Genomic DNA, 41062 nt, shown 5'->3' on the forward strand with positions numbered 1-41062 from the left:
ACGTTTCTCGACGACATCGAGATTGCATCCTATCAGGGCGACGGACTCATCATTTCAACCCCTACCGGGTCGACTGCCTACAATCTGTCGGTAGGAGGCCCAATCATACAGCCTACCGCTCCCTGCTGGGCTCTCTCGCCCATAGCACCCCACGCCCTGACCATGCGCCCGCTCGTGGTGAGCGACAACCATGTGATCACAACCCGTGTCGAGGCCAGGGCCGACACCTATCGCGTCAATCTCGACGGACGGCAACTGGTGCTCCCCGTCAGCGTCAATCTCCACATATCCCGTGCGCCGTTTGTGATAAAAGTCATACATCGCGACGGACACACATTTGTCGACACCCTCAGCTCCAAACTCCTCTGGGGCATGTCGAGACGTTAGAGTATAATCAGACACTCCGAAATAATCAAAAAAAGTATCAGAAGAGACAAAAGTTTTTACCTGAATTTGTAAAAACTTTTGTCTCTTCTGATACTTTTATAATATCCTGCGTCTATCTATGCAGACGACGGGGATTACACGTTCTCGGGACGGAGGGTGCGGACTACAGCACCTGTGCGCCACATTTCGCTCTCGCGGAGTGCCTTGAGTTCCTCCTCGAGCTTCTCGCGATAGTCGGGCTGGGTATTGGAGTCGATGCTGCGCTGAGCCTCACGGCCGGTCTTCACGCTCTCATAGAGGTCGCGTACGACGGGCTTGATGGCATCGTGGAACGGGCCCATCCAGTCGAGCGCGCCACGCTGGGCTGTTGTCGAGCAGTTGGCATACATCCAGTCCATGCCTTTGGCTGCAAAGAGGGGCATGAGCGACTGGGTGAGCTCCTCGACGGTCTCGTTGAAGGCCTCGGAGGGAGTGTGGCCGTTCTCGCGGAGCACTTCATACTGCGCAAGGAGAAGACCCTGGATAGCACCCATGAGCGAACCACGCTCGCCGGTGAGGTCGCTGACAGCCTCACGCTGGAATGTGGTCTCGAACAGGTAGCCCGAGCCGATGCCGATGCCGAGAGCAAGAGTGCGGTCAAGCGCGCGGCCGGTGGCGTCCTGATATACTGCAAACGATGAGTTGGTGCCTTTGCCCTCCTTGAAGAGCACGCGGAGCATTGTGCCCGAACCCTTGGGAGCAACCATGATTACGTCTACGTCGGCAGGAGGCACTACGCCTGTGCGGTCGCTCCAGTTGATGGCAAAACCGTGGCTGAAATAGAGTGCCTTGCCGGGGGTGAGGTGCTTCTTGATGGTGGGCCACTGAGAGATGACTGCGGCGTCGCTGAGCAGACACATGATGATGGTGCCGCGCTCACAGGCTTCCTCGATTGAGAAAAGTGTCTCGCCGGGCTTCCAGCCGTCAGCCACAGCCTTGTCATAAGTCTTGCCTTCGCGCTGACCTACTATTACATTAAATCCGTTGTCACGCAGGTCGAGGCCCTGGCCGGGACCCTGAACACCGTAACCGATCACTGCTATTGTCTCGTCTTTGAGAGTCTCGAGAGCCTTGCTCAACGGATACTCTTCACGTGTGATGACGGTTTCTTCTACTCCGCCAAAGTTAAGTTTTGCCATAATTGTAATTATTATGAGTTTTTCAATTATATGATTATCGTTTTGTGAAATATATGCGGGCGAGGGCACAGCTTGTATCCCCTACCCTGATTTCGGTGTCATAGACATCGTCGGAAGCATCTCCGCGAGGCATCATAAGGGTCACCGACTCCTCGGCATATCTCGCCTCATGCTTGAAAGCGATCTCAAACCGCGACACACGACTCTCGGCATATTTGTCAAGCGGCCACAGGTCGGTGATAAGGTCGATATAGCGTCGGGTGGTGACGTGGCGGTTGACGTCAATGTCGCTCACCTTAAATATATATGTATATCCCGAGGCTTCAGCTCCCACAGGCAGAAGTTTACCCCCTTTGTCACCTCCAAACTCGCGCTCGGTTACAATGTCGACCAGTGCCTGATGGCGCGACAGGTCGGTAGGACGGCGCGAATCCATGTCGATAGCCATCCAGGTGGTGTGGGCCCATGCGAGAGTCTCGTCTGTAGCGGCATCCTTCAGTTCAAAAAGACGCTCGGAATATATGCGGTTGACGCTCGACACCCATGTAATGAGACGGTATGCGCGGTTGACACCCGGCATGCTCTTTATGTCGACACTCAGGCGCGACAACACCCACGATGTGTTGGTCTCCATCATGTGGGCGTAACCAAACCCGAGACTGTTGGCATGGCCGGTGGCTGTGTCGATGATGAGTGTGACCAGACGCGACAGGGGCATCTCTTCCTGGGCATTGACCTCGGCAGCCGTGAGATAAAATTCGTTTACGTATTCTGTCATGAGTGACTTCTGTTGCGGTTACACACCCTCGATATTGCGGCGGCGTGCCTCCTGCTCCTCAAGAAAGCGGGTGAAGTGCTCGGTAGGCGACTTGGTGACACTGATGCGGCCCGAGCGTATGAACTGCTGTATGCCATACTGTGTTAGCAGGTCGTAGAGAGCCTGTGTCTCGGTCTCGTGGCCGGTCTTCTCGATGACAGTATAGTCACGCGTAATCTCGAGGATACGGGCGTTGTGCACACGTATGATGCGCTCGAGATTAGGCTCGTCGAGCAGACGCACCGTGGGCACTTTGTAGAGTGCGACCTCCTGATACACGATCTCATCGTCGGTATAGAGAAAGGCCTTGAGCACATCGACACATTTTTCGATCTGCTTTACCACCTTCTCAAGCACCTCGCGCTCTCCGGCCACAAGAAAATTCATCTTGTGGACTCCGGCTTCGGCACTCGGACTCGATGACACACTCTCGAGATTGATGCCTCGGCGAGTGAAGATGATGGAGATGCGGTTGAGCAATCCCACCTGGTTTTCGGTAAATACCGCGATGGTGAACATTTTCTTTTCCATATCTCCTGTCCTTTATTTCTGATATTTTTTGTTACGGTTGATGAGTATCTCGTCAACAGCCGATCCGGGAGTAACCATAGGAAACACCATGTCCTCAGTCTCGATATTGACATTTAGCATATAGGCCGTGTCAGCCTTTATCATCCTCTCGATAGCGGCGTCAAGCTGCGACATCTCCGACACATCCTCGGCCGGGATGCCGTAGGCACGGCTCACCATGGCGAAGTCGGGGTTGAGAAGCGGTGTGCCCATGAATCGGTCGTTGTAGAACATCGACTGCCACTGGCGCACATTGCCAAGAAAATTATTATTGAGAATAATCATCTTGACAGGTATGCGATAATCCATGATGGTGCCGAGTTCCTGCATGGTCATCTGAAAACCGCCGTCACCCATAAAGGCAAACACCTGTCGGCCGGGAGCTCCGAGTTTGGCCCCTATGGCCGCCGGCAGACAGAATCCCATGGTGCCGAGTCCGCCCGAAGTAATCACACTCTTGGGGAGGGTGTATTTGAAGTAACGCGCGGCCATCATCTGGTTCTGTCCCACATCGGTGACAAGTATGCCGTCATTGCCGCTCATCTCCGACACCTTGCGTATCACCTGGCCCATGCGCATGGCTCCGTCGCGGGTGTCGATGGGATGAAGCTCGCGCTGCATCACCTCGATTTCCTCGACCTGCCGCGGTGCGTCAAACGATGCGAGCCACTCGGCATGCGATGCCTTGTTGATATTGGGGAGCAGTGCCTCGAGTGCCTTGCGGGCATCGGCATGTATGTGTACGTCAGTGGGAATAATCTTGTTAAACTCGGCCGCGTCTATGTCGACATGTATTATCTTGGCCTGGCGGGCATAAGAGTCTATGCGGCCTGTCACACGGTCGTCAAAACGGAGTCCGACGGCGAGTATCACATCGGCCTCGTTGGTCTTGATATTTGGAGCGATATTGCCGTGCATCCCCACCATGCCCTTGTTGAGAGGATGGTCCGACGGGAATGACGACAGTCCGAGCAGCGTGGTCGCCACAGGGATATCTGCCTTCTCGGCAAGAGCCTTCAGAGCCTCTTCGGCCTCGGAAATAAGCACTCCGTGACCTGCAAGAAGCAGCGGTCGCTTGGCTTGATTGAGCAGCGAGGCCGCTTCGGCTATAGCCGAGGGCTGCAGCTCGGGATCGGGATCATAGCTGCGTATAAAGTTTATGGGCTTATAGTCCCATTCGGTCATGCCGAGCTGGGCATCCCTGGTGAAGTCGAGCACCACAGGACCGGGACGGCCTGTAGAGGCGAGATAGAAGGCGCGAGCCACCGCCCAAGGTATCTCATCGGCCGTGCGTATCTGATAGGACCACTTGGTGATGGGCTGCGTGATGCCGAGCACATCGGTCTCCTGAAACGCTTCGGTGCCAAGCGATGACACTGCCACCTGACCGGTAATGACAACGAGCGGAGTCGAGTCGGACATCGCGTCGGCGATACCCGTAATGACATTGGTGGCCGCCGGGCCTGATGTCACTGTTACCACTCCGGCCTTGCCGCAGGCGCGGGCATAGCCCTGGGCCGCGTGCACGGCACCCTGCTCATGACGCACCAGGATGTGGCGGAGCTTGTCCTGATAGTCATAGAGAGTATCGTAAAATATCATTATCTGACCTCCGGGATAACCGAATATAGTGTCGACTCCCTCGGCCAGAAGCGCGCGGCACATGGCCTCGGCTCCTTTTATCTTTTCACTCATGTAAATAACTTACCTATTGGATATTTTTATACTTTTGATTACAGCATGCGCACACCGCCTTTGTCGGCCGAAGTGACCATAGCGGCATAGGCGCGAAGTGCCTGGCTCACATGGCGGTCGCGGTCGCGGGCCGTAAACGCTTCACGTCCGAGCGACTCCTCTTCAGCCCGACGCGAGGCAAGCTCACTGTCGGTGAGACGCACATTGATGGAGCGGGCAGGGATATCGATTTCGATAATATCACCATCACGCACCAGTCCGATATTGCCGCCGGCTGCTGCTTCGGGCGATATATGGCCGATGGACAGTCCCGAGGTTCCGCCCGAGAATCGTCCGTCGGTTATGAGCGCGCACTCCTTGCCGAGATGTTTGCTCTTTATATAAGAGGTGGGATAGAGCATCTCCTGCATGCCGGGACCACCCTTGGGGCCCTCATATGTGATGACCACGACATCTCCGCTCTTTACCTCATCGCGGAGTATGCCCTCGACTGCCGCTTCCTGCGAAGTAAACACTTTGGCCGGACCACTGAAACGGAATATGCTCTCGTCGACACCTGCGGTCTTGACTACACAACCGTCCTGCGCGATATTGCCTTTGAGCACAGCCAGACCGCCATCCTTGACATAAGCATGCTCCATATCGCGTATGCATCCCGACTCACGGTCGGTGTCAAGTTCGGAATAATAGCTCATCTGACAGCCCAGCTCGGTAGTACGCCTCATGCCGGGCGCGCTCTTCCACAACTCGTCGGCCTCGAGGCACACCTCTCGGCCCGGCTTGACAGCCCATTTGTCCAGAGCTTCACCGAGAGTCATACGGTCGACACGCTTCACATCGGTCTCGACAAGTCCGGCTTCGGCAAGTATATTCATTATGGAAAGAATGCCTCCGGCTCGGTTCACATCCTGTATATGGTAATGCGAATTGGGAGCCACCTTGCAGAGCACGGGGGTCTTACGCGAAAGACGGTCTATATCGGCCATCGTGAAATCGGCTCCGGCCTCATGGGCCACGGCCAGCAGATGAAGCACCGTGTTGGTCGAACCGCCCATGGCAATGTCGAGCGTCATAGCATTAAGCATGGCCTGACGTGTAGCTATGCTGCGGGGCAGCACACTCTCGTCACCGTCGCGGTAATAGGCATAGGCATTGTCAACAATCTGACGGGCGGCTTTCTTGAAAAGCTCGCGACGGTTGGCATGGGTAGCCACCACCGTACCGTTGCCCGGAAGAGCCATACCGATGGCCTCGTTGAGCGAGTTCATCGAATTGGCGGTAAACATACCCGAGCAAGAGCCACACGTGGGACATCCCTTCTGCTCGAGCAGAGTCACACGATGATCCGACACCGAGTCATCGGCCGCCTCTATCATTATATCTATCAGGTCAACATCCTTGCCCTCGACATTGCCGGCCTCCATAGGACCGCCCGACACAAATATGGCGGGAATATTGAGACGCATGGCTGCCATGAGCATGCCGGGGGTCACCTTGTCACAGTTGGAGATGCACACCATGGCGTCGGCCTTGTGAGCGTTGACCATATACTCGATAGAGTCGGCAATCATGTCGCGCGACGGAAGCGAATAAAGCATACCGTCATGCCCCATGGCAATACCGTCGTCAATAGCTATCGTATTGAACTCGGCCGCAAAGCAACCCTGCTTTTCAATCTCCGCCTTGACCACCTGGCCAATCTCATGAAGATGTGTATGACCGGGCACAAACTGTGTGAATGAATTTACGACGGCAATGATGGGCTTACCAAACTGCTCATCTTTCATGCCGTTGGCACGCCACAGCGCACGGGCTCCCGCCATACGGCGGCCCTCGGTACTTGCTGCGCTTCTCAACGGAATTTTCATATCGTGTATATGTTTATTTTTTGCAATTATAATGAAGCAATAGCCTCACAAATTTTAATAATTTAGGCGCAAAAATATGAAAACATGTTGTAAAACACAAATTTTCAACGATATTTATTACCATAATCTTCACCCTACTCCAAAAAATTATCAAAAATTACACACGGTTTATATCAAATGTGCAAATATTCGGCCATTCTAAATTAAAAAATCACATTTCAGACCATTTAGCTCCTCATCGCTGAATCCACACACCTCACCCCCGATTTATCACTTTTTTATCAACAAAAAAACAAAAAATCGTTCAAAAGTTTGCACATATAAATAAAACTGTTTAACTTTGCACAACGAAAAACGAAAAGAGCAAAGCACCTCGTGCTCCAATCTCGACGTTTGGTCCTATAGCTCAGTTGGTTAGAGCAACAGACTCATAATCTGTGGGTCCTAGGTTCAAGCCCTAGTGGGACCACTTATTCAAATGTTAAATTAAGGCAAAACGCTGATTATCAACATAATCGGCGTTTTGCTTTTTATATGCCCTATGCACGCCGATGAAGAACGATGAGGAATGAAGGTTCCCCGTTGGAGCCAAAGGCTTGTGAGAGCCTGCCGGATGGGGGTGCATGGCTGAACTTTATACTCATTTCATTATTCTTCAAAGATTTGCATAGCAAGAGTCGGAAGCGTCTTTATTATCTTCGCGTAGAAATTTCAGTATGGTCTGAAAGAAATATGAGGCCTTGCGGAGGAAAAAAATGTCTTTGGCGGAATTTCAGCAAAAATCATTTTGGTGCCAAATCGGTGCCAAAAACAGTGCCAGAAATTTTTGGCACCAATTCCTCTAAAAACCGTGGCACTAAAACGCATATAACACACTGATATATCAGTTGTTGCAGCGACAAAAAATCACCTCCGAAAAGGCTTCATTTCTTGACGATTTAACCCCTCTTTACTCATAGAAGAAATGAAGAAAGACCGATTGACGGTGCTGTTCTATCGAAGAAGCACCGTGACAAAAACAGGAGAATGTGCGATTCGCATGAGAATTTCTGTGAACGGCACAAGAATTGATTCCAATACTGGGAAGTATATCGACCCTGCTCTCTGGAATCAGTCAAAGGAACGCGCCAAAGGCACGTCCAAGAATGCAATAGATGTGAACGACTATATTGACGAGACAAACATCAAGCTGTTCAAGCTGTTTCAGGAAATGCAGTCGGAAGGAGTTGTCGCAACCGCTCAGGAACTTCACAACCGATTTTTCAATATCGGTGTCCATAAGGTTGTGGAACGTATGATAATAACGACATTTCAGGAACATAATCAGGAATGTCGTGCGTTGATGGGGCGCGATTTCGAGCTTGGCACCATCAAGAAATACGAGACCATTACCCGACTGCTACAGCGTTACATCAAGAAGAAATATGAAGTCGATGACCTGCCCCTGACAAGTCTTGACCGCGATTTCGTACATGGGTTTGAGATGTATCTCAAAATAGACCGCAACCAGCAGCAGAACACAGTGGCCAGATATATGAAAGGTCTGAAGAAAATCACTAACCGGGCTCTTGCAAACGATTGGATTACCAAAGATCCGTTTGCCGGAATAAAGGTCAGAACAGTACAGACAAATCCCACATTCCTCACCCTCGATGAACTCCATATAATATATAGGAGACACTTTGACGGTGTACTTGATGTGGTCAGAGATATGTTTGTAATGGCCGCTTTCACCGGGCTGGCGTTTATCGACATCTCCAATCTGAAAAGAGAACACGTTGTCGAGGACAACGACGGCAACATGTGGATTCGCAAGCCACGTCAGAAAACGGATATTGTCCAGAACATACCGTTGCTTGACATCCCCAAAGCAATACTCAAAAAATATGAGGACAACCAGAAGGCGGCTGAAAAAGGAACACTTCTGCCAGTACCCTGCAATCAGGTAATGAACCGCTACCTGAAAGAGATAGGAAACATCTGCGAGATAGACAAGGTGCTGACCACTCACGTTGCCCGCCACACCTATGCGACAGTATGCCTGTCACAGGGAGTACGTATCGAGAATGTCTCGAAGATGCTCGGACACACAAGCATCAAGATGACCCAGCACTACGCCCGGGTACTCGATTCCTCAATCATGGAGGATATGCAGAATATCCGTGAGGTTATGGCCGGAGACCTCTTCTCCAAAAAGAAACGGGAACGGAAGATAAAACAGTAACCACCAAACGACAACAGAGGCAAGAGTCCGGTTAAGGATTCTTGCCTCTGTCATATTCAAGGATTGTAAATTACATTACGATAATTGCTCATCAAGAGATTATCTACATCTTTTTCAGAATAGAGGTACTTGCCGCCTATTTCATAGTAAGGCAATATACCACTATTCCGGTAATCGTGAAGAGTGCGTCTGCTTACTCTGAGCCGTTGCGCCAGCTCCGCGTCCGTGAGAAAAGCATCGTTATTAAGAATCGGACGACAGTTCTCGCAGATATGATTCAGAGCGTCTTTAAGTTCCTTGCAACGGCTGAAAAACATTCTCACCCTTTCATTACGTTTGGTAAATACAATATCAATCATAATTTAGCCTTCTGCATGATTATATATTTCGCAATATCGTTTGCGAGATACATCACCCTGCCATCGATCTGTATGAAAGGAATCTTTCCAGCCGCCTTGAGATTATTTAGATGACGTGTGCTCATTCGTAATATTGCAGCGGCTTCATTGGTTGTAATGAGTTCATCCGGTTTCTTTGAGACGAGGAGTCTTGAAATTGTCCTGACTAAAGAATGAAGATATTCCACCTGCTCGAACATTGATTCCAGAATATCCTCATCAATCTCTACTGTTCTCATCCGTATATCTTGGCGGCTTTGGCGGAGAATGTCACGCCGAAACGGTTGTCGATTACCAACGATTCGCAGAACTTGCGGCCTTTGCGGTCGATGAAGCCGTAGATGGGCGATGTGTATTTGTATCGTACAAGCTGCTCGATGTCCTTGTCGGTCAGGTCGTAGCCGTGGAAGTGGCGCGGGATTGAGAATCCGCAACATTCACAGGCTATTGTAGCCGGGAACACGGTCAGCCCGTGGTTGCCGCATTTCGGGCAGGTGTAGCCCGAAACCTTGCTGGCAAAGGATTTCTTGTCGGTGATGAGCGAGAGAATAAGGGGATGAAGCCAGTTCTCATAATCCCTCATTACAGGCTTTGTGGGTTTGCGGTTCTCCGCGAGCGCGTCAGCCTCGTCTATCTGGGTGATGTACTTGCCGATGTCGGCGAGTTCGAGGTGGCCGGCGTGCGAAAGAAGCACACGCGCCTTCTCCGTCGGTTCAATGTCGCCAAGCAGATATTTTACGAATCCGTTGTCGATGAGACGCTGGAGGCAGGCTCCGCAGTCGCGGTAGCTGCTCACGGGAAGAAGCGAGGGTGTATCACCACCTGTGTTGACCAGTTCATTGAGGTCGTGCAGAAATGTTGCGGCGGTCAGGGTTTCGGGTGAGTGCTCCGAGAACGAGTAGATGCTCACACCTGAGATTGTAAATTCTATATTACCCGTTACACATTCCGCATCATCGGGCAGTTCGGCTGTGCCAAAAAGACCGACACCTTCGATATTTGCCGCGATTCCCACCTCTATACATCTTGCTGAGTCAAAAGCCATTTCTGTACGGATGTTGATGAGTTCATACACACGCTGCTCGTCGTCGCTGAGAAAAAGAGGTGTACGCTCGGTGGTGATGATTCCGTGGCAATAAGGTATCTGCTCTTCGGGGCAGAACGGAAACGCCTTTGCCTCCGGGAAGCGACGTTCAATGTGACGTTTCAGATGATGAGGCAGCGAGGAGACCGAGGTGCGGGGTGAAGATATAAGCCCTTTCTCGAAAAGAAGGTCTGCGGCCGCCATTGTTCGGGCGGGCAGGAATCCCAGTTCCTCGATAGCCACCTCCTGAAGGGTAACCATGTTGAGCAACTCGTGTCGCCACTCCACCTTCGGGTTGACCTCCACGACCTCAGCCATGACAGTTTTGCCATTAAGTTTCATGAACTTGTCATACAAGCTCTGAGCCTCTGATTTCTTTGTCCAGAGTTCAGCCGGTGCCAACTGGACAGATTTCCCATTCCAATTTCCGGTGATGCCGACGCCATAGCGGGTCTTCTTTGGGAGCTTGACTTTCATGTTGTCGTAGCTGTTGCAAAGGAGCCAGAGCGCGGCGATGTCCATACGCTCCATCGGGAACGACTGCTTGCCATACATCTGGGCGAAAGCCTGTTCCACATTGGCACGGAACAGAAAGTTCATTCCGTGGTGAACGAAACCGGAGCGGGCTATACGTGTGATGTTGCGGCCTGACTCGCGGTTACGGTAGGCATAGGTTATCGCCCGGTTGCTCAGTGTGGTCAGCCACATACGGCTGATACGGCGTCCGGCTTTTGCTGCCTGACATAGAATAGCGAATAGAGCCTGAGCCTCACTTCCGTTGTTTGAGGCGAAGATGACCTCTGCGGCCTGCTCGACAAGAGCCTGAAGCCTGACGACCGTGCTTTTGTCCTCGTCGCTGACCTTGAATTTACCTCCCACATTGTCAGCACGGATACCGTACAGGTATCTCTTGGGGATAAAAGGGAGCGTCTTGATGAAGTCGCTGCCGCCGGCGTAATACTGAAACGGAGCCGGCTCGACGAGACTGGACTCGACGGAGGTGATGACGATGCTGCCGGTGTCGTTGGTGTAGTCGCCGTTTTCGGTACGGTCTGTGCAGTTGAGGGCACGGGATACAGCGAAGGCGATTTGAGCGGAGTGTGCGATTACGAGATTCATAATATTATTTATTTTATTGATTATTACTAATTTGAATTATTAAAAGAGATTTCGGAAAGACATGGGGAGAGTCTGCCTCCCCATGTCGGTGAAGAGGACAGCCATTAGAGAATGGCAGGTATTATGTCAGTCGGGGATTATAATTTCGGTCCCTTCAGTCTGAGCTGCTGCTCTTGCTGCTGTTCGTTCTTGGGAGCCGTCTGACCCTTCTGGAGCGGGTCTGTGATGTTTTTCGTAGCCTCGTTGGTCTTCCCTTGATTGTTCACGGCATACTGGGTCTTGCTCTCCTCGGCCACACCGACAACATTCTTGTTGTCGGCATAGTGATATTCAGTGACCGGACGCTGTTTCTCCTTGTTGAACTGTAGAAATACCGTGCAGGGCTGACCCTGCTTGTCAGTGACATTTACCATCTCGATCTTTTTACCAGCCATATAGTCGGCAATCTGCTGTTCTGTGAAATGTGTAGAACCCCACTTGGTAATACGTTTGGGGTTGCCATCAGAATCAACCCATGTATTACGTTGTTGTGTCTCTCCGGACTGCTCCTGTTTGAGCGACTGCGTGCGGACGAACTCGACATCACACTTGTCGGCATTATACTGGAGGTCGCTGGTAAACTTGCGTCCGTTGTTCAGCTCGATTTCCTTACCATGTACCACGCCGCCGTCTTTCAGGATACCTATCTCTTTCATCGAAAGCTCGGTCTTGCCGATGTGGTTCTTTATAAAGATTTTATCCACAGGCATGGCCTCGATTTCGTTGGTAAGACGGTCAACGCTGACCAGACATTTCTTCATCTCCCCTGTCATGGGGTCGGCAAGTTCCACAACTTTGCCGAGGTTGCCGGTTTTGAGAAGCTGCTCCTTATCTTCTTTCGAGAACTCGTAGCCACGGAAGGGAACATCAAGTTTGGGCTCGTTCTTGATGAAGTGTGGCGCAAGTGTAAAACTTCCGTCGGGTTGCTCCTTGAAGGAAAGTCGGGCATCAAGAGTGAATTTCTCATCTCCGAACTGTGGGGTGACGGTAAAAAGCTGGGGCGACTTGTGATTGTAGAGCATCGACTGTAGCGCGCCGGACTGTTCGAGTGTCTCTCGCTTAACGCCCCACTGCTGTTCGATGGTGGCCCAGTCAATCCTGTTGGGGTCAACGGGAGTCGCCTTGGCTGCGGTGGTTGTCACTTCCTGACTGGCCTGCACACTTTCCTGTTCAGGCTTAGGCTCTGCTTCCGGTTCCTGCTGTACTTCCGTCGTGGTCTGTTCCTGTGCCGGAGTCTGTTCTTGTGTCTGAGCCACAGGCTTCACCTCAACCTCGTAAGGCTTGAGCATCTCGCCGTTTGACGCCGGGTCTTGGATTAGGTCTGCCATTGCCGGAGCGATAGCGTCATAGCGGTCGGCAGGGAGTTTGAAGAAGCCGAACAGCGATGGATTCTGCGCCTGACGGATGAAATTGGAGATGAACGCCTCGATGGGGTTCTGGTTTTTGTTGAACTTAACGAGATCGCTCAACTTGGCAGTCTTGGCGTCTGCCATCTTCGGGGTGCCGTCGGGGTTCTGACCGACGACTGCGCCTACCTGTCCCGTCTCGTTGTTGCGGGCAATCAGCACTTCCTGTTCCTGGATATTTTCCATAAACTTATATAGGGGGATTTTATGGCACCTTAGCTGGTGCCGAGGTTATTGAATCTTTCATTGCGGAGTTTTCTACGCTCCATTCCTTCCGGGCTGCGTGAACTGACAAATGTACGGTCGATATATTCCTGCACCTGATGCTCGTAGTGGAATACCACTGAGCCGTCCTTGCTGATCATATACTCGATTTCATCGTCAGCCCTTAGTTGTCGGATTTTTCTCACGCTGAAGCCGAATAGCTTCATCACATGCTCGGTGAGATAAATCATGCGGCCGTTGATTGAGAGTATGGGAGGCTCTTTCTTCTTCATCATGCACCTGAGCATCTCAAGCATGATTCTTATCGCGGCCTTGGCGAACTTCGGGAATGTTTCCACGTCGTTATAGTCAATTTCAGTTTTTTTCATTTTGCGTTTCGTTTTCGATTACGATGCAAAATTACAGAGCCTGTATCCCCCCGTTGGGAGAGTACCCCAAAGCAGCCCTCTCGTAAATTTTATCTCACTGATAATCAGTCTTATAAAATTGTTAAAGTGCAAATTTTGGGGTACTAACCTTTTATAATTATTTGAAAGACAGGCGATTTATGTACTTCAAAAGTATGTCGGAACAGGGATTGAATGGAAAATGTCGCTTGTCGTGTCACATTGAGGCATTGCGAGGCTACCGAGTACCATAGTCCCCGGAAATGATGAATGCCTCTTTCATTATGGTTTTCTTTGCAGTGTGAAAGGATTCACGCCCTATAATTTCCCCCAACCTTTTTATGAAAAGAAAGAATGATGGCCGAGGCTACGACCTCGACTATTATAATCTGTATCTGCGCCGTTACCTGACGGTGCATCATTTCCCCGAAGCCGATGATGACCTGCTTATTGCCGCACGCGCCGAAGCTGCGGCTAACATTTATGTGGAATCAAGGCTGGCCGGGGATGAAGTCTATATATCCTCCGAGAAAGCCATTGCCCGTCTGCTTGATGGCTTTGAGATTTCGCCATACGATTTTGTAAGCGGCATACTTGCAGACGAATTTTCGGATCATATTTCTCTTGATGAACGTTCCATCGAGTTCTGGACTTATACGCTACTGGAAGAATTGCAGCAGGAGTTCAAAGATGTGGAACTGAGCGAAGAATATCTCAACACCAACGAAGGTGTGATTCTAAAGCTGGTAATCTCCGGTCGGATTGCCGAATATTTCGACGAATATGGCCTTTAACCGATTACAGACCATGCGCGACAACATTGAGGCTATCAGGCTTGTCCTGAAGCTCGGTGTTGCCGGACGCACAGCGCAGACTCCCGAAGAGCGGGAGATACTGCACAAGTATGCCGGGTTCGGCGGGTTGAAGTGTATCCTCAATGATGCCAATGAGTTGGCGGATGCAGCCAAGTGGAGCAAGTCGGATATTGAATTGTTCGCACCTACGGTTGAACTGCGTCGCCTTATCCACGACTATTCGCATGACGACAAGGAGTTTAACCGCTATATGGAGTCGCTGAAAGCGTCAACGCTGACGGCTTTCTATACCGACGACCGCATTGTAAATGCTCTCGCTGATGCACTGAAATATCAGGGTGTCGAAGTTAAAAAGTTTCTGGAGCCGTCGGCCGGTCAAGGTGCTTTCATTGATTCATTTCTACGGATTTACCCCGGCGCGGAGTGCCTATCGTTTGAGAAAGATTTGCTGACAGGTAAAATCTTACAGGCTCTGCATCCGTCCACTACTGTGAATATTGAAGGCTTTGAGCGTATCGACCCCGATTTCGACGGTTATTTCGATGTAGCGGCCTCAAATGTTCCTTTCGGTGATTTCGCGGTTGCAGATCCTAAATATGCAACGAGCAAGGAAATTGGCTACCGTCAGGCGGCGAAGTCGTTGCACAATTACTTCTTTCTCAAAGGTCTCGACCAAGTGAGAGAGGGAGGTCTGATTGCCTTTATCACATCGCAGGGTGTGATGAACGCGGCTTCGCCCTTTATAAGAATGGAACTTGTGAAACAGGCTGACCTTGTGGCAGCTCTGCGTTTGCCCAACAATACTTTCAGCGAAAACGCCGGAACTGATGTTGGCTCTGACCTGATTATTTTCCAGAAGCACACAGGGAAGAAGTCATTGTCGGCTGATGAGGAATTTTTCATCCAGTCGGTTGTTGACCGAGGTACGAAAGTTCCGGGCAACAAGTTCTTTCAGGCTTTTCCGCAGAATGTAATCTGTACCGATGCAAAGGTTGGTACTGACCAATATGGCAAACCGGCTATCGTGTACCACCATGACGGTGGTATCAACGGCATAGCCGAGGATTTGCGAAAGGCACTTGACGAGTCGTTGCACCTGCACCTGAATCTGGAATTGTATAATTCCAACGGTATCAAGCCGCCTACGCCTGACCCGGTTGCTCCAACTCCTACGCCTAAACAGGAGGTAAAGGAGAAAGCTCCGAAAGTGGAAAGGAAGTCGAGCCTCACCAATACGCCTCTGATGCAACAGTATCAGGAGATGAAAAAGAAACATCCCGATGCTGTACTGCTGTTTAGAGTGGGCGATTTCTATGAGATTTTTGGCGAGGATGCGGTAAAAGCGTCGGAGATTTTAGGTATTACACTCACCCGCAGAGCCAACGGCAGTGACAAATATATAGGGCTTGCCGGATTTCCACATCACGCGCTCGACGCATACCTGCGTAAGCTCGTAAGAGCCGGGCAACGTGTGGCTATCTGTGAGCAGCTCGAAGACCCGAAGCTGACAAAGACCGCCAAGCAAAAGGTCGTAGAGATTGTTACGCCCAATGCCGAAATACAGAAGGTTGAGCAATCCGAGAGTGTGCCATCTACACCCATTCCGGAACAGGCGAAGGAAATAGAAACCGACGGCGGCCCGGATTACTCCGACAATCCCGACCCGCATCTGTTTGCCTATAACCTTTTCGGAGAACTGGAGCCGAGGGACGCGCCAAAACACCAGCGTCCCGCCGTGCCAAAGAAAGAGAAGGAGGAAAAGCCGGTCGAAAAGCCGAAACCGTGGGCTGATGCCAAACCGTTACCCATAAACAAATTCCGACCGCTCACTGACAAGGAGCTGGAATTTTACGGTTCTCTGAACTGGGACGATAATCCGCCTATCAACGGATTCTACGAAGCGATGATGTCAATCGCATACGCCCAGCTTGCGGAACGTGAGCGTCAGGCGGCTGAAAAAGAAGCCAATAAGGATTATAAATCCGAAACTATCGTCGAGGGTGGCACTGTAATCGAGAAAACCGAAGGCTACTTCATTCCCAGCAGACAGCCAATAGTGGAGGCGAAAAAGCCGGAGAAGGCCGAGGTGGATATGTCACCCCGTCCTTTCTCGGAGGATATTCAGTTCTTCCACCACAACGGCAGTATGGTGGTGCAGGACGGTCTTGTGGGCTTCCTCTCGGAAGTCCGCAAGAATGGTGCTACATTCAATCCATTGGAATTGAAGCCGGAACAGGCGAAACGCGCCATGCTCTATGTCACTCTGTCGGAAACTTATCAGCAGCTTTATAACTATGAGGCTGAGACCCATGAACCGTCAGAACATCTGCGCGAACACCTCAATCAGTATTATGATGAGTTTGTGGAGAAATACGGCAACCTAAATGAGAAAAAGAATGTAAAATTTATCCTCATGGATGCCAACGGCAGGGACGCACTGGCATTGGAGCGGGGCGAGAATGGTCGGTTTGTCAAGGCTGACATTTTCGACCATCCGGTATCATTCGCGGTTGACGAGGTTACTTCGGTGGATACACCGCTGGAGGCACTGACTGCATCACTTAATAAATATGGTGTCGTCAACCTTGAATATATGTCATCGCTTGTGGATATGGATGAGGATTCATTGGTAGATAACCTTGAAGGACACATATATTATAATCCGCTTGTCAGCAGCTATGAGGTCAAAGACCGTTTCATTGCTGGAAATGTAGTGGCAAAAGCCGATAATGTCAGGGCATGGATTGACCATGAGGAAGAACGGATAAAGGACTTTCCCGGATATGACGGTGTAGAACCTTTCATAGCATTGTCGAAAGATTCGCTCAATGCGTTGGAGGAAGCACGGCCCCGCCGCATCGAGTTCGATGAACTGGATTTCAACTTCGGTGAGCGATGGATTCCAACGGGTATCTACTCCGCTTATATGTCATATCTATTCCACACCGATGTGAAGATTGCCTATTCTTCATCTATGGATGAATACTCGGCGGAGGCATCAAGAAAGAACATGACCATCTGGGAGGAGTTCTGTGTCAGAGGCTATTACCGCACATACGATGGAATGAGCCTGTTGAAACACGCACTCCACAATACCGTACCCGACATCAAAAAGTCGGCAGGTAAAGATGAAAACGGCAACGACATCAAAGTGCCGGATAACGAGGCTATCCAACTCGCCAATACCAAGATTGACGAAATCCGAAACGGATTCAGCGAATGGCTCGAAGCCCAGTCGCCGGAGTTCAAGGAAAAACTCGTTGACCTCTACAATGACAAGTTCAACTGTTTCGTGCGCCCTCAGTATGATGGTTCACATCAGACATTCCCTGAGCTGAATATGAAATTATTGGGTGACAGGTATGGAATCCACTCCATTTACCAGTCGCAAAAAGACTGTATATGGATGCTGAAACAGAACGGAGGCGGAGTGTGCGATCACGAGGTGGGGACAGGTAAAACACTGATAATGTGTATAGCAGCGCATGAAATGAAACGTCTTGGGCTGGCTCACAAACCGATGATTATCGGCTTGAAAGCCAACGTCGCCGAGATTGCCATGACATATCAGAGTGCCTATCCCAATGCCCGGATACTGTTTGCCGATGAAAAGAGTTTCAAGGCTGACAACCGCGTAAATTTCTTCAATCAGATCAAGAACAACGATTATGACTGCGTGATAATGTCGCACGACCAGTTCGGGAAAATCCCGCAGTCGCCGGAGATGCAGCAACAGATTCTTCAGGCGGAGCTTGATACGGTTGAGGAGAATCTTGAAGTGCTGAAACAGCAGGGCCACGATGTTAGTCGTGGTATGCTCAAAGGCTTAATCAAGCGTAAGGAAAACCTGACCGCCAAGATTGCGACCATTCAGTACCAGATGGATCAGAACAAGGATGCTGTCGTTGACTTCAAGCAGATGGGTATCGACCACATTTTTGTGGACGAGTCGCACCAGTTCAAGAACCTGATGTTCAATACCCGACACGACCGTGTGGCGGGATTAGGCAACTCGGAAGGCTCACAGCGTGCGCTGAATCTTCTCTACGCCATACGCACCATTCAGGAGCGGACGGGCAAAGACCTCGGTGCTACTTTTCTCAGCGGTACGACAATCAGCAACTCGCTCACCGAATTGTACCTGCTGTTCAAGTATCTACGCCCGAAAGAGCTTGAAAGGCAGGATATACGGTGCATCGACGCTTGGCTGGCGATTTTCGCAAAGAAAACAACCGACTTCGAGTTTAATGTCACCAATAGAATTGTGCAGAAAGAGCGTTTCCGTTACTTTATCAAAGTGCCGGAGCTTGCGGCATTCTACAACGAGATAACGGATTACCGCACGGCGGAGGATGTAGGCGTTGACCGTCCTGCAAAGAACGAGATACTGCATAATATTCCTCCGACGCCGCAACAGGAGGACTTCATCGAGAAACTGATGAAATTTGCCGAGAGTGGCGATGCCACCATACTGGGGCGAGAACCGCTGTCACAGACCGAAGAAAAGGCGAAGATGCTTATTGCCACAGACTATGCCCGCAAAATGTCAATGGATATGCGTCTTATAGACCCTTCGTATGACGATGATCCCGGCAACAAGGCCAGCCACTGCGCCCGGATGATAGCGGAATATTATCGGAAGTATGATGAACATAAAGGCACACAGTTTGTATTCAGTGATTTGTCAACATACAAGCCCGGGGAATGGAATGTCTATTCCGAAATCAAACGAAAGCTGATAGAGGATTACGGTATCCCGGCACATGATATTCGTTTTATTCAGGAATGTAAGACCGACCGTAGCCGGAAAACACTGTTTCAGGCGATGAACGATGGCGATGTACGCGTGCTTTTCGGTTCGACACAGACGCTTGGTACGGGAGTAAACGCTCAAAAGCGGGTTGTCTGTATTCACCATCTTGATATACCTTGGGTGCCGAAAGACCTTGAACAAAGAGACGGCAGAGGTCAGCGACACGGCAACGATGTCGCAAAACTGTACGCAGGGAATAATGTTGACATTCTGATATATGCCGTGGAGAAAACTCTGGACTCCTACAAGTTCAACCTTCTTCACTGCAAGGCAACATTCATCAGCCAGCTCAAACGTGGCGCGCTTGGAACAAGAACAATCGACGAGGGCGCGATGGACGAGCAGAACGGCATGAACTTCTCGGAATATATGGCTATTCTCAGCGGCAACACCGACCTTCTCGAAAAGGCTAAACTTGAAAAGCGGATAGCGGCACTGGAGTCTGAACGCAAAGCCCACAACAAGGGTATCTCCGATTCCAAGTTTAGGCTCCAGACCATCAGCCACGACATTGCCAACAACGAGGCGGCAATAAGTCGTATGAAGGAGGATGCAGCCCGATATGCGTCGGTTGTCCAGCGAGATAAAGACGGCAACCCCGTCAACAATCTCACTATCGACACTTGCAACCTCCGTGACGAGCAGAACATGGGTATCCACCTTCAAGGTCTGGCGATGAAAACCGACACCCACGGACAGTACAAGCGTATCGGAGAAATCTATGGCTTCCCCATCAGCATTATCTCCGAGCGTAATTTTGTTGACGGCAAGGAGACCGTTCAGAACCGCTTTGTGGTCGAAGGCAACTACAAATACAAGTTCAACAACGGCTTCATAGCAATGTCCGACACCCATGCCGCCTGTATGAACTTCGTCAACGCATTGGAGAAGATACCCGGCATCATCGAGCAGTATGAGGAACGCACCGCCAGACTCAAAGCCGACGTTCCCCAGTTCGAAGCTATCGTCGCCAAGCCGTGGGGCAAGGAGGAAGAACTGAAAGGTTTAAAATCCGAACTTGCAGCCCTTGATCGCAGGATTACCGCTGAACTCACACCAAATAAAGAGGAACAGAACGGCGAGGAAAACAAGCAGGAAAAGGATTCACAAAATGTCTCTGTTGCTGAAGCTAAATCTAATGGCAATAAGGAGTCAATGGTTGCAGAACCATTTTCAAGGTATCGTGCCAGAGTTCCAATTTTTGGGATGTGCCATCCCAAACTATAATTAAAAAATAACTAAAAATGGGGTCTGGCGAAAGTCGGATCCCATTTTCATATTCAGACAATACAATATGAGCGTATTGTAATAGTAAATTTAATATGGTAAAAGATGCAATCTGACCGTACACACATCCTAAGTGGGTGTACAATATGTATCATTTCAACAGGATTGATTTAGATTTATTACTTCGCGATATAGCCTTATTATTTATTTAATTTAAACGCATAGTTGAGAATCGCAGTCGACTAACCGTTAAAAATAGTTAAAACAATAGATTTTAGTCGAATACATTATGTGCGTTATCTTTTTTCGATTATCTTTGCAATATGGTTCAGGCTTAAAAGGTAAGCTAAGGGCGGGCAACCTTGACTCGGTCACCGATCCCGCTAAGCTCGCCAAGCTTGATATAATGCAGACAAACCAGTTATAATCACATATTTATGTTAAACCCCAAAACATCACTTGCGTATGAAAAAGGTACTACTCTTTTCAGGCCTGTGTGGTTTGTCTGCGCTCCTGCTGCTTGCCCGTTCTCCGGGCGGTGTCGAGGGAGTTGACGCCTGGTTTAAGGCTGCTCCGGTCTCAGGCAACCTGCAGGGCCGCTACCAATGGCTCGATTTTTCGGGCGATTCGGTGGTGCAGTATGCTCAGAACAGAGTCTCCGGCACCTATGTGTTCACACAGGACAGGGCTCTGGTCAAGTCGCTAAATTTCAACCCGGCACTCGACTTCTCGAAAGGTGACACCCCGAAGTGGAGCGAGCTGCATCGCTCGTCACTCATCCAAGGCACGATTATCGGGGTGTTCGCGCCTTACACGTTCAAAACCGAGGGAGTTGTCTATGGGGTCGCAAGCGGTGACGGAGGCGGCAGTCTCGTCACCAGCGACCGGATTGTAAGACCCGGAAACATAGAGCCTCTTGACTACGGGGAGACCCACGGCGAGGATCTGCTCTACACGGGAAAAGACTCCATACCTGAAAACACATTCAAGGAACACGCCACAAAGGTGCTGACCTATTACCGCGCGGCCAATCCGAACACATCGGTATGGGGCGGTCCCGGCGGCACGTTGACAATCGGCGGCGCGTATTCACCCACAGACGAGCATTTCAATGGCCCGTTCGACACTTCCAATTTCGACAATAAGGGGTTTGAAGGGTATTCGCCTGAACTGTTGGTGTATAACCGCATCCTGACTCCCGGCGAAAGAAGGAAGGCGGAGAGCTATCTCGCGATGAAATACGGTGTCACCCTCAATGACTCATATCTTGACGGAGACGGCAACCTTGTGTGGGACCGTGACGACGCCGGGGTATATCACAACCGCGTCACGGCGATTTCAAGGAACAAGGCCGGTGATTTTCTCCAGCCCATGTCGGCCACCTCTTATGAGGAGGGCCCGTTATACACGTCGCTCCCCGAGAACGACAGCTATCACAAATCAAACTCATACGGTCTTCCGTCAGAGGCTCATCTCCTTGTCATGGGCCGTGAGCATGGAAACCCGATGCCTGACAAAATGTCTCTTTTCTGGGGCGACGACGGCGGCGCGTTGGAGACCTACACCTCTCCCAACGACACACTTTGGCACATCATGAACCGCACATGGCTGGTCAAGCCGAATATGCCGACAGTCGCCGACACTACCGCGACGCGCTGGACTGCCACCGGCATGACCGTAACGCCTGAAGGCTTTCTTGACGTGATAAGTCTGGAGGAGAACACTCCCGGATCAGTGGTGACACCCGAACTGACTGACGGCACCGGACTGATAGAGTTCCCGTGTCCGTCAACGCATCCTGCGTTTGATGTCGGATTTTCCAAATCAGGCGACAGCGGATGCACATACGGATTCCGCATTGGCAGTGACGGCAGCGTCAGGGCGATAGCCAACGGCGAGGCAGGTGGAACCGGCATAGCCGCGGATGTCAGCGGTGCCGATGTGTCGGTCATGCTTTCCGACGGCGTTGTGTATCTTCGCGTTGACGGAGAGGGAGGTGCGGCATATACCGTAACCATACCCGAAGATGCGAGGAATTCGGTATATAGAGGTGTCATAAGCGCGGAAGCCTCCGCCACTCCGCTGTATCTGACCTCCGTGCGTTCCAACGGGGCGGTGGAAACCGGATATTTTGCAGAGCTGGCACACAACCTTACTCCCGACAAGGAGTTCTACCATTACAGCCGCAACCGTACCGTCATGCTGATTGACCCCACTGGGGAAGGTCAGTTCGACACCGACAACACGGTGATGGTGCGTTGCTCACCCCCGGATATATCCCGAGGCAAGACCATGTTCCACAATATATTGTGGGATGCAGACGGGAGCGGTTCAGACGTGTTCACTTTCGCCTATTTCGATGGCATTGATGCCGATGTGGATGTGGAACCGACAACCTGTGTTGACGGAGTTCCCCAAAAAGACGGTGCAATCGACATAGGCATCAACATAGGCACTCCTATATACAGGTATTCGCTTACCGTTGACAGCGTGGCCGGTATGAAGAAAGACGACCTCGTGGCAAGCGGCAGTTTCATGGGCAAGACCCACAGGATTGAGAATCTCGCCACGGGAACATATACTCTTACGGTGACACAGGGCGGTGGAAACGACATCCACGGCAAGGGCAACCTTCTCTACACGACATATTCCCACACTGACCGCAGGTTTACAGGCGGCGACGTGGAGTGGACCGTGACGGAGACCGGCTCGTGGTACCGCATCGGCGCGGAGCCTTCTGTAAAAGAGGACATAACCCAATGGGGATATGACGTGCGCGGCGACAAGGCCTATTTCATCCTTGACGGCTACACAAGTCTGACACAGGGAGTCCCCATTAAGCCCGGCGACACCCTCGGTCTCAGAATCAGCGGCATATATGTACGATGGTTCCACAATGGCGAGGAGGTACTCAAAAAGAGCGCGTGGACTCTGCGCCTCTGGAGGATGTGTATCAAGTACGGTCGAGGCGACACCCATATCACCGGTATGACAATCAACGGTACGCCTGTCGAGGACTTTGAGATTTACGGCAATGTCCAGATTGAGACCCCCAAGACAAATACCGTGACCTACACTGTCCATGTCGGCAACGGATGTGACCCGTCGATGCCCAACGGCATAGAGCCTAAGCAACCTGTTGTGATAGGTCAATCAGACCATCCCGGAGGCGATGAGCCCGGAGGCAATACCCGTAACAGCAGCCTTTCGGTTGATGCCGAGGATGGTACAGCCCATATCTTCAACGCCATTCTTGACCGCGAACAATCCGGGCCCGCCACCCTCATGGTATTCGACGCATCAGGCCGCCTCGTGTTCGAGGGAGAGATGGAGGGTTCCGACATCAAGACCAAGCGTTTCACAGTTCCGATGAACGGTGTGTATATCGTCAAGGCAATCACAGCCGAGGGCGAACATACCCAAAAGATTCTTGCGAAATAACCGGAAACAACACAGTAACAACATAATAAACCGATTATGAGACGGATATACAGCATAGCCGTTGCCACAGCTATACTCTCTGCGGTGGGTTTGTCGGGCGCGTGGTTCCTTTCGGGGCCTTCCGCCGGGGCGAACAATTCGCCGGGCAGCAGCGGCATAAACATAGAGGCTGACAGCCCTTCCTCCTCTCCGGGGACGGTGCTCAGCGAAAGCGGCAATTCCTCTCCGCAGCAGCAGGAAAAAGTAAAGGACGCCGGCATAGCGGCCACGCAGCCGGCAAAGACCAATGCCAGTAAGCAGGACGCGGACAAATATTCCCGCATACCTGACGGCGAGTCGGTAAAAGGGTCGTTCCGCAAGGGACAAGCTGACAGTCTCGCGGTGGCCGGCGGCGCAATCTCTTTCTCAGGAGGTACACTGCTGCGCGACACCGAGCTGTCGGTGTCGGTGCTTGCCGAGGATGATATGCCCGAACTTGATTTCGCCATGACGAATGTCACGGCACAGGGCGAGGGATACCGGTTCCTGCCTCACGGCACCCATTTCTCTGAGGAAGGCGCGACCGTAAGGCTCGGCTACGACCGCACGAGGATTCCGAGCGGTTACACGGAAGACGACATACGCACGTTCTATTACGATGTCGAGCAGGAGCACTGGGTGGCTCTCGACCGCATAGCCGTCAACAAGGAGCTGGCCTATGTGGAGTCAAAGACTACCCACTTCACCGACATGATCAACGGTGTCATTCAGGCTCCCGAATCACCCGAGACCGACGGTTTCGCGCCCACCATGATGAACGATATCAAGGCTGCGGACCCGACGGCGAAACTCAACATCATCACTCCTCCGACGGCTAACAACCGTGGCTCCGCCAACCTGCAATACGCCTTCGAGATGCCACCTGCCCGTAACGGCATGGCACCCTCATTAGCAATAAGCTACAATAGTGACGGTGGCAACGGCTGGCTCGGACAGGGCTGGGACCTTTCCGTCCCCTCGATAACGCTTGATACCCGCTGGGGTGTTCCGCGCTATGACCTGACCAATGAGACCGAGACATATTCGCTCTCCGGCTCGATGCTCTCGACGATGGATGACAACGGAGCGATGAGCGTCGCCCACCGTGGTGACAAGATTGCCCGTAAGTCCGACCGTCAGTTCTATACCCGTCAGGGCGGCGATTTCTCGCGCATAATCCGCAAGGGCAGCAGCCCGGCCGATTACTATTGGGAAGTTACCGACAAGCAGGGCGTGGTATATACCTACGGAGGCGAGGGCGCGGTGCTCAAAGGCACCATTACCGACCTCTCCGGCAATACCCGCGAGGTGATTTCAGAGTGGAAGCTCAAACGGGTTGTCGAGACCCACGGCGACTGGATAGAGTATGAATACACGGCTGTTGACGAGCCTGTGCGCGGCGGATTGGTTGCGAAGGCAATCTATCTTTCCAAGGTCAGCGCGGGCAATGCCGAGAGTGACGGACCTCACACGGTTGTCACCCTCACCGGCAACAAGACAAAACGTCAGAAGGCCAACAATGCCCGTTACGGCTACCTGACATCTTCCAACCGTCTGCTCGAAAACGTGCAGATTGACTTCATGGGCGGCAAGCTGCGCAGCTATTCGTTCTCGTATGTTGACGGCGCGTTTCACAAGGATATGCTTGAGAGTGTGCGCCAGTTCGATGACAAGGGCAACGAGTTCACTTTCCAGAAGTTCGACTATTACGATGACGTTCAGTCGGGCAACGGCTATGTGCCTTTCAAGTCCGAGTCAGAGACATGGAACACCCACAATGACGGCCTCGATGCCGATTTCATCAACCCGTTGCAGGGGATGGATATGTTCAGCGACAAGCCTTCCGCACTCGGCGGCACGACAAGTTCATCGGTTGGTGGCTCGTTCTATGCAGGTGTCGGCCCCGACGATCAGAGCACAACCACAACGACAACAGGCGGTGGCGGCTTTAACTATTCAAATGACAAATCAAAGGGATTGTCCACGTTTGTGGATTTGAACGGTGACGGTCTTCCCGATAAGGTTTACCGTGATGGTGGAGCGTTGTATTATCGCCCTCAGTTAAGGGATGCCAATTCCGGTGAAATTTCTTACGGAGAACCGATTAGAGTCAAGGGCATTTCCGGATTTTCTTCGTCCAGCAGCAACACATACTCCGGCGGTGCCGATGTTAAGGTAGGTTGGGGTCCGGTAGCTGCCACTGTCGGCGTTGATTTATCGAAAACCACAACAAAGACAAAGGAATATTTCTCTGACATCAACGGTGACGGTTTGATTGACCTCGTTTCAAATGGCAAGGTTTATTTCAACCATATCGAATTTGACGCACAGGGTAATGCCGTTCCGACATTCACATTGAGCAGTGCTGATACACCCAGCCCGATTATCTATGACCCCACCAACATAGACACATCCGTCGGTGCCATTGACCCGGAAGAACAGGCAGAGGTGCTGCGCATATCCCCGATGGAAGATGCTGTCCGCGTATGGGTTGCTCCGAGAGTGGGCGTAGTCAATATTTCGGGCACAGTTTCGCTTGTTACTCCGACCGGAGACTATGATGCCGATGAGTATGAAAAAGCGGATGGTGTCCGTGTGGCTATTCAAAAGGGCGGCTCAGAATTATGGAGTCAGTCCATAGCCAAGGGGGATGCCTCCGCTCACAATGCTGCGGCTACGGCTGTATCGGTCAACAAGGGAGACCGCATATATTTCCGAGTCCAGTCAGGTACAGAGGAAATGGGCAATGGTGCGTTTGACGAGGTTGTATGGCATCCTGTCATAACATATACCGGGGCTGAAGAAATAATGCCCAATGGATACTCGACAACAAAATATGAGCCGGAAGAGGGTGCGTTATATTTTGCAGCCACTTCATTGAGTATTGCGAAAAACAATCCAACGGTCGGCATATCCGGCAATTTCACAAAGCCTGAAACCACGGATGACGTCACGCTTACCATTGTTGGCTCTACGGACCGAAAGGACGTTAACGGCAATGACAATCCGGCTTATGTCGAGAAAACGGTATTTACTCGTACATTCCCGTGGAATGAAAGTTTTAATGACGATGTTTCAGTATCGTTGCAAAACAACGATGGTCTGACAAACTTCCGGTTTGTCGTAAGTTCGGAATCAAATGTGCGCTGGGATGCTGTCAAGTGGAGTCCTGTCGTGTCTTACGCGGATTCAACCGGGACACAGCAGAACCGCCCTGTCTGCCCGGACTATACGTTGTACGCCAATCACATAAAAAATGCCCCGTCTTATACAGCAACTACGGCGGATACAATTCTTTATGTAAAACCCGCTATAACTTTCTCAAATCCGTCTTATAACGGAAAAGTCACATTGACAGCGAAGACAACCGACAGACTGTTGGGCAAGAAATCCTTCGCCGTTATGGGTGGAATTGTGGCAAATGACTCTATTTCCATTCTGAAATCAGACATCGGCAGCGATAAGGTTTGGTTTGAATTGTTCTCGGATGATTGTCTTATAGGTGATGCCGTGTCAAATGTCGCTGTCCAGATTAAATCTCCGTCGGTGATTTTGCCTCAGACTGTTGATGCCAACCTGTATGCAGCCAATGACCCGTCTGGATTCGGACATCTATATCGAGGCTGGGGCGGTTTTGTGTATAACGCATCTGAAAACCGTTACTCCCGGCCTATTGATGAGTCTTTGCTGACATTGCCTGAAGATGAAAATGTCACTCTTGACCCATTGACAATGGCGTTTACGCCGTTGAGTACGGATTTGAATAAACTTGACCGTTGGAGCGGTCAGCGCGAGGAGATATTCATCACTGCCACAAACATGGGGTCGGCCCGTCTGACCGAACTGGATGTTGTCCTTACGAATCCGTTTGACAATATAGGAGCAGTGGCCGGCATTGCCGGTGAACATCTGCAAGGCACTGGTGCGGCTGCAATCTCTCAGGAGATGGTAAGCAACAGCCGTGTTGTCCAGACAGGTGTCATGCTCACCTATAATGATTCCAAGGGCAGCTCTACAACCAAGTCTATGATGATTGACCTCAACGGTGACGGTTATCCTGACATTGTAGCCGGAGGTAAAGTTCAATACACCAATACACTCGGCGGTATAAGCGGAGAGGTTCTCGGTGGCATAGGCACTGTTTCAAGTGAAAACCAGTCAAAGGGATTTGCCCTTAGCAGCGATGCGATAATGTCAGTCAGCAATACTGTCGGACACATTGCAGGTGGCAAGGCAAGCAATTCCAATCAGGAATCCAGCAGCAAGGCAAAAGGCGGTATTCCTGTATCTGCAAGTATCCCTCCGTCTAATGAGGATTGGAGTACAGAGAGCTTCGTCGATGTAAACGGTGACGGTCTGCCCGACAAGATAGTCTCAGGTGGCAAAGTTCGCATCAATCTCGGTTATGCCTTTACAGAGCCGATAGACTGGGATATTGACCGCATACAGGGAGGCAAGGGTCAGTCTTTCTCGGCTGGGGCATCCTTCAATATCGGTTCAAGTAGTTTTGCCGGAGGATTTAATTTCGTAACCTCCAAAAACGGTGAGGAGTATAATCTTACGGATATAAACTCTGACGGACTGCCTGACAAGGTTTGGAAATCCGGCGATAATATTATGGTCGCCTTGAATACCGGTATTGGTTTTGACACCCCGTTTGTATGGAAAGGCGCAAAGGCTCTCAATGAGTCTGCATCCACATCTGAAGGTAGCAATGTAGCCTTCACGGTCAACATTACTCCTAAGATTATTCCGATTAAAATATCGGTTAACCCCGGTGTTTCATTGAGCCATAGCATCAACCGCACGAAATATTCCTTGCAGGATGTTGACGGTGACGGCTATCTGGATATAGTTGAGTCTGACAGCGAGAACGAGCTGAAGGTTACCCGCTCGGCTATCGGTCGTACCAATATGCTCAAATCGGTCACCAACTCTATCGGCGGTCGCTTTGAGGTGGACTATGCACACTCAACTCCTACATACGGGCATCCCGGCGGTAAGTGGGTTATGTCGGCTCTTACCATTGACGACGGTATCCATGACGACGGTCCGTTGATGAAGTCGGCGTTTGAATACTCCGACGGTTTCCGTGACCGTCATGAGCGTGACTTCCTCGGTTTCGGCAAGATTGTTACAAAGAGCCTCGACACCGAGAACGGTGATGGCGTATATCGTCAGGCCGTTCAGGAATTTGCGGTTGACAACTATTATGCCTCTGGCAACCTTGTGGCCTCCTACGTTACCGACGCATCGGGTAACAAGTTTACCGAGACAGTCAACGAATATGACGCTTACAGCGTGACAGCCAATGCGGATAGTTACTCATTCGTTCAGAAGAATGTCATTTACAGTGACCGTGCATCGGCGTTTGTTCCCCTCCGCTACACTGCCAACAAGCAGTATGAGGGCACATCCGATGGTATGGTTGTATCTGAGGCATGGAACGAGTATTATCTCAACGGCTACCACGGAGAGTTGAAATCCTACCGTTACAGTGACAAGGGCAACCTCGGCAGCAACGGTGCAGGTGGTTATGACTACGCAACCAACATCCAGTACACATCCAACGACAGCAAGCACATTTTCGGTCTCCCCACCAATGTGACGGTTGTGGGCGGTGATGGCTCGATGTATCACAACGTGTCGGCAACTTACGACACCAAGTATCCCAATCATCTGACACAGGTGTTGCAGCAGCTCGGTTCGGGCGTTGCAGTCACCGACTATAAGTATGACCGCTACGGCAACATCACCCAGAAGACCCTCCCGGCAAACGGAACTGGTCAGCGTATGTGGTACAAGTATCGCTACGAGCCTGAGATGAATATGTATGTCGAGCGCATAGACGACGCATGGGGCTACCGCAGTGAGGCCGGTAATTTCGATTACCGCTATGGCATCGCCCTTGAACGTCGCGACCTCAACAATTTCTACTACGAGACTGAAATTGACAACATGGGTCGTGTAACCAAGGTTCGCGGACCCAACGAGCTGGCGACAGGCGTTGACTACATCATCGCGTTTGAGTACAAGCCCAAGGCAGAGTTCGGCGAGTCCGGCATATCCGCTCCGGCATACGCTGTCACCAAGCATTTCGACATCCAACACCCTAGAGACGACCTTGAAACAGTTACATTCGTTGACGGTTTCGGCAGACCGGTACAGGTGAAGAAAGACGGCGTTGTCACGACAGCATCCAAGGGTTCGGGCGCATCAGACCAGAATGTCATGATTGTCAGCGGACGCAATGTCTATGACGCTTTCGGTCGTGTCGCTGAGGCTTACTACCCGACAACCGAGGGTATGGGCGGCAAGACATCGTTCAGCACCACGTTTGATAATGTCAGCCCCACAAGGACTGTTTATGACGTTCTCGACCGTGCGTTGAGCGTGAAACTTCCCGATGATTCGGAGACAACTACCGAATATTCTCTTGACAATAGTTCCAATGCTCTTGTAACGACAGTTACCGACGCGCTCGGCAACAAGCAGGCAACACATACCAACGGTAGCGGCAAAACGGTCAAGTCCGTTCAGCTCAGCGGTCCTGACGGTGATATTGTAACAACGTTTGAATATGACGGCATCCAGCGTCTCGTCAAGGTTACTGACGCTGATGATAATGTCACCACGTCGGTTTACGACATGGGCGACCGCCGCACGGAGGTCAACCACCCGGCAAGCGGTATCACGTCGTTCACCTATGACCCGCTTGGCAATGTCCTGACCAAGCAGACAGCGAACATGGCGGAGGAAGGAAAGATGATAACCTACACCTACGACTACCACCGTCTGACAGGTATCAGCTATCCCGACCACCCCGAAAACAATGTCAAGTATTACTATGGCGGCCGCAACGCCTCCTACAACCGCATCGGTCGTCTGATGATGCGCGAGGATGGTACAGGCGCGATAGAATACTTCTACGGCAAGATGGGCGAGGTCACCAAGACACGCCGCACTCTCATCGTGCCCAATCAGGCGATTGCAACCTATGTAACCCAGTGGAGTTATGACAGCCACAACCGACTCATCGAAATGATATATCCCGACGAGGAGAAGGTTACTTACTCCTACAACCTCGGAGGTCTTCTTGAAAAGGTACGCGGTGAGAAATCCTACGGTTACGACTACATCACCAAGTTAGGCTACGACAAGTTCGAGCAGCGCAGCTATCTGAAGTATTGCAACGGTGCGGAGACATTCTACACCTACGACAACCGTCGCCGCCTTAGCAATCTTGCGGTCAATAGCGGAGGCACATCCATTAAGGACAACGCCTATACGTTTGATGCGGTCAGCAATGTCCTTTCGGTAGCCAACAACGCATCGCTCCCAGCCAACGGCAATGCCGGCGGCCAGATGTCGCACACCTACACTTATGACGGTCTGTATCGTCTCGCCACTGCGACGGGTACATACATGGGAGCAGACAACAAGTCCGCAACCTACACCCTCGCTATGGGCTATGACAATATGCACCGCATCAAGTCAAAGAGCCAGCATCTGACACAGGACAACGTGCAGTTCAACGGCACTCTCAATGTCGGTTATGACCTCACTTATACCTACGGCTCGGAAGAAGGGAAGAAATTCCAGCTCGAAAGTGTAAAGGATGTTAATTACCGTACTGAGGAGACTCCCAGCGACAACAATGTCGAGAACGGCCACGTTTACACCTACGACAAGAACGGAAATCTTGTCTATGTAAACACCAACCGGGTTATGACTGACGGACATAGGGACAACAGTGTCGGAGAGCGCAAGCTCATCTGGGATGAAGAGAATCGTCTGCTTGCAGTTGACGACAACGGCTTCGTGTCCAACTACTGGTACGATGCCGACGGAGAGCGCACTGTCAAGACTTCCGGAGAAAGCGATCAGGTATATGTCAACGGTGTATTTTCCGGTGGCTCGACCAACACCGCTAAATTCTCCCTCTATGTAAGCCCGTATCTCGTGGCAAATCAGGGAGGTCGCTACACCAAGCATATCTACGCCGGTAGCCAACGCATCGTGTCGAAGGTCGGCGATTTCGCCTCCTACGGCTCAGACCCGCGTCGTATAGAGTATGCCGGAGCTAACACTGACGGTCTTTCGGTTGATTACAAGTCGAAGTATGCAGCCCAGCAACAGGTAATCAAGGACAACTACAAGTTCTTCGATGTTCCCTACAACGGTACTGACAATGACAACTATGCCGATGGTGAAGGGTTCTGCTGCAACGACGGCTCTATGGAGGCGGCGGTGGCAGAGGCACGGAAGTCTCAGACCCGCGCGGTTTCGCGGTCGTTCAAAGACCCCGACAACTACGAGAACTTGCAGTTCTTCTATCATTCCGACCACCTCGGCAGCTCCAGCTTCATCACCAACCTTGACGGTGAAGTGGTTCAGCACATAGAGTATGTCCCCTTCGGAGAGGTCTTCATCGAGGAGCGAAACAACGTATGGAACACGCCTTATCTCTTCAACGCGAAGGAATTCGATGAGGAAACAGGTATGTACTACTACGGTGCTCGTTACTATGATCCACGTCTCAGTCTGTGGATGTCAACGGATCCAATGGAAGAAATTTCGCCCGATATATCCAGTTATACTTTTTGTCATAACAATCCGATAAATCGTGTTGACCCATTAGGATTAACTGACTATTTTAACGAAAATGGAGCATATATTCAAACCATAGATGATCAAAAAGATGTCAGGGTAATGGTTTTTATAACGAAGAAGGATAAGGATAAAGCTGCACTCGCAGTCAGCGAAGGCAAATGTATGGCTGTTCCATCAAGAGAAGTTGTAAAGACCATGAAAGAAACATATGATCTAACCGAGAAAACCGGCAATGAACATGGTTTCCGGGTTGGAAAAAACGGCACGATTTCCCCAATTGTTGAGGGAGAGGGCGATGTTGTTAACGATGCTCACTGGAAAGATGCAATTGACGCTCTTGTCAACGTTGGAGACAGGGTTTCCTATGATGTGCATTCTCACCCGCAGTTAATCTTCCATGAAGGTGATAGCAAGTTATTATACAATAATTTACCCTCTCAAACTGACATAGATAATACTGTTGGAGATAGTCCTAATGTAGTATTAGGTTATAAGATGGTTCAGCTTCCTAATAATCATAATACAATTGGTGGTTCACCAAATGTAACCGTTGAAAAACGAATACGATTCTATAACAGGACTGGGGCATTGAACTCTGACAATTACAAATTCTCATCATTTGAGAGAGCTGTAGATAAGATTCATAAATGGAAACCAAAGACAAAATAGCTATTAAATTAGCAATTATGTTAATTGGTGTATGCACCCTGATTTCTTGTAAAGCAATTATCTCCCCCAACACGAATGGGGGAGATGATTACTCTCTCATAAAAGTATTAGGATATGCCTATGCCAATCCAAGTTCTGGTGATACAATTAATACCATACCATCATATTCTTTCAATTTGCCTAAAAAAATGGTAAAAAGGGTGGATTATGATATGGGGATAACTGTTGTAGAACTCAAAGATTATCAGTACATTTATATCATATATGAACCAAATAAGTTTTCGGATTATAGTGAACTTATTAGTCATCTTAAAGTTTATTTGGAAGAGTCGGACAATTCTCGATTAAATAAACTTAGCAATCACATTAATCTAAATAAAAACACTAAGCGTTTAAATCGTTTTTACAGAAAAGATAATTTTGAAATTGGCATACTCAATGTCCTTCCTCAAAATTACGAGGACCTTTTTAGTGTGATTGAAAACTCGTTTAATGTACAGTATCGAAGCCATAATTAGGTCATCACGAAATTCTCATATGAGTGTTTGGTGAGATAGGATTGATAGATAAACAGAGTTCAATAAAATTCTCTTAGAATTGAGGCTGGAATCAGGTTTTTACTAAAACTGATTCCAGCCTCATAATATAAATGTTTGTCGTTAAGCGTGACGTTCAGAAAATTAAACTATGACAAAATCTTTTAGGTGAATTAAAATTGGAAAATCTATATGCGGGTAGAATTATAATTTTGTACATCAAAATTCGCCCCTTGAAATTAAATTCACAAAAATTATTCCTATGTTTTTAATATACCTTCGAAACATATCTATTTGGTATAATTCACAACATCGGTTATTTCGCTCATAGAATCAACCAATCAAGAAAGAACAATGTTATGGGATGTTTAACATTTCCAAAACAGAAAAAAGGCATATTTGTTTTGAGTATGGTTTTGTTGTTTAATATAGTGATTCAAGGAATATTACGCCCGCAGATTGAGCATATACTTTGCCTAAATCTATGTGAATTGCATTATTCCCCTTTATAATTTCGCTTATTTCTGCTATCTCGCGTTTAATCTCATTGCCAATTATCTGACAAAATCCCTTATAATGATTTTGAGCCTGAATAAGAATATTGAACAGACCTCTTGATGGATCATCGAGATTATAATTGGTTTTGAGGTCTAAATAAACCCGCTCAAAAGGGGTTTTATATATTGCAAAAAATGTCTGGGTAGAACAAGTACGAAGATGTTTTTTATCGGCTTGACTTAATTTGAATACCGGAAGAAACAGCTCATCAATCATATTGATAAACAAATCTTCCTTGTTCTTATTGAAATAGAAGATAGCCCCTCTTGTCTGGCTTATGTTTTTCTCCAGCATAGAAACGGATATGGCATCCCATGTTCCGGTTGCCATCAGACGGTAGCAGTTACGAAGGATTTCCAGTCGATTTTGTTCCGTTTTTAATTTGCCCATCTTCATAACAAAAGTGCGGGAGAACGCGCCATATGCGAAACCTGTGGAAGTGGTTGAAGAAATGACACAGCTCCCCCGCACCTATATACGGAGTGAGCAATCATATCCATCCTCTTTCTTCTTCAAAAACTTCCACATTTTCGCACAGAAAGATGGACTAATGACTCCTCTATTTTACAAATTTATTTTCTGCAAAGATAGTAAAAATTTACCGAATGAACGTTATCTACAAGTCAATAATGCTATCCCATATGAAAATCTCCCGCTTTCAGGAACCAAAAGCAATATCTGATCTCCTTTTTCGAGAGGTTTTGTTCTAATCAGTTCATCCAAGGCAGCAAAAGGAGCAACAGAACCGACATTGCCAACCCATGTAAGATTCGTATACCACTTGCTTGTTGGAAGACTAACGCCTTTCTTCTTTAGTTCCTCGTCAAGAATGTTGTAAAAGTACATTGAAGAAATATGCGGAATTACGTATCTAATACGATTTTCATCTGCTTTGTTCTTCAGAAGAGCATGTTGGGTAGCTTCGGCGAATAGCCGCATTATATGCTCGTTCAATAATTTCACATCCTGCTTAATGCACCAGATGGACTTGTTGGAGATGTCATCTGCGCTGAATTCCTTCCAACTTTTCAGATTTCCGTCCGGTGTTTTTTCACACCATTGGTACATGCACGCAGGAAGTCTGTTTGCATAGGAAATGACTTCTACCCATTCCACTTCAAGATTGATTTCACCACTGGGTTGATTTTCCAGAAGTACCGCAGCGGCTCCATCAGAAATCATAAATCTCAGGAAATCTTTCTCGAAAGCAATATATGGTCTTTCAGTTATTTTTGCAATGTGAGCGTATTCTTCTTCAAAGAATTTCGACAACAAAGCAGGTGATGGCAATTCTGATGTAGTGCTTATTGCGTTTTGTGTATTACCGCATTTTACAGACATAAACGCTGCCTTAAATGCTTGTATTCCACTCAAACAAACACCTGCACACGATATTATCTCCATTGGTTGCTCAAATGCTGCGCCATGTATCATAGAGGCTTGAGAAGGCAACATTTGGTCAGGGGTGGATGTTCCACACGCCAAAAACTGAATAGACCTTTTATCTGCACTGTTGGGAAGGAGCTTGTCAATGGCTTCTTTGGCAAGTTCAGAATTGGAATGAGTGATGTTTTGGTTTTTATCTATGGCATAGTATCTTTTCTTTATACCATTCTGTCGCAGAATTATAGGCATTACACGTGACTTCTTGTCTCCTATTCTGCCCAGATATGCCTCAATTTCATCGTTCTCCACAGGATTGTTGGGAAAGAACGATGAGGTTTTTGTTATATAGACTTTATTGTCGGCCATAGTCACATAATGCTCGTTATGAAATCGACCGCAAAGATAATGAATAATCTGAAATTCTCCAAACAAAAGTTACTCAACCGCACTCAATCAGCCATTCTTGAGGGCAAACATGAACGAAAGGAGCATTGATACCCAAACCGCAGACGGCAGTCGTAAATGCAGGTTTGAAAGGTATGAAATCCTGTAATTCTTTCACAACAAACTAATAAACGAGACAAATAATCTACGGTATTGTTTCAACCCTTCAACAACAATTATACTTAATATCTATAAAAAGATAATCGTTAGAGCTTCAGTAATTTGTAGAGACTGATCATTTGGTTGCGAAGTTCAACCGTATTAAGCCCCATTGAAAGAGAGTCAAGGTATGCTTGACCATAAAAAATACAGATAAAATGTTTTGCGGTATTGACTATATCAATGTCATTCTTGATTTCATTATTTTCTATGGCTTTGCTAATCTGAGCTATCCATATCGCCAATTCCTTATTTCTATTTTCTAAGTATCTCTCGTGCAGATCCGGGAAATACGAACTTATTTCCAGTATTAGCGAAATATAATATCTGCTGACATTACACACCGGCATCTCCGACATAATGCTACAAATACCGGTCATCGTATGCTGGCATCCGTCCACATATTTGTTGATGAAATCCAATAGTGACTCAAACGACGGAGAAGTTATTTTATGTTTTAAATCTTGTTTGTCAACAAGGTAATGTTTAACAACTTCGTGGAACAGATTTAATTTACTGCCGGCATAATATGTTATAGCTCCCCTCGTCATGTTTGCTTCTTTTTCTATGTCACTGATGCTGACCGAGTCGTATTGACGGGTCAAGAAGAGCCTGAATGCGGCTTTATAGAGCTGTTCTCTTCTGTTGTTCTTATACATACGAAGACGCTTTTAATCCACAAAAAATAGAAAAGATTTGGCAAATGCACAAATCTTTTCTTATCTTTGTAATTGCATTACAATCATAGAGTATTGTAGGTGACAGGCAGTCGTGAATGCGAAAATGTGGAAATTTTCTTGAAGAATCACACTGCCTGTTACCTTTATAATAACGATTATTATCCATATCTCATATTCAAGCAGATGATATTGAAATGTTGTGTCTATCCATTGATTATTAAACGTTTGAAAATTGTAGCCTTATCGCTATCCATTTATGTCACGGATAATCTGCATTGTCATATTGAGAGGTACGGCTTTCCGATGTGTTTTACATATAGAGTATTGAGGCTTATATCACGTCTGTAACCTAAACAGGCTTACATTCGGACAATCCATATTTTCTCAATCTCGAATAGAGGGTCGGGCGTGTTAGTCCCAATATTGAGGCGGCGACGGTTTTATTGTTTTTGGCCAATTTCATTGCCTCTATTATCTCTTGCCTGTCCTGACTGTTTTCACGGCATGTTCTGGACGGAGGTTCAAAGTGTAAATGCCGTGCCTTTATCAGAGGTGAGTCGCACGAAAATACGGCATTGTTGATGCAACAGCGCAGTTCGCGAATATTACCTTCCCATTTGTGGCTTGTCAGATGTCTTTTCGCTGATACTGAGAATCCTTTCGCTGATATTTGAGGATTATTCCGAGTAAGTTGTGAGACAAAGAATTCGGCGAACGATACGATTTCATCCCGGCATTCCCTCAATGAAGGGACATAGAGGGAATATTGCCGGATTATGTCATAAAACTCGCGGAGCAATATGCCGGATTTCATCATAGCGGAGAGATCTTTTGAAGACGAGGTTATTATCCGCGCGTTGAATCTTACAGGGTTCGATAAACCGACAGGATAATACACACCGTCTTCGATGGCATGGGACAATATTGCCTGCGCAGCCAATGGCATGTCTCCAATTTCGTCAAAAAACAATGTCCCGTTGAACGCCCGCTCAAATAACCCCGGACTCTTTCTGCTGCCTGTACCCACCAATTGTTCCGGAATCGACGCCACATCCATTAGAGAGCATTTTACAGAGACGAAAGCCTTGTTGAATCTACTGCTGTCATTGAATATGCGTCTTGCGATCACACTCTTTCCTACACCGGACTCACCGTATATAGTCAAAGGGGCAGTTAATGGTGCAAACAATCTTGCCTTACTGATGCACGCCTTATATAGTGTTCCCTGATATTCGTACAACTCCTCGCAGCTTTCTTTATCCGCGACAATCCGCGAAACAAGCATACAAAAGTCTTTGCGATTGATGAAGCGCTTGTCGATATAATCTATTGCGCCTTTCCGTATAAGACTAATGAGAAGTGCATTGTCATCTTTATCAAGAGCGCATAGGACAGGGGTGGCAGGGCTAAGCTCCAATATGTCCGTTACAAGTCTCATACCATCACAAAGATGGCAAGACACATAAATGACGATAATGTCGAAAAGGCCGTTAACAATCATCCTTCTCGCAATCTTGTGATCGTCGAAATACCTCACTTCAAATTTATTTTTGTCTACCCATTCCGCCAACCGTAGGCAAAAGGTGCGGTCGTGGTCATAAATGAGAATCTTCTTCATTTATCAGGCAATATCGCAACTGTTTAGTTAAACCATACTCTGTCGGTGATCAATTCACGCAATACATGATACATAACAAATGTAATGTTTTGATTGTTCGAATCCAACGGTTTTTACTGTCGGAACTTTACATATGTAAAATCATTTTACATATATTTGTGATTTACTGGCACTTCTGAAAAGATGACAATACTTAACTCTCAATCCTGTTAATTAGGAACATAGCAAAAAATTCCATTAGAGACCGAACAAAAATAGTTCAAAAATATATGTTAATGTCACAACTCAAACAATGTAAAAAAATAGATACAATAAATGGATTTAATTTCACTTACCGAGACAGAGTTCTTCCGAAAGCTGACCGACGGAGAGAACGACAACCTACACATAGCCTACAAGGACTTTGTGCTTCAAGACAGCAAGAGCAGTTGGCCGACTCAATATGACTCTATATCAACAGTATATATAAATTAAACGTATCAGACCTATATGGTAAAAGATTCCACTCAATGCAATTGCGACGGAGTCGCGGAAGGTCATATCGAAACGACAATCGGTATGACCGGAAATAACAAGTCACTTGACAGCGAATCGCTCAATATCTTTATTCTGATTGAGCATGAGTTTTTCATCGGCGTGGAGACCGGGGAACTCGATAATCTCAAAGATACATACGCTACATTCACAAAGACGGTTGTCATGCTTTTTCACGGCAGCCACAACAAATCGGAGGTACATTCAGCACTAATTGTAGCCGAGGATCATCTGACAATCATCCTTGAAGATTCCACCCATCTTGACGAGAATTTTCTCCGCTTTGTAGAGCGTGCAATCAAATTCATCAAGCGTTATATTGACCGAATTGGGGAATGGGTGAAGAATAACCCCATGTACGACGGCGAAGTTGCAATCGTATCCGCAACCGTTTCAGAAGACAGCATTGCCGTTGAAGAAGTATCGTCTATCCAGTGGGAGGGTAAATTTACAGAATTGGTAGAGCTTGTTCTCGCGCTCCTGATTTCGGGGAAAATATCCGCTGAAACCGATGCCGAGTTTATCAGGACTATATTCCGTGTCTTCGGTGTCAAGAAGAGTCTGACCGAATACTATAAAGCCCTGAAAAAGATTGAAGAGAAGCATCCTAAGGATGATGACATGCCCGGTCGTTGCAAGGCACTTCGGCAGTTGCTCGAAGACACCGAGAAGGAACTTCAACGCAGGTACCTCGGCAGAAGGGCATGAAAAATCCGCAGCCATACGGATTTGCCGTACAACTGCGGATATGATAAGGATCAGTCGCTGTTAGCTTCCTGTGCCAGACGTACCTTCTCTCTAAGTACAATCTCTCTCACGTCCTGCTTCACTTGGTCGTAATTGTCCTGTATCGCTATCTCCATAGCCTCCTTTGTAGGAATGTCAGTCAGAATGGGGATAGGCTTGTAAGCCTTCTCTTCCCTCGCTACCGCTTTTGTGTCCACCACAATCTCGGCATGGAATATCTTCTGGTCGATACGCTCGTCGAAGTTGTCGCTCACCGCTCCGACGAACATTCCCTGCGTAAGCGTGGAAATCTTGCTTGCCGGAATAAGGCTGTCCATCTGCGTATTGATGGAGTGGCTCACGTCCTGACGGTTGATTGATATGGACTGACGTTTCTGGAGAACCTTGCCGAAACGCTCGGAGAGGGTCTTGGCGGTTTCACCGACAACCTGTCCGGAGAATATGTTGCCGACGGTGTTCATCACAACCGCCGCCTCCTTGTCGCCATAATCACGTTTCAACTGAGAGAAGTCCTGAAAGCCGAGGCAGACAGCAACCTTATTGCTTCGCGCCGTGGCGATGAGATTGTCGAGGCCCTTGAAATATATCGTCGGTAGCTCGTCTATGACCACACCCGATTTGAGCATATTTTTCTTGTTGATGAGCTTGACAATACGGGAATTGTATAGACCGAGGGCGGCACCGTAGATGTTCTGACGGTCAGGATTGTTTCCGACACACAGTATCTTCGGATGCTCCGGGTTGTTGATGTCGAGGGTGAAGTCGTTGCCTGTCATTACCCAGTAGAGTTGTGGCGAAATCATACGCGACAGCGGGATTTTAGCCGATGCTATCTGACCTTGGAGCTGGTCCTGCGCCCCGCCTTTCCATGCGTCCATAAACGGCGAGAGATAATTCTCCAGTTCACGGTATGATGTGAGTATCGGAAATATATCCTCATAGTTGCGGTTAAGAAACTCGATCGCGTGGGGGAAGGTGCAATACTTGCCACCCTCGTAAATTTTCAAAAACCAAATAATAGCGGCCAACAGGATAATAGGCGACTCCACAAAGAAATCACCCTGCTTCTGAATCCACGTCTTATTCAAATTTAAGAGGATGGTGTATGCCGATTCGTATGCGTCGGCAATATCGGTCATGAAATCCGGGTGTATCGGGTTGCATCTGTTGCTGCGCATAGGGTCATCGAAATTGATTACATAGAACTTTACCCCCTTCGGGTACTTGTCCTTGTTCTTCTTCAGATGATTATACACGATTGTGGAGAGATCCGGGAAATTTGAAATGTAGGCTAAGCACCCGGCGCCGTGTCATATAATCATGACCGGTTTCCAAATACTCGCCTCCGAACCGGACGTACACCTTCCAGCGTATCCGGCTCTCCGTTTTGATATTCAGTCTATGCCTT

The 41062-nt window shown here is 48.9% G+C and carries 23 protein-coding genes, 1 tRNA gene and 1 pseudogene (1 of these 25 running past the window's edge); 10 read left to right on the forward strand and 15 right to left on the reverse strand.

Going from position 1 to position 41062, the window contains the following annotated elements; all coding sequences use genetic code 11:
• On the forward strand, positions 1-387 hold the final stretch of the coding sequence (locus QGT73_RS02010) for an NAD kinase (RefSeq protein ID WP_280121205.1). The gene continues 498 nt to the left of window position 1, outside the view; the window shows 387 of its 885 coding nt (coding positions 499-885); its start codon lies beyond the left edge, outside the window; its stop codon occupies positions 385-387.
• Positions 388-521: 134 nt separating this feature from the next.
• Here QGT73_RS02010 and ilvC read toward each other — a convergent pair whose 3' ends face one another.
• Genes ilvC through ilvD form a run of 5 tightly spaced genes read right to left on the reverse strand, consistent with a single transcriptional unit; the run spans position 522 to position 6515 of the window.
• Positions 522-1565, reverse strand: a complete 1044-nt coding sequence (gene ilvC, locus QGT73_RS02015) for a ketol-acid reductoisomerase (RefSeq protein WP_123617360.1) — start codon at positions 1563-1565, stop codon at positions 522-524.
• A 34-nt stretch (positions 1566-1599) separates the two neighbouring features.
• Positions 1600-2343 carry an acyl-[acyl-carrier-protein] thioesterase gene (locus QGT73_RS02020; protein WP_280121206.1) on the reverse strand — a complete coding sequence of 248 codons (744 nt, stop codon included), beginning with the start codon at positions 2341-2343 and terminating at the stop codon, positions 1600-1602.
• Between the two features lie 18 nt (positions 2344-2361).
• Positions 2362-2913 (reverse strand): acetolactate synthase small subunit, encoded by a 552-nt coding sequence (gene ilvN, locus QGT73_RS02025; protein WP_123617358.1) that lies wholly within the window; start codon positions 2911-2913, stop codon positions 2362-2364.
• A 12-nt stretch (positions 2914-2925) separates the two neighbouring features.
• Positions 2926-4647: a biosynthetic-type acetolactate synthase large subunit gene (gene ilvB / locus QGT73_RS02030; protein WP_280121207.1), complete on the reverse strand. Its 1722-nt coding sequence runs from the start codon at positions 4645-4647 to the stop codon at positions 2926-2928.
• Between the two features lie 38 nt (positions 4648-4685).
• Positions 4686-6515, reverse strand: coding sequence for a dihydroxy-acid dehydratase (ilvD, locus tag QGT73_RS02035; RefSeq protein ID WP_280121208.1), 1830 nt, complete (start codon positions 6513-6515; stop codon positions 4686-4688).
• A 395-nt stretch (positions 6516-6910) separates the two neighbouring features.
• On the opposite strand from ilvD, the gene QGT73_RS02040 reads away from it, so the two are divergent.
• Both QGT73_RS02040 and QGT73_RS02045 read left to right on the forward strand, forming a co-directional pair.
• Positions 6911-6984 (forward strand) — tRNA-Ile (locus QGT73_RS02040).
• A 495-nt stretch (positions 6985-7479) separates the two neighbouring features.
• Entirely contained in the window at positions 7480-8739 is a 1260-nt protein-coding gene (locus tag QGT73_RS02045; RefSeq protein ID WP_123400536.1) for a site-specific integrase, read from the forward strand.
• A gap of 56 nt (positions 8740-8795) precedes the next feature.
• On the opposite strand, the gene QGT73_RS02050 is transcribed toward QGT73_RS02045, so the two are convergent.
• The 5 genes from QGT73_RS02050 to QGT73_RS02070 all read right to left on the reverse strand — a co-directional run bounded on the left by QGT73_RS02050 (position 8796) and on the right by QGT73_RS02070 (position 13378).
• Entirely contained in the window at positions 8796-9098 is a 303-nt protein-coding gene (locus QGT73_RS02050; RefSeq protein WP_240740324.1) for a helix-turn-helix domain-containing protein, read from the reverse strand.
• Positions 9095-9376 (reverse strand): helix-turn-helix domain-containing protein, encoded by a 282-nt coding sequence (locus QGT73_RS02055; RefSeq protein WP_164914825.1) that lies wholly within the window; start codon positions 9374-9376, stop codon positions 9095-9097. Before QGT73_RS02055 ends, QGT73_RS02050 begins: the two co-directional genes overlap by 4 nt.
• Positions 9373-11340, reverse strand: a complete 1968-nt coding sequence (locus QGT73_RS02060; RefSeq protein WP_107037096.1) for a DNA topoisomerase — start codon at positions 11338-11340, stop codon at positions 9373-9375. The genes QGT73_RS02055 and QGT73_RS02060 overlap by 4 nt, the downstream gene beginning before the upstream one ends.
• A gap of 137 nt (positions 11341-11477) precedes the next feature.
• Positions 11478-12971, reverse strand: coding sequence for a DUF4099 domain-containing protein (locus QGT73_RS02065; protein ID WP_123475532.1), 1494 nt, complete (start codon positions 12969-12971; stop codon positions 11478-11480).
• A 29-nt stretch (positions 12972-13000) separates the two neighbouring features.
• Positions 13001-13378, reverse strand: coding sequence for a hypothetical protein (locus QGT73_RS02070; protein WP_123399794.1), 378 nt, complete (start codon positions 13376-13378; stop codon positions 13001-13003).
• 359 nt (positions 13379-13737) lie between these two features.
• Here QGT73_RS02070 and QGT73_RS02075 point away from each other — a divergent pair, with 359 nt between their 5' ends.
• The 5 genes from QGT73_RS02075 (at position 13738) to QGT73_RS02095 (ending at position 33510) form a co-directional block, all read left to right on the forward strand.
• Entirely contained in the window at positions 13738-14190 is a 453-nt protein-coding gene (locus tag QGT73_RS02075; RefSeq protein WP_107037089.1) for a DUF1896 family protein, read from the forward strand.
• Positions 14180-20251 (forward strand): MutS N-terminal domain-containing protein, encoded by a 6072-nt coding sequence (locus QGT73_RS02080; protein ID WP_280121209.1) that lies wholly within the window; start codon positions 14180-14182, stop codon positions 20249-20251. The genes QGT73_RS02075 and QGT73_RS02080 overlap by 11 nt, the downstream gene beginning before the upstream one ends.
• A 465-nt stretch (positions 20252-20716) precedes the next feature.
• Positions 20717-23692 carry a DUF8202 domain-containing protein gene (locus QGT73_RS02085; protein WP_280119823.1) on the forward strand — a complete coding sequence of 992 codons (2976 nt, stop codon included), beginning with the start codon at positions 20717-20719 and terminating at the stop codon, positions 23690-23692.
• Positions 23693-23728: 36 nt separating this feature from the next.
• A complete protein-coding gene (locus QGT73_RS02090) occupies positions 23729-32992 on the forward strand; it encodes a SpvB/TcaC N-terminal domain-containing protein (RefSeq protein ID WP_280121210.1) in 9264 nt (3087 codons plus the stop codon).
• The gene (locus QGT73_RS02095; RefSeq protein ID WP_107036981.1) at positions 32971-33510 is read left to right on the forward strand and encodes a hypothetical protein; all 540 of its coding nucleotides are present in this window, start codon (positions 32971-32973) and stop codon (positions 33508-33510) included. The genes QGT73_RS02090 and QGT73_RS02095 overlap by 22 nt, the downstream gene beginning before the upstream one ends.
• Positions 33511-33951: 441 nt before the next feature.
• Here QGT73_RS02095 and QGT73_RS02100 read toward each other — a convergent pair whose 3' ends face one another.
• The 4 genes from QGT73_RS02100 to QGT73_RS02115 all read right to left on the reverse strand — a co-directional run bounded on the left by QGT73_RS02100 (position 33952) and on the right by QGT73_RS02115 (position 38373).
• Positions 33952-34482 carry a TetR/AcrR family transcriptional regulator gene (locus QGT73_RS02100; RefSeq protein ID WP_123399785.1) on the reverse strand — a complete coding sequence of 177 codons (531 nt, stop codon included), beginning with the start codon at positions 34480-34482 and terminating at the stop codon, positions 33952-33954.
• A gap of 216 nt (positions 34483-34698) precedes the next feature.
• Positions 34699-35838: a beta-ketoacyl-ACP synthase III gene (locus tag QGT73_RS02105; protein ID WP_123399784.1), complete on the reverse strand. Its 1140-nt coding sequence runs from the start codon at positions 35836-35838 to the stop codon at positions 34699-34701.
• A gap of 284 nt (positions 35839-36122) precedes the next feature.
• Positions 36123-36734: a TetR/AcrR family transcriptional regulator gene (locus QGT73_RS02110; RefSeq protein ID WP_123399781.1), complete on the reverse strand. Its 612-nt coding sequence runs from the start codon at positions 36732-36734 to the stop codon at positions 36123-36125.
• A gap of 370 nt (positions 36735-37104) precedes the next feature.
• A complete protein-coding gene (locus tag QGT73_RS02115; protein WP_123482688.1) occupies positions 37105-38373 on the reverse strand; it encodes a sigma-54-dependent transcriptional regulator in 1269 nt (422 codons plus the stop codon).
• Between the two features lie 315 nt (positions 38374-38688).
• On the opposite strand from QGT73_RS02115, the gene QGT73_RS02120 reads away from it, so the two are divergent.
• The gene (locus QGT73_RS02120; RefSeq protein WP_280119826.1) at positions 38689-38847 is read left to right on the forward strand and encodes a hypothetical protein; all 159 of its coding nucleotides are present in this window, start codon (positions 38689-38691) and stop codon (positions 38845-38847) included.
• Positions 38848-38931: 84 nt separating this feature from the next.
• Positions 38932-39615: a hypothetical protein gene (locus tag QGT73_RS02125; protein ID WP_280121211.1), complete on the forward strand. Its 684-nt coding sequence runs from the start codon at positions 38932-38934 to the stop codon at positions 39613-39615.
• 50 nt (positions 39616-39665) lie between these two features.
• Here the strand turns inward: QGT73_RS02125 and QGT73_RS02130 are convergent.
• A pseudogene (locus QGT73_RS02130) lies at positions 39666-40934 on the reverse strand (TraM recognition domain-containing protein); the annotation flags it as partial.
• Between the last annotated feature and the right edge of the window lie 128 nt (positions 40935-41062).

It is taken from the genome of Duncaniella muricolitica (assembly GCF_910574735.1).
Lineage (GTDB): Bacteria > Bacteroidota > Bacteroidia > Bacteroidales > Muribaculaceae > Duncaniella > Duncaniella muricolitica.

Bases quoted from the DNA above. Each gene is read 5' to 3' on its own strand.
- QGT73_RS02110 (WP_123399781.1), bottom strand. From the start codon at position 36,734: ATGTATAAGAACAACAGAAGAGAACAGCTCTATAAAGCCGCATTCAGG.
- QGT73_RS02080 (WP_280121209.1), top strand. From the start codon at position 14,180: ATGGCCTTTAACCGATTACAGACCATGCGCGACAACATTGAGGCTATC.
- QGT73_RS02060 (WP_107037096.1), bottom strand. From the start codon at position 11,340: ATGAATCTCGTAATCGCACACTCCGCTCAAATCGCCTTCGCTGTATCC.
- QGT73_RS02075 (WP_107037089.1), top strand. From the start codon at position 13,738: ATGAAAAGAAAGAATGATGGCCGAGGCTACGACCTCGACTATTATAAT.
- QGT73_RS02105 (WP_123399784.1), bottom strand. From the start codon at position 35,838: ATGGCCGACAATAAAGTCTATATAACAAAAACCTCATCGTTCTTTCCC.
- QGT73_RS02085 (WP_280119823.1), top strand. From the start codon at position 20,717: ATGAAAAAGGTACTACTCTTTTCAGGCCTGTGTGGTTTGTCTGCGCTC.
- QGT73_RS02055 (WP_164914825.1), bottom strand. From the start codon at position 9,376: ATGAGAACAGTAGAGATTGATGAGGATATTCTGGAATCAATGTTCGAG.
- QGT73_RS02070 (WP_123399794.1), bottom strand. From the start codon at position 13,378: ATGAAAAAAACTGAAATTGACTATAACGACGTGGAAACATTCCCGAAG.
- QGT73_RS02050 (WP_240740324.1), bottom strand. From the start codon at position 9,098: ATGATTGATATTGTATTTACCAAACGTAATGAAAGGGTGAGAATGTTT.
- QGT73_RS02065 (WP_123475532.1), bottom strand. From the start codon at position 12,971: ATGGAAAATATCCAGGAACAGGAAGTGCTGATTGCCCGCAACAACGAG.
- QGT73_RS02115 (WP_123482688.1), bottom strand. From the start codon at position 38,373: ATGAAGAAGATTCTCATTTATGACCACGACCGCACCTTTTGCCTACGG.
- QGT73_RS02020 (WP_280121206.1), bottom strand. From the start codon at position 2,343: ATGACAGAATACGTAAACGAATTTTATCTCACGGCTGCCGAGGTCAAT.
- QGT73_RS02090 (WP_280121210.1), top strand. From the start codon at position 23,729: ATGAGACGGATATACAGCATAGCCGTTGCCACAGCTATACTCTCTGCG.
- QGT73_RS02120 (WP_280119826.1), top strand. From the start codon at position 38,689: ATGGATTTAATTTCACTTACCGAGACAGAGTTCTTCCGAAAGCTGACC.
- QGT73_RS02125 (WP_280121211.1), top strand. From the start codon at position 38,932: ATGACCGGAAATAACAAGTCACTTGACAGCGAATCGCTCAATATCTTT.
- QGT73_RS02045 (WP_123400536.1), top strand. From the start codon at position 7,480: ATGAAGAAAGACCGATTGACGGTGCTGTTCTATCGAAGAAGCACCGTG.
- ilvD (WP_280121208.1), bottom strand. From the start codon at position 6,515: ATGAAAATTCCGTTGAGAAGCGCAGCAAGTACCGAGGGCCGCCGTATG.
- QGT73_RS02095 (WP_107036981.1), top strand. From the start codon at position 32,971: ATGGAAACCAAAGACAAAATAGCTATTAAATTAGCAATTATGTTAATT.
- ilvN (WP_123617358.1), bottom strand. From the start codon at position 2,913: ATGGAAAAGAAAATGTTCACCATCGCGGTATTTACCGAAAACCAGGTG.
- ilvC (WP_123617360.1), bottom strand. From the start codon at position 1,565: ATGGCAAAACTTAACTTTGGCGGAGTAGAAGAAACCGTCATCACACGT.
- ilvB (WP_280121207.1), bottom strand. From the start codon at position 4,647: ATGAGTGAAAAGATAAAAGGAGCCGAGGCCATGTGCCGCGCGCTTCTG.
- QGT73_RS02100 (WP_123399785.1), bottom strand. From the start codon at position 34,482: ATGAAGATGGGCAAATTAAAAACGGAACAAAATCGACTGGAAATCCTT.